Annotated in this window: 35 protein-coding genes; 9 read left to right on the top strand and 26 right to left on the bottom strand. The window is 39.1% G+C overall.

Annotated elements, in window-relative coordinates; all coding sequences use genetic code 11:
- A partial coding sequence (locus RM529_RS07050) for a hypothetical protein (RefSeq protein WP_311484053.1) occupies positions 1 to 513 on the bottom strand: 513 nt, incomplete at its 3' end.
- Positions 514 to 648: 135 nt separating this feature from the next.
- On the opposite strand from RM529_RS07050, the gene RM529_RS07045 reads away from it, so the two are divergent.
- Positions 649 to 2,685 carry an aconitate hydratase gene (locus tag RM529_RS07045; protein WP_311484052.1) on the top strand — a complete coding sequence of 679 codons (2,037 nt, stop codon included), beginning with the start codon at positions 649 to 651 and terminating at the stop codon, positions 2,683 to 2,685.
- A gap of 73 nt (positions 2,686 to 2,758) precedes the next feature.
- Here the strand turns inward: RM529_RS07045 and hpf are convergent, their stop codons facing one another.
- Positions 2,759 to 3,058 (bottom strand): ribosome hibernation-promoting factor, HPF/YfiA family, encoded by a 300-nt coding sequence (hpf, locus tag RM529_RS07040; RefSeq protein WP_311484051.1) that lies wholly within the window; start codon positions 3,056 to 3,058, stop codon positions 2,759 to 2,761.
- Between the two features lie 620 nt (positions 3,059 to 3,678).
- Between hpf and RM529_RS07035 the strand changes: the two genes are divergently transcribed.
- The gene (locus tag RM529_RS07035) at positions 3,679 to 4,194 is read left to right on the top strand and encodes a DUF4251 domain-containing protein (RefSeq protein ID WP_311484050.1); all 516 of its coding nucleotides are present in this window, start codon (positions 3,679 to 3,681) and stop codon (positions 4,192 to 4,194) included.
- A gap of 282 nt (positions 4,195 to 4,476) precedes the next feature.
- Here the strand turns inward: RM529_RS07035 and RM529_RS07030 are convergent, their stop codons facing one another.
- The 7 genes from RM529_RS07030 to RM529_RS07000 form a co-directional block, all read right to left on the bottom strand.
- Positions 4,477 to 4,845 carry a SpoIIAA family protein gene (locus RM529_RS07030; RefSeq protein WP_311484049.1) on the bottom strand — a complete coding sequence of 123 codons (369 nt, stop codon included), beginning with the start codon at positions 4,843 to 4,845 and terminating at the stop codon, positions 4,477 to 4,479.
- Positions 4,846 to 5,099: 254 nt separating this feature from the next.
- Positions 5,100 to 6,545 (bottom strand): pyridoxal phosphate-dependent decarboxylase family protein, encoded by a 1,446-nt coding sequence (locus tag RM529_RS07025; protein WP_311484048.1) that lies wholly within the window; start codon positions 6,543 to 6,545, stop codon positions 5,100 to 5,102.
- A gap of 194 nt (positions 6,546 to 6,739) precedes the next feature.
- A complete protein-coding gene (locus RM529_RS07020) occupies positions 6,740 to 7,879 on the bottom strand; it encodes a sensor histidine kinase (protein ID WP_311484047.1) in 1,140 nt (379 codons plus the stop codon).
- A 156-nt stretch (positions 7,880 to 8,035) separates the two neighbouring features.
- Positions 8,036 to 8,527: a peptide-methionine (S)-S-oxide reductase gene (locus RM529_RS07015; protein WP_311484046.1), complete on the bottom strand. Its 492-nt coding sequence runs from the start codon at positions 8,525 to 8,527 to the stop codon at positions 8,036 to 8,038.
- Positions 8,528 to 8,555: 28 nt separating this feature from the next.
- Complete coding sequence (locus tag RM529_RS07010) at positions 8,556 to 9,878, bottom strand: DEAD/DEAH box helicase (protein WP_311484045.1); 1,323 nt, start codon at positions 9,876 to 9,878, stop codon at positions 8,556 to 8,558.
- Positions 9,879 to 10,010: 132 nt separating this feature from the next.
- Positions 10,011 to 10,460 carry a cold-shock protein gene (locus RM529_RS07005; protein ID WP_311484044.1) on the bottom strand — a complete coding sequence of 150 codons (450 nt, stop codon included), beginning with the start codon at positions 10,458 to 10,460 and terminating at the stop codon, positions 10,011 to 10,013.
- 178 nt (positions 10,461 to 10,638) lie between these two features.
- Positions 10,639 to 11,586: a polysaccharide deacetylase family protein gene (locus RM529_RS07000; protein WP_311484043.1), complete on the bottom strand. Its 948-nt coding sequence runs from the start codon at positions 11,584 to 11,586 to the stop codon at positions 10,639 to 10,641.
- Positions 11,587 to 11,784: 198 nt separating this feature from the next.
- On the opposite strand from RM529_RS07000, the gene RM529_RS06995 reads away from it, so the two are divergent.
- Complete coding sequence (locus tag RM529_RS06995; RefSeq protein WP_311484042.1) at positions 11,785 to 12,801, top strand: zinc-binding alcohol dehydrogenase family protein; 1,017 nt, start codon at positions 11,785 to 11,787, stop codon at positions 12,799 to 12,801.
- A 109-nt stretch (positions 12,802 to 12,910) separates the two neighbouring features.
- Here RM529_RS06995 and RM529_RS06990 read toward each other — a convergent pair whose 3' ends face one another.
- The 4 genes from RM529_RS06990 to RM529_RS06975 form a co-directional block, all read right to left on the bottom strand.
- On the bottom strand, positions 12,911 to 14,032 hold the full coding sequence (locus RM529_RS06990; RefSeq protein ID WP_311484041.1) for an alkene reductase: 1,122 nt from the start codon (positions 14,030 to 14,032) through the stop codon (positions 12,911 to 12,913).
- A 319-nt stretch (positions 14,033 to 14,351) separates the two neighbouring features.
- The gene (locus RM529_RS06985) at positions 14,352 to 14,930 is read right to left on the bottom strand and encodes a Crp/Fnr family transcriptional regulator (RefSeq protein ID WP_311484040.1); all 579 of its coding nucleotides are present in this window, start codon (positions 14,928 to 14,930) and stop codon (positions 14,352 to 14,354) included.
- A 63-nt stretch (positions 14,931 to 14,993) separates the two neighbouring features.
- On the bottom strand, positions 14,994 to 15,452 hold the full coding sequence (locus RM529_RS06980; protein WP_311484039.1) for a universal stress protein: 459 nt from the start codon (positions 15,450 to 15,452) through the stop codon (positions 14,994 to 14,996).
- An 80-nt stretch (positions 15,453 to 15,532) separates the two neighbouring features.
- Positions 15,533 to 16,591 carry a helix-turn-helix domain-containing protein gene (locus RM529_RS06975; RefSeq protein ID WP_311484038.1) on the bottom strand — a complete coding sequence of 353 codons (1,059 nt, stop codon included), beginning with the start codon at positions 16,589 to 16,591 and terminating at the stop codon, positions 15,533 to 15,535.
- Between the two features lie 223 nt (positions 16,592 to 16,814).
- On the opposite strand from RM529_RS06975, the gene RM529_RS06970 reads away from it, so the two are divergent.
- A complete protein-coding gene (locus RM529_RS06970) occupies positions 16,815 to 18,059 on the top strand; it encodes an APC family permease (protein ID WP_311484037.1) in 1,245 nt (414 codons plus the stop codon).
- Here the strand turns inward: RM529_RS06970 and def are convergent, their stop codons facing one another.
- The 4 genes from def to RM529_RS06950 all read right to left on the bottom strand — a co-directional run bounded on the left by def (position 18,060) and on the right by RM529_RS06950 (position 21,398).
- Positions 18,060 to 18,701, bottom strand: coding sequence for a peptide deformylase (def, locus tag RM529_RS06965; RefSeq protein ID WP_311484036.1), 642 nt, complete (start codon positions 18,699 to 18,701; stop codon positions 18,060 to 18,062).
- 98 nt (positions 18,702 to 18,799) lie between these two features.
- Positions 18,800 to 19,864, bottom strand: a complete 1,065-nt coding sequence (locus RM529_RS06960) for a hypothetical protein (protein ID WP_311484035.1) — start codon at positions 19,862 to 19,864, stop codon at positions 18,800 to 18,802.
- Between the two features lie 275 nt (positions 19,865 to 20,139).
- Positions 20,140 to 20,769, bottom strand: a complete 630-nt coding sequence (locus RM529_RS06955; RefSeq protein WP_311484034.1) for a hypothetical protein — start codon at positions 20,767 to 20,769, stop codon at positions 20,140 to 20,142.
- Positions 20,770 to 20,864: 95 nt separating this feature from the next.
- On the bottom strand, positions 20,865 to 21,398 hold the full coding sequence (locus tag RM529_RS06950) for an SRPBCC family protein (RefSeq protein WP_311484033.1): 534 nt from the start codon (positions 21,396 to 21,398) through the stop codon (positions 20,865 to 20,867).
- Between the two features lie 194 nt (positions 21,399 to 21,592).
- On the opposite strand from RM529_RS06950, the gene upp reads away from it, so the two are divergent.
- The gene (gene upp / locus RM529_RS06945) at positions 21,593 to 22,252 is read left to right on the top strand and encodes a uracil phosphoribosyltransferase (RefSeq protein WP_311484032.1); all 660 of its coding nucleotides are present in this window, start codon (positions 21,593 to 21,595) and stop codon (positions 22,250 to 22,252) included.
- Between the two features lie 8 nt (positions 22,253 to 22,260).
- Here upp and tamL read toward each other — a convergent pair whose 3' ends face one another.
- Positions 22,261 to 24,537, bottom strand: a complete 2,277-nt coding sequence (gene tamL, locus RM529_RS06940) for a translocation and assembly module lipoprotein TamL (RefSeq protein ID WP_311484031.1) — start codon at positions 24,535 to 24,537, stop codon at positions 22,261 to 22,263.
- 13 nt (positions 24,538 to 24,550) lie between these two features.
- A complete protein-coding gene (locus RM529_RS06935; protein WP_311484030.1) occupies positions 24,551 to 29,569 on the bottom strand; it encodes a translocation/assembly module TamB domain-containing protein in 5,019 nt (1,672 codons plus the stop codon).
- 438 nt (positions 29,570 to 30,007) lie between these two features.
- On the opposite strand from RM529_RS06935, the gene RM529_RS06930 reads away from it, so the two are divergent.
- Both RM529_RS06930 and RM529_RS06925 read left to right on the top strand, forming a co-directional pair.
- Entirely contained in the window at positions 30,008 to 30,844 is an 837-nt protein-coding gene (locus tag RM529_RS06930) for an OmpA/MotB family protein (protein ID WP_311484029.1), read from the top strand.
- Between the two features lie 186 nt (positions 30,845 to 31,030).
- Entirely contained in the window at positions 31,031 to 31,360 is a 330-nt protein-coding gene (locus RM529_RS06925; RefSeq protein WP_311484028.1) for a hypothetical protein, read from the top strand.
- Positions 31,361 to 31,440: 80 nt separating this feature from the next.
- Here the strand turns inward: RM529_RS06925 and RM529_RS06920 are convergent, their stop codons facing one another.
- The 5 genes from RM529_RS06920 to RM529_RS06900 all read right to left on the bottom strand — a co-directional run bounded on the left by RM529_RS06920 (position 31,441) and on the right by RM529_RS06900 (position 37,507).
- A complete protein-coding gene (locus RM529_RS06920) occupies positions 31,441 to 32,838 on the bottom strand; it encodes an amidohydrolase family protein (protein ID WP_311484027.1) in 1,398 nt (465 codons plus the stop codon).
- Between the two features lie 205 nt (positions 32,839 to 33,043).
- A complete protein-coding gene (locus RM529_RS06915; protein ID WP_311484026.1) occupies positions 33,044 to 33,463 on the bottom strand; it encodes a DoxX family protein in 420 nt (139 codons plus the stop codon).
- Between the two features lie 243 nt (positions 33,464 to 33,706).
- The gene (locus RM529_RS06910) at positions 33,707 to 35,053 is read right to left on the bottom strand and encodes a GntP family permease (RefSeq protein ID WP_311484025.1); all 1,347 of its coding nucleotides are present in this window, start codon (positions 35,051 to 35,053) and stop codon (positions 33,707 to 33,709) included.
- Positions 35,053 to 36,954: an NADP-dependent phosphogluconate dehydrogenase gene (gene gndA / locus RM529_RS06905; RefSeq protein WP_311484024.1), complete on the bottom strand. Its 1,902-nt coding sequence runs from the start codon at positions 36,952 to 36,954 to the stop codon at positions 35,053 to 35,055. Before gndA ends, RM529_RS06910 begins: the two co-directional genes overlap by 1 nt.
- Positions 36,955 to 36,967: 13 nt before the next feature.
- Positions 36,968 to 37,507 (bottom strand): GreA/GreB family elongation factor, encoded by a 540-nt coding sequence (locus tag RM529_RS06900; RefSeq protein WP_311484023.1) that lies wholly within the window; start codon positions 37,505 to 37,507, stop codon positions 36,968 to 36,970.
- Between the two features lie 118 nt (positions 37,508 to 37,625).
- On the opposite strand from RM529_RS06900, the gene RM529_RS06895 reads away from it, so the two are divergent.
- Positions 37,626 to 38,867 carry a glycosyltransferase gene (locus RM529_RS06895; RefSeq protein ID WP_311484022.1) on the top strand — a complete coding sequence of 414 codons (1,242 nt, stop codon included), beginning with the start codon at positions 37,626 to 37,628 and terminating at the stop codon, positions 38,865 to 38,867.
- A gap of 60 nt (positions 38,868 to 38,927) precedes the next feature.
- Here RM529_RS06895 and RM529_RS06890 read toward each other — a convergent pair whose 3' ends face one another.
- Complete coding sequence (locus tag RM529_RS06890) at positions 38,928 to 40,265, bottom strand: aspartate kinase (protein WP_311484021.1); 1,338 nt, start codon at positions 40,263 to 40,265, stop codon at positions 38,928 to 38,930.
- A 100-nt stretch (positions 40,266 to 40,365) separates the two neighbouring features.
- On the opposite strand from RM529_RS06890, the gene RM529_RS06885 reads away from it, so the two are divergent.
- Positions 40,366 to 41,010: a hypothetical protein gene (locus RM529_RS06885; RefSeq protein WP_311484020.1), complete on the top strand. Its 645-nt coding sequence runs from the start codon at positions 40,366 to 40,368 to the stop codon at positions 41,008 to 41,010.
- Position 41,011: 1 nt separating this feature from the next.
- Here RM529_RS06885 and RM529_RS06880 read toward each other — a convergent pair whose 3' ends face one another.
- A complete protein-coding gene (locus RM529_RS06880; RefSeq protein WP_311484019.1) occupies positions 41,012 to 41,164 on the bottom strand; it encodes a hypothetical protein in 153 nt (50 codons plus the stop codon).
- Positions 41,165 to 41,245 lie beyond the last annotated feature (81 nt).

Raw genomic sequence — 41,245 nt, 5'->3', positions numbered from 1 at the left:
TTCCTCATTATCCACAAGAGGATGATCTGTAATTTTGAGACCCACAATAAGGATGATACTTGTTATAGTTCCATAAAGCATCGTGACGATAGCTATTAATCCGCCGCCAAGAATAGAAGCCATGCCAAGACTGGTGTAGTAAATGGCGACGTACCAGTTTTCCGGCACCTCTTTACTTTCTATAATGGGCAGGTTCAACATTAAAAAAGTAATGGTGGCCACGATGATAAGAATCGTGTCATATTTTGCGATATGTAATACATTTCTATAGTGTTTTTCAGTTAACCTGGAATTTGCCGATCTGCTGATACTTAGTAATGTTAGCATCAACGCCAAAATTGTAGATGAAGCCAAAATTACTGTATTGCACAACATATTGATTCCTGAAAGCGAGGTGGAGAGTAAATCCATTGCTCTATATCCTGAAACTTCTCCTAAAATAAAAGTTCCGGTACCCATGACTAATGTGGAAACTGCACCTCCTACAATAGCACGTTTAACAATTATATTCATTAACTGGTTCTTTGGATTACAAAATTTTTACTCCGAAGCAAATTACCTTTTTCTTCTCCATATAGGTATAAGATATTGTTAAATGGGATGAACTTCCGGTTCAATTTTAATAATTTGAAGCTAAAATATCCAACTATGTCTAAATTAAATGTTACTCAAAAATTAATAAAAGAGCATCTCCTGGAAGGGGAGATGACCCCGGGGAAAGAAATCGGGATCAAAATAGACCAGGCACTGCTGCAGGATGCTACCGGAACGTTGGTACAGCTCGAGCTGGAGGCCATGGGGTTAAAAAAAGCAAAGACCGAAGTTGCTGTTCAATACGTAGACCACAACCTGTTACAAACAGATTTCAAAAACGCAGATGACCATGCTTTTTTGCTTTCGGCATCACGAAAATTTGGATTATGGTACAGCCGGCCGGGAAATGGAGTAAGCCATCCTGTACACATGGAACGCTTTGGAAAACCCGGTAAAACCATGGTAGGGTCTGACAGTCACACTCCGTCTGCCGGATCTTTGGGTATGCTTGCCATAGGTACCGGAGGACTTGATGTAGCGGCTGCAATAGCCGGGCAACCTTATTTTGTTAAAATGCCACAAGTAATGGGCGTGAAACTAACCGGAAAATTACCGGATTGGGTGAGTGCAAAAGATGTAATTCTTGAAATGTTACGTAGGTATGATGTAAAAGGAGGTGTTGGAAAGGTAATAGAATATTATGGCGAAGGTTTAGACAATTTGAGTGCGATGGACCGGCATGTAATTGCGAATATGGGGGCAGAACTTGGAGCGACTACCACAGTTTTCCCGAGTGACCAGGAGACTAAGCGATTTTTAAGATCACAACATCGTGAAGAAGACTGGAGAGAATTGTTGCCAGATGAAGGTTGCGAATACGATTTGCACGATGAAATTGTACTAGACGATCTCGTGCCGTTAATTGCGCTGCCAACAAGTCCCGGTAATGTTGTGCCGGTAAGCGAGGTAGCAGGAAAAGAAATTGGCCAGGTGGTGATAGGATCATCGGCCAACCCGGGAATCCGTGACTTCTGGGTTGCAGGTGCGATTGTGAAAGACAAGAGCGTGGTAGACTATGTATCGTTTGATATTAATCCGACTTCACGTCAGGTAATTCAGAATTTAATAGACAACAAGGCCTTTGCCAATCTTATCACGGCAGGGGCAAGGTTTCACCAGTCGGGTTGCATGGGCTGTATAGGAATGGGGCAGGCGCCGGCTTCAGGAACTATCAGTTTAAGAACGATGCCGCGTAACTTCCCTAGTAGATCGGGAACCGAGGATGATCAGGTGCATTTATGTAGTCCCGAGACAGCTGCAGCTTCAGCCTTAACAGGAAAAATTACAGATCCGCGGGATATGGAAAAACTCTTCGGAATGACTTATCCAAAGTATGAACAACCCGATAAAGAAATTATTAATACAGATATGCTCGTACCGCCGGCAGAAGATGGCGAAAAAGTGGAACTGAAAAAAGGTCCGAATATTAAAACTCTTCCTGAAATCGAACCACTTGTGGATAGTGCAGATGTACCGGTTTTACTTAAGATGGGAGATAATATTTCTACAGATGAGATTTTACGGGCAGGAGCCGAAGTATTGCCATTTAGAAGTAACCTTCCCGAAATAAGTAAATTCTCCTATTCGGTTATTGATAAGACTTTTTACGATAGGGCACAGGAGGCAAAAGGAGATTTTGGCGGTCATATTGTAGTGGCTAAAGACAACTATGCACAGGGATCGAGTAGGGAACATGCCGCCCTGGCTCCAAAATACCTTGGGCAGGTAGCCGTTATCGCAAATTCTTACGCGAGGATAGCCTGGCAGAATCTTGTGAACTTCGGAATTTTACCACTGGAATTTATTGATATTGCCGACTATGATAAAATTGAGCAGGGCGACCTTATCAGCTTTAAAAATCTTCGCGAAGATGTAAAGAACAACAGAAACATAAAAGTTCGTGTACAAAAAGCCGATAAAGGAATCGAACCTATTGAATTTGACGCTAAGCACAGTATGAGTGAGCGGCAAATTGAGATCCTTTTAAAAGGAGGAATTATAAACGAATTCAAGTCCAGGTTGAGCAATGAAGAAGTACATTCTGTAGACAAGAATACGGTTACAGGTAATGAGCGGCAACAAATTAAATAAAGTTGTTTAACTATAAAAAAGCCCCTTCAGTTAATTTCTGAAGGGGCTTTTTATATCTTTTAAAGATAGATTCCTAATGGGTTTTCATCTTAGCTTTTAGCTTTTCCAACTGCTTTTCAACATCACGTACAGATTCTGCTGCGGCAGCTTCATAAGATTCTTCATTGGATTGCGCAAAGATCTGCGGCCCGGGAACACTTACCTTTATATTACAAACATGACCTTTAGGATCCTGATTCTCATGTTTCTTAAAATGCACTTCAGCACGAACAATAAAGTCGTACTTCCTTTCCAGTTTATCCAGTTTATTTTGGGTATATTCTTCCAAAGATTCACTCTTTTGGATACCCACATATTCAAATACAGTTTCCATAAATTCTAATTTTTATTTAAATACAAGAAAATTAAATTCAATTAGCCGTCCAAGCTAATTATAGGTTTCTTTTGAAAGATTTATGATTGCTTTAAAGGAAATAATTTAATCGTTTATCTGCGGAAGAAGATTTAAAAAGACGCAGGACCGCTGAGCTGAAAGAGCCAGGAACCAAGACAAACATTAAAAATTTAAGAATAGTATTTTTAACTGTCGCTTTAGCGGGAAAAGACTAACTGAAGACCGTCTTAGAGTACGATAATTGCCATTTTCAGGATATAGTTTAAAATTAGATCTAAGCTGGAGAAAAGTTGGTTTTATTTCTTCGGAAAAAATTCAGTAAATGCTGAAATATTTGACCAGGAGCAACAAACGATCCTGTTTAACCTAATTTTTTAGTTGAAAACTGGTGTTTTCCCTGAATTTTGATAGTAAATGAAGATTTTGTATCGAATTTCACCTCTATTGAATCAATAATAATAGAATAAACACTCAAGTACTAAACCTGGGATTAAAAACGTCAATTTTCGACCTCCATGCAGAAAGAAAACCAGAAGGATTCTAATTTCTTTTTAAGAAAGAAATTCGTAGCTTCCCAATAGCATAGAAAAATAATACAAATGAAGAAAATAGCCTTATTTCGCTATCTGCTGCTTATCATGTGCGTTACTTTAATATCCTGTGGAGGAAGCAGGAACCAGATATCAGACTCCGATTTAAAAGCTTATGAGAAGCTGCAGGAACTGGTAAACAGTCGCGGATTTGAAATTGAGAACCAGTGGGCGCTTCCGTTGCTTGGAGGTAGGGTAAACTTAATTGGGAATACCAATTTTATTCGATTTAAAGGAGACAGTGTGAATATTTTTCTTCCGTATTTTGGCGTAAGGCAGTCTGGTGGCGGTTATGGTGAAGGTGGAGGAATAGAATATGAAGGACCTACAAAAAATCTCGAGATAATAGAAAACCGCAACAATCAAAATATAAGAATACAATTTGAAGGTAGTGCAGGAACAGAAAGTTTAAAGTTTTATTTAAAACTTTATCCAAATGGAAATGCTGAAACTTCAGTTAACAGTTCTCAGCGCGATGCGATAAGTTACCGTGGTAATGTAGATCCTCTTAAAGAAAATGAATAAAAGTGAAAAATTCTCGTGTTGACTTGACATGCTTCTGAATTCTGATCCGGTTAAAATTGTTAATTCAGTAAACGCGCAGAGTATTTTTTATTAACAGAATATATAAAGATTTTTCAAACCTTAAGATTTATATGAAGAGGGAGGGAATATAAGAGATCGTCATCTTTGAGAAGTAAAATATTCTATTTTACATAATATAAATTATAGTTCAGTTATACCATTAGGAGAATTTAAGCTGTATATTTATTTACAACGGTATTTTTATAAATGACCTGGCTAATTCTAAACAACCCATTCCTTTGCAGCTGCTTTTTCTTCAGAAGTAAAAGCTTTTAACTTTATTCCCGGAATCATTTTATAAGAAGCTTCGGCCATGTTTCGCATCCAGGACTCGTCTGTTACCAGGGCGATCTTATCAACTTTATCAGCAAGTCCTTTTAAATTGTTGATCGCAAATTTTGCATCTTCCCAAACAGCTGATCCCTCAACCTCTCCAATACCGGAAATTTCCATATAAATATTCATCTCGTTTCGGGACTTAAGCTCCGGAAGAAATTGCACCATTGATTGCTTGAAAGCTTTTTCGTCAAAATCTCCTTCCCATCTAAATCCAACGGCATGTTCGTTTCCTAAATCTATTTTGTGTAGCATATCTTTTCTTTTTTCTGATTCAACTTTAAGTTAACCAGTAAATAAGACTATAGCAAAAACTTAGCTTTTCTTTAGTACAGATCAAAATTAAAAGGGTTCTATTTTACATAATATTATAGAATGCGGAGACCTCTTTGTTTTCTTTTAAAAATTCATCCCTTTTCATCTATCAATTCCAAACGGTTCCCCAAATCCGCTCCTATATATTTTTTTACTTTTTCCCTCTTTTACTTTTTACTTTAAAACAACAAACTTTAAACCTTAAACTTTATTTCCAACTTTCGAACTATTGAAATTAACACCTCCACTGCCCTATCTATAGTTTCTATTTTTGTTCGGAAAGAAAGTACAGCGAGCCGTATTACGAATTTCCCGTCTATTAATGTGGAACTCAGGAAAACCGTACCGTCCTCATGGATTTCTTTCAGCACTTTTTTATTGAATTCATCCTCATTTTCATCCCGAGGCCACCAGAAGTATGTTACCGAAAGGTCAGGTTCCGGGCCTACCTTAAATCCTGAATCCAGCATTTTTTCTCTGAAGTAGCGGGTAAGCAGTAATTTTTCTTCCAGGCAGGCTGTAAAAGGTGCTATTCCGTGCAATTGCAGTGGCAACCATAATCGTAACGCACGAAAATGTTTGGTAAGCTCAGGAGAAACATCTGCGGGATCTACCCGGCTCACTTCTGTATGGGCGTCCTGCATATAATTGGCACTGTGGTGATGGGAATGGAAAACGGCCTCTTTATCTTTTACAAGAACAGCACCAAGTCCGAATGGCAGGAAAAGTCCTTTATGAGGATCCACAGCAAGTGAATCTGCCATTTCGATGCCCTCAAACAGTTTTTTCCGTTGTTCTGTGAGGATAAAAAATCCGCCGTAAGCAGCGTCAATATGATACCACAATTTATTCTGGTTAGCGATTTCGCCCAGCTCTTTTAGTGGATCTACGGCACCAGTATCTGTAGTTCCTCCTGAAGCAATCAGCAGAAAAGGTTCCAGTCCGTTTTCTTTATCCTGCTGAAGTTTTTCTGAAAAATCCTCCGGAATTATTTTTGAGTTCGAATCCAACTGAAGGTGACGGATGATAATATCTTCAAGACCAATAATCCTCAGGGCTTTTAAGCAGCTATGGTGCAACTGCGGACTAAGATACACCACGCTTTTTTCGATTTTCGCACCTTTAATTTTGTGCTTGTCCCGCGCTGAAGTCAAACCAATCATATTGGCAATAGAACCACCTGAGGTAAGGTTTCCAATGGCAGATTCAGGAAACCCGAAGAGGGATTTCATCCAGTTCAGCAATTCGTGCTCCATAGCCACAGCTCCGGGCGATGCAAATGAGAGTCCGGCGTATTCGTTTGTAATATCCACAAGATAATCTGCCAGTGCCGAAGTATAAATTCCGCCACCGGGAATATATCCCAGATGACCTCCGGAAGCAGGATGAATTCCTTTTGCCGCAACTTCAGAATTATAAATTTCGAGAATTTTCTTCAGCGGTTTTACTTCAGAAGTAATGGAAAAAACCTCTTTTTTGGCCTTTTCTGGAGAATAAGCTTTTGTAGAGGGCAAATTGTTCAGAAAAGTATTGGCATATTGCTGTACTTCTTTAAATATCCCGTCACGTTGAGCTTCAGAAGGTTCCAACGCACTTGAAATCTTGCTCAGTGCCAGAATTTGCTTTTTTAAATCGTCCATCAGGAGTTATTTTCAGTACAAAAATAGCGAAAATAAGAGCAGTGTCTAAAATGCCAATTATCGTACTATTGCGCCAATGATTAGGAATTTCTTTGGAAGCAGCTATCTTCTAAATCTCGAAAACTGGCATTTTAAAGGATTATCAAAATCAGGACTTTTTTGTACTATGGTAGTTTTCCTGCACTATCAAAACTTTAATCAGAAAGGTTGAGTCTTGCCCGTTTTTTACCGGGTTCGTTTGATTTTATATCAAGGATAACAGAAAAAATAGTTCCTTCTTCTTCATTACTTATTAATTCTACGTGACCACCATGAGCTTCGGCCCCCATTTTTACAAAAGTTAGTCCCATGCCCCAACTTTGCAATTGTCCGGAAGCTTCCTTATCTGTCCGGCTTAAAAAATCGAAAATAATTTTCTTGTTTCCTGAGGCAATTGGATCTCCAAAATTGTGGACACTAAGCTTTAGTTTTCCCTCATGTTTCTTGAGTATAATTCTTATAGGTTTGTCCTGTGCCCCGTATTTTATGGCGTTGGTAATCAGGTTTTCCAGGATTCTTCTAACTGCAGTTCCGTCGTAAACGCCGGTAATTTCATCCTCATCACATTCAAGAACAATCTCGTTAGCATAAATACGAGCTGCCTCGCCGTACACGCTTTTCAACTCCTCAACAATATTACCTTTCTGAAAATTAAGTGTCACCCCCTCCCCAGCTTTTACACTAATGGCATCCAGCAAACCCTCCATTAAATCGATAGACCTTTTAAGACTTTCCCTGGTCGTTTTTTTAAGTTTATTGAATTTTTCTTCCCCATCGGCATAATTCATAATATCAATTGCAAAATAAGCTGCAGAGATAGGGTTTCTAATGTCGTGGGCAAGGGTTCCTACCAGTTTTTCACGCATTTCCTGGATAGAATCTGTAAAGGAGCTTGCAGAATGGCTCATGGAGGTTTCCAGGATATAAGTAAGCAAGACGCTAATATCTTCGCTATGTAAGTCTTTGGATATTAAGAGCTCTGTTAGGGCCTGGTTAAGAACAATGTATTCCCTTATAATTTGCTTGACCGTATAATGGGAAGACGTAGCGCGGTGCCTCCCATGGTCTATGCTTTTTTTTACAATTTCAGAACAATTCTCCTCCTTTAGAAAATTTTTCTTGCCCTCGTTCCTTTTCAGTACCGTGGAAATGTCCTCCAGAAGATTGGGCAGAAGGTTACGCAAAACCATGGAATTTGTAGTTTCGGAAGCCGATATCTCTTTATTGACTTTTTCTTCCCATAAATCTATTATATCGTGTGTATGCTCTTCAATATATTTTGCTGCTGCTTTCATCCCTTTAAAGTAAGTTAAATTAAGTGTTATAAAAAACTCGAACAATACTATCTTTTACAGCGTAATTTCTTCGGAAGCCAATTTTTCTATAGCAGGCCGATAATTGCCATTTTGGAATTATCGCCCCTACTCCACCTTAAATATTAAAATCTAAAGCTATTCCCGTAATTCTTTTGAAAATTGCTGCAAAAGCAGCTTCAATTTAGGCTCGATATAGGTTTTACAGAAGGGTTTTTCGGGATTTTTGAGATAATAATCTCTTATTTCTTCCCTGGAAGGCTCAAAAACTCCAAAAGGATAAACTTTGGTGATGATTGTTTCAGAAAAATCAGCTTGTAAGGCCATTAGGGATTTTTCAGCTTCGGCTTTTTGCTGAAAATTGAAATAATAGATGGCCGACCTGTATTTGGACCTCATGCTGTGGTTGGAAGTGCTGTTGTGAGTGTACAAATGAACTTCAATTAAGCGCTTCAATGGAATTTCTTCAGAAATAAAATGGACAATAACCGCTTCTGAAAACGCGGAATGCTCCTCTGTTGACGCTACGTAACCCTGTTCAACCTTTTCCACTCCCTTTAAAGCCTGAAAAACGGCTTCTGTACACCAGTGGCACCCACCACCCAGAGCAATTTTAGAATCTGCCGCCATAAATAATTTCCAGAATTTTCAGTACATTTTAAACCCGGCTAATACGTACCTTTTTCTTTTTAAGCCGTGTATTATTTAACTCCCGGACCAGTTTTTCGGCTTTTGAGGGTGGTACAGAAACAAAAGCGCAATCCTGTTTCAGCTCAATAACTCCCAATTCTTCTTTGGCGAGATTTCCCTGTTTCAGAAAAAGTCCCGCAATATCACCTTTTGAAATTTTATCTTTTCTCCCTCCTGAAATAAATAAAGTAGTCCACTTTAGTTGCTTTGGCTTTGGAGTTTGGACTTTACTTTCCACATTCTTCGTGTAACTGTCCGGCGTAACATATTCAGGCAGACTTTCTTTTTCATATTGAAGTACATAGGCAGTCCCTTCGCCGTGCATCCTGGCAGTTCTTCCGTTTCTATGGGTAAATTCTTCTTTCCTATGCGGAAGTTGATAATGGATAATAAATTTGATCTCCGGAATATCTATTCCCCGCGCCGCAAGATCTGTGGCGATAATGAGACGGTGCGTTCCATTCCTGAATTTTATAAGCGCTCTCTCCCGGTCCTTTTGCTCCATTCCTCCGGAAAAGCATGCGTGCGGCATTCCGTTCATCTGCAAAAAGTCGCTGACTTCCTGAATACTATCCTTGTAATTACAGAAAATAATACCGGGTTCATTTCCCGTGCTTTGCAGCAGTTTCAAAAGCGTTTCCAGCTTATCACGCTTGGGGGCAACCACTATTTCTGTATGCAATCCCGCAACAGCTTCCTTCAGATAATTAATGGTTTCGGGCTCCTGCAAACCTGCAAAAGCCGGAATATCGATATTTTGCGTTGCAGAAGTGAGGATCCTCTTTTTAAGCTTTGGAAGAAAGCTGATGATCTCCTTCATTTCAGCTTCAAATCCAACTTCTAAGGATTTATCGAATTCATCCAGCACCAAAATTTTAATATTTTCAGCCGAAAAAGTTTCCCTTCTAAGATGATCTGCCACTCTACCCGGCGTACCGATAAGAATTGCCGGTGGATGATTCAGTTCTATTTTATCTTTGGAAAAGGCACGGCCACCGTAAACGGCATTGGCCTTAAATCCAGATCCCATTTCCCGGGTTACCTGCTCTATCTGTATGGCCAGTTCTCGGGATGGCACCAAAATTAAAACCTGTACTTCTTCTAGCGTTGCGTCCAGTTCTTCGATTACCGGAAGCAGGAAAGCCAGGGTTTTTCCTGTTCCTGTTGGAGATAAAAGAATGGTGTCTTTTTTTGATTTTATCGAAATCAGCGCCTCTTTTTGCATGGGATTAAGTTCCCTTATTCCAAGCTTTTCAAGTATTTCCTGCTGATTTTTAACTGTTGTGGCCATCTGGATTGCTTATAATTTTATTCCGAAGAAGTTCCCAAAAAGGGTATAAAGAAAAAGAAAGCTCCACAAAATGGAGCTTTCAAGTGTATAAATATTACAGGAAAATCCTGTGATTTTAATTTGAGCTGGTAATCAGATCTTTTTTACCCTAACCGCGTTCATTCCCTTCATCCCTCTTTCAAGTTCAAAAGTAACTTTATCATCTTCATCAATCTCATCGATCAACCCACTAACATGCACAAAATGCTTCTCCTGCGTATTGCTATCTATGATAAAACCAAAACCTTTGGAGTGATCAAAGAAAGAAACTTTTCCTTCTTTGGGAGCATGCTTATCCTCTTCTTCACCTTCAACTTTCTTCGGGACACCAATTTCGATTTCCGAAGCATCAATTTCTACTTTGTCTGCAGGATCTGGTGGAGTATCTGTAAGATTTCCATTTTTGTCAACATAGGCTATCTCAAAAGAACTTCCTTTGGAGCTTGATTTGCGTTCTTCTTTCTTCTTACGCTTCTCCTCGCGCTTTTTTGCACGTTGTTTTTCTTTCTCGATTTTATTAAATGTTTGTTGAGATTTTGCCATTCGTCTATTTAAGTTGTTTTTAGTTTATAAGTATAAATTAGTAATTATATGGGGAAAATAAAAATGCTGACCATTTTTATCTTGAAATTTAGGAAAGAAATATGATAGTATATCCATTAACGGTTGCAAATATAAGCGTTTTAATTGTAAATAAAGGTCTCTTAATTCGAATTGTAATTTACTGAGCCCTAACAATTTTATCGCGTATTTCCCTCCAGGTTACAAGAACAATATTATTTTTTTCCAGCAGATCCCTGGATTTCTGGCTGGTAAAGAAATCATAATCTTCCTGTCGCCACCTGGCCCCCCAGTCTGGATGATCTATGGTGACTGCCTTCATTTCTTCATTTTCAAAAGCAAGATGAATAAGGAAACAAGATAGTCCCGGCTCAAGGTTGTTAAGCAAATCTTCATAAAAAGCTTCCATTCCTCCTTTAAAAGTTTCAGGGCTGGCCTGGTATAAATGATCTACAATAATATCTTTAGATGTAAGTTGAATCCTGGTTTTTAGTTCTTCCAGCGCAGGTAGGTCGTTGGTTAACAAAACCGGAACCCGGTATTCCCTTCCTTTTTTAATGTACGCTTCCAAAAATTCCGGAGTACTCATTACAGCACCCATATGCGCATCCAGGTGGGTTACATCTATCCCATACTTAAGGGCTTTCTCTATTTGGGCATTAATCTCTTTTTCTACATCTCTTGCGTTGGAATTTACCACCACACTATCTACAAGAGGATAAAAGTAGCCATTGGGATTTATAAGGCTCTTTACTTCGTTCTTAGAGCTGGCAGATGGCCATTTGTAGTTTTTCCACTCACTGGTTATAGTTAGGTGCAACCCGAAATCCTTTTCTGAATGTTGAGAAGCGTATGCTGCAATTTCCGGAAACCAGGGACAGGGTACCATGATGCTTGCCGAATTTACAATTCCGTCTTCCATTGCTGCTATCGTGGCAATATTTTCAGCATGTGAAACTCCGGCATCATCGGCATGTATAATAAGAAGCTTTGCATCCCTGGGATATCCCAGTTGTTCAGCAATAGTTACAGAAGCATCCTGCGACCAGGTTGCGGAGCATAAAAAGGTAAAAGAAAACAGGGGAATTAACCTAATTAGAAATTTCATAATAAGAATAAATTAGTTGGTGGTTAGGTACTGATTTAAATATAAATAAAAATTCTCTTATTTCTCCTTTCATAATGATTCCTATCCTCTTACAAAATCCATAAAAACTCAAAAAATATTTTCTGAAATATGTGCAAGGAATTGAATTGCAAGTCCCACATCTAATTTGTAATTTAATTCAAATAAAAAAATTGAAAAATGATGAAAGCCGTAGGATTTAAAAAAAGCCTTCCCATAGAGGAAAAAAATAGTTTTATTGATTTTGAAACTGAAAAGCCGAGTCCGGGTAAAAATGATCTCCTGGTAAAAATTGAAGCAGTATCTGTGAATCCTGTGGATTACAAAGTCAGAAAAAATTCAGCTAAAGATAAAGAGCTGGAAAGTCCGAAAATTATTGGTTGGGATGCCGCCGGAACTGTTGAAGAGGTTGGTGAGAATGTCCAAAACTTCAAAAAAGGAGAGGAAGTATTTTATGCTGGAGTAGTTAACCGTCCCGGCAGTAATGCAGAATATCAGCTCATCGACGAGAAAAGTGCCGGCCATAAACCTAAAAAACTATCCTGGGAAGAAGCGGCAGCCATGCCTCTCACCTCCCTCACCGCGTGGGAAAGCATTTTTGAAAGACTCTCTATAACTGAAAACAGCGGAAGTAACAAGGTGATCCTGGTTATTGGAGGTGCCGGAGGAGTCGGCTCTATTGGAATTCAAATCCTGAAAAAACTCACACAACTAAAAGTAATTGCTACCGCATCCCGGGAAGAAACCGAAGCATGGTGTCGCGAAAAAGGTGCAGATGTGGTGGTGAACCATAAAGATCTTGAAAATGAAATGAAGCGCAAAGGATTTGAACAGGTAGATTATATCCTTAATTTTTCCAATACAGATATTCACTGGAATGCTATGGCAGAATTGATTAAACCCCAGGGCCATATTTGTTCTATTGTGGAAACCAAAGATCCAGTAGATCTAAACAAGCTTAAGAATAAAAGTGTTACTTTTCACTGGGAACTTATGTTTACACGACCTACATTTAAAACTGAAGACATGTATAAACAACATGAAATTCTGGAAAGGATCTCGAGCCTTCTTGACGAGGGAATCCTGGTTTCTACACTGAATAAGACCTTTAACGGATTAAAAGCCGAAACCTTCAGGGAAGTTCATAAACTTCAGGAGTCGGGGAAATCTATTGGTAAAAACGTTATTAAGTACTAAAAAAGTCCTGTGCTTAAAATGACAATTTTCGTCCTTCTGAAAATTTTCAGAAGGACTTTTTCTGTTGAAATAAGCACAGGACTTCTGCAAATAATATTTGTTCAGGAATTTATTCCCCTTCTACTTCTTCTGTCCTTGTCCTGGCTTTATAATCCAGGTAACCTTCTTTGCCCGGGGTGTAAAAAGTATCCTCATCCCAGTCTGACAAAGGAATATTCTGTTCAAAACGTTCCGGAATATCTGGATTGGAAACATAAAGTTTTCCGAAGGCAACAAGATCTGCATCGCCGTCTTCTATGACCTTATTCCCTTTTTCCTGGTCAAAACCACCATTAATTATAATTGTTCCATGATATTTTGGCCGGTAACGTTTTGCAATTTCAGTCTCTGCAAACGGGAGATCAGAAACATCACTAAAAGGTTCTGATAAATGAAGATAAGCGAGATTATATTCGTTCAGCTTTTCGACTATGTAATCAAAAGTTGGGATAGTCTCCTCGTCCATCATCATTCCAAAAATTCCGTTTAGAGACGGATTCAATCTTAACCCTATTTTATTCTCTGGCATCACTTCTTTAATTGCATCAAGAATATCAAAAAGAATACGTGCCCGTTTTTCCTTTGTCCCTCCATAATCATCTGTACGGTGATTTGAAGTTGCATTAAAGAACTGGTGCAGCAGGTAGCCGTTGGAAGAATGAATTTCCACACCGTCAAAACCAGCTTCCATAGCATTTTTAGCCGCATTTTTAAAGTCCTGAACAGTCCGCTGAATGTCTTCTACTGTCATTTCCCTTGGTGCAACGGTATCTTTAAAACCTTCGGGAGTAAAGGATTTTGCTTCGGGATTAATGGCAGACGGGGCCAATGGTGCTTTCCCTTCATGGAAATCTGGATGTGACATACGACCTACGTGCCAAAGTTGGATAAATATTTTGCCATTGGCTTCGTGAACAGCTTTTGTAACATTTTTCCAGCCTTCTACCTGGGCTTTGCTGTAAATACCCGGTGTATTCACATAACCTACAGCTTCTTTAGAAATTTGTGCACCTTCACTAATTATCAGCCCGGCACTGGCTCGTTGCTTGTAATAAACATCGTGTAAACCTTCTATTGGCTTATTTTCGTCATTATCAGCCCTACTTCGTGTCATTGGGGCCATCACCACCCTGTTTGATAACTGGATTCCGTTGAGATTATAATCTTTTAGTAATGCTTGTTCTTTACTCATAATTTTATGTTTTTATATATGTGAAGTTTGGAAAGCAGATGTTATTCAGGAATATCTGAAATGCAGATAAAGCCTTCAGTCATCATAAGAGTCTGTCTCCATATAAAATTTTCAGTAAAAAACCGGCTGTAGAATTTCAAAGTTTTCATAGCAATTTAATTCCCAAAAAGCCGGATTATCACCTGATTACAGATGAAATTATTTTACTGAAATTGAGAAAATACCTTCTTTAAGCAGAAGATTAGTTCTTCTTTACAAAATTACATAAAAGCCCTACCCGGGCTACTTGATATATGTTAGGAGAGGCTGTTAAACATTGTTAATCCTGAAAGATGTCTTTACGAATCCTGCTAAGGCTTTCAGGTTTTATGCCAAGGTAATTTGCGATGTGCGAATTTGGCACCCGCTGCTCGATTTGAGGATATTGCTCACAGAATTCTATATAACGCTGGGTGTTGTTCTTTTGAAGGGCAGACAAGATTCTACTGCGCAAAGCAACAAAAGCATTGGTTGTCTTTATCCGGAAAAAACGCTCAAATTTTGGGATCCTGTGGTAAAGTGTTTCCAGGTTGCTCTTTTGGATTTCCAGTAAAACCGAATTTTCAACTGCTTCTACAAAAAGTTCAGCTTTTCTACCACTAAAGAAAGCTTCAAAGTCGCTAATCCACCAATCATCTACTGCAAACTGGATAATATGTTTATTACCGCTTTCGTCAAGATAATACGCTTCAAGGCACCCACGAACTACGTAATATTCTGAAGGGACTTCCTGCCCCGGTTCAATCAAAAATTCTTTTTTAGAAATTTTTTTTTCTGAAAGTATACTCAGGAATTCTTTTTCTTCTGAAGTATCAAGAGTTATAACCTGTGCAATATGTTGCAGGATTTGATGTTGCATATAATGTATCTGAAATCACTAAAGTACGAAAATTGCCATTTTTAAAGGTTGACCAAAAAATGATTATTTCTTTTTAATTGGCACCATATAAACCGGAATAGCTGTTTTTTCCAGGACACGGGATGCAATAGTTCCTACAAGAAGTTTTTCCAGGGTGGAATGGCTGTGTGTCCCCATAACAATTAAATCTGCATTCCATTCCTGGGCATAGTGGAGCAACGCTATATCCGTCTCCCCTTCTGCCAAATGATAACCTGCTGTGGGATCCTGAAGATGATCTGTCGCTGTTTTAAGGAATTCTTCGGCAAAATTTCTCATCTCGTTAGACAGGTTCATTTCGGTTGCGATGTTATATCCGTTATATCCCATAAAGCTGGGGTATTGCATGCCATAGTAGCTCACATCTGTAAGGACATGTATAAGGCAAACTTCAGCATTTAGCTGTTTTGCGAGGTCGTGGCCGGCTTTTGCAACCTGTTCTGAAACAGGGTTGTAATCTATAGCTATCAGAACTTTTTTCATAATGAGATTAGTTGATTAACACAACTGAAGTTACGAAAAAGACGCGATTTCAAAAAGCCGAAGGAAGAGATTCTTAAAATCTACTTTGAATGTGAACTGTCGTGGGATCTTCCGTTATTTTGCCTAAACTTGGAAGGGGGAATACCGTATTTCTCCTTAAAAATTTTCGAAAAATAGCTTTTATTGATAAGTCCTATCCTGTCTACAATTTCAGCAAGGCTTAATTCAGTATTCAGGAGAAGGTTTTGTGCCAGGTCCAACCGCACTTTATTTACATAACCGTTTACCGTATGGGAATATAAATCCTGAAAACCCTGCTGCAATTTGTTGGCATTCAGCCCAACTTCTTTTGAAATTTCCTCAATATTATGAAAATTAATGATGTCTTGTTTTACCATTTCTGCGGCCCTTTCTATTTGCTCCACTTCATACCTTCGCAATAAAGAGCGATTACCAACATCTTTTAAGTCATCCTGGTATTGCAGAATTTGCAGTGCAATAATTTCGTAAACCTTGCCTTCGATAAAAAGCTTATTCAGAAAATCCTGTTCGTTAAAATTTTCCATTTCCTTAAACATCTCAGAAATATGCAGGCTATAAAGCCCCTCGTATACAAATTGGCGTTTAGCTTCTACATCGGTCAGTAATTTCTGAAATTCAGAATCCATGCTTTCAATTTCACATTCAGTCTTAGACTTAAATTCACTGCGACGGATTTCTATACTACTTAGCACAGTATTTTCACCTGCTGAAAAAGAAAGCGCATGTCCATTATTACGCTCACTGGCAACTATAACATTTTGAAATTTCTGAATAATATGAATAACATCTTCATTAGCGAAGCGGTGTCCAATAGAACCATGAAGTGTGTAAATAAACCTTAAAGGATGCACATCAGTCTTTACAAACTGGATTTCAAAATCCTTTATAAACGTGCAATCGTAACGAATAAAACCAAGGCCGTTTGAAAAATTGAAACCCTTAATGGTTCCTTTCCCCAAGCTGGAGGGAATTTGGACGAAATACTCTTCGCACTTTCGCTCCAGTGGAACTCCAAGAGCTTCGGCCATGTTACTTAATACATCATTAATAGGCAGTGAATTTATTTTAATTGCTTTCAGAAGAATGGTTTTTTGCAAATTTAAGGTTAATTCAACCGGAGAAATTTTATTCAGGAAATGTTTAACGAATGTTTAAGACTTTATGTAATCAATTGATTTACTGATAAACAAGAAATGATCACGCAATATTGATATGAAAAAAGACTTTAGAGATTTGTTATTTTTTTCCTAACAACTTTTTAAAACCTCGTGCTTTGCATTCTTAAAAACTTATATTCCGAAAAACCGGAAATTTAGAAGAATGGCAAAAGAAAAACTTAAGCGTTCCCTGGGCTTATGGGATGTACTAATGTTTGGAGTAGGTGGGATAGTAGGAGCGGGCATTTATGCAATTATAGGACAGGCAGCCTCTCTTGGAGGAAATATGCTCTGGTTAAGTTTTGTTATAGCTGCAATTGTTGCATTACTAACAGGGTTATCCTATTCCGAATTTGTAAGCCGCTTTCCAGATGCTGGTGGAAGTTTTGAATATATAAAGCAAGGTTTGGGAGAAAAAACAGCCCAATATATGTCTTTTTTTATGGCCTTTACTGGAATTGTGGCCGCAGCAGCTATCTCTATTAGTTTTGCAGATTACTTTAGCCGCCTGTTAGAGGTCCCCTCCTGGATAATTGTGATCATAATTGTAGCTCTAATGGCCTTATTTAATATTCTGGGCTCTAAATACAGCTCTTATTATAACTCTTTTGCTACTGTTGTTACCTTGCTTGGATTGGCACTGGTCGTGGTTGTATGCATTCCCGATATAGGCTCCACAAGCCTTTTTAAGCTTAACGACAAAGGTTGGACAGGAATTTTAGCCGGGGGAGCTCTTATTTTCTTTAGCTATATAGGTTTTGAGGACCTGGTGAAGATGGCTGAAGAAACGAAAGAACCGGAAAAAAATATGCCGAAGGCGGTAATGTTCAGCGGCCTCGCAGTTTTATTGATTTATGTGCTTATTGCTATTTGTGCCGTAAGCGTGATGGGTTGGGAAGAACTTTCGGGTTCAGATGGTCCGCTTGCTGCTGTTATCGAAACAAAGCTGGGCAGTATTGGAGCAACAATCCTTGTAATTGTAGCGCTTTTTGCAACCAGTAAAACCATACTTAGTAACATCCTCGGTACGTCCCGGCTGATTTACGATGTTGCAAGAGACAGTGAAATTGGTTGGATGAAGCGATTTACCACACTTAAAGGAATAGGCACAAATACACCTAACTATGCCATAGTTGCGATCGCAGTACTGGCTATAATTTTTGGGTTAATAGGTAACTTAAAAGTGGTGGCCAGTATAAGTAACATCTTTATTTTTATAGTTTTTGGAATGGTTAACTCTGCTTTGCTAAGGTTACGTTATTTAAATCGAGGTGAGAATAACAAAAAACCATATTTCCGTATTCCCATAAATGTAAATAATATTCCTATCCCTACCGTAGTTGCACTGCTGACAATTCTAATTCTTTTTGGATTCAATATTTATAATCTTTTTCAGGGAAATCTCTAGTTAGCGGTCAACACCGGCGGCATCCTTTATCTCCTTTTGAAGGTGATCCAGGTACAGAATTCCGTTTAAATGATCGATTTCATGCTGAAAAATAACAGCCGTAAAATCTTCTACCATTTCTACATGATGGGTATTATCTAATTTATCGTATTCTACCAGGACAGCGTAAGACCTCGTCTTTGTAGTGTCACGACGATCTGGAATAGAAAGACAACCTTCAAGACAATCCTGTTTTAACTCGGAATACTGTATGATCTTTGGATTGAGAAATAGCTCATACGGAAAATTCTCTTTATCAAAACGCTGAACCCAGATAATGTTCTTCAGAATCCCAACTTGTGGAGCCGCAATCCCCGCTCCCAGGGACATGCTGTCTGTAACTGTCTTATAAAGACGATTTACAAAAGTTCTTAAGACAGGATCTGAAGGATCTACTGTTACATCTTCGCTTTTGGTCCTTAGTAAGATAGAATCACTGGTATTGGTAATTTTGAAAACCCGCATGGGCCGGGAACTATCTGAAGACATTATCATTTCTACCTGCTCCTGCGTGAATGAATTTCCTACAGCTTTGTTATTTCTCATGCTGGAACAGCCGGCAATTAGCAAAGTAAGAAGTAGTACAGAGAATAAATTTTTCATTTTTTTCGAATTATAACAACTTCAGCAAAATTACATTTATTCATGAAAAAAGCCACAAAAAATATTTTTGCGGCTTTGTCTTGTTCTATTCCCAAAAATTATCTTCGATCTCTGCGATAGTGATCTTCATCATCACGGGCTTCTTTTATTTGATGTTCTTCATTAACAGTAAACTCCGGAGAGCCCAGGCTACCTCCAAAGACTGCAGCTAATGCCCCGAGCAGCAAGACACCAAAGGCAATAATACTAAACGTCCCTACTGCATCTGTAATCTTGTCACTTAATTCAACAGCTTTCTGTTTTGCATCGGCATAAGCTTGTTCAGCTTTTTCGATAGCTTGTTGAATATTGGTTTCCCATTTTTGAATCATTCCATCGATCTCTGATTCGCTAAGTTGGGTATTGTTTGTAAGATAATTTTTTAATTCTTCTACCTGAATATAGTCTCCATCTCCCTGTAATTCTATATTGAGATTTCCGTTTTCATCCATATTAAAAGTCAGGTCGTTGAAGAATTCTTCAATTTCCATAGATCTTATCATTCCTTTGGCATTCGCCTGAGTATTTTCCAGCATCTCAGTAGTTTCTGTAGAGGCATCTTCCGGTACAATATCATACCTTTCTGCGGTATTTATTACCTCCATCACCTGCTGCTTTGCCTTTTCAATGGAGAAACTGGCCTGCTCCTGACTTTGCTGTTGTGCCTCCTGCACCTGTACAGTAACCTGTTCTGACTGGTTACCTCCAAATAAACCTGAAACCATGTTTCCCATACCATTCAGTATTGATCCTACGGTAGAGGTAAGAAAATAGAACGTAATCATCGTATAAAGCGCCCAGGCAAGAAATCCGTGAATTCCACCATCTGCAGAAGAAGGAAAGCCGGACATACGCCCTGCCACCATACCTCCAACAAATAAAGCTACCAGGTTGGATAACCCCCACCAGATTATGGTTCCCGTTCCAAGGCCTGCAAGAGGATCAGATTCTGTCATTGGGTTTATTGAAGTCAATCCAATTCCCAATCCCAACAGATTTAGGAGGAAAGCCACTGCCAGGGCAGTAAGTGCGCCAGCAAATATAGCGCCCCAGGAACTACGGGTAACTTTATCCTTTAAGTCGTCAAAGCCTGTTCTTGTTCGTGTTGTACGTGTTGTATCCATAATTACTTTTTAGTTGGTTTCTTCTAAATTAAGGCAACAGAAAAGAAAATGGAGGAAATAAAGGATAATTAATCGTTAAACAGCGAATGATTTAACGTTTCTCTAGCACTTATTTTAAAATTATTTCACTTTTAAACAGCGCAAAGTGCGAAAATGTGAATTTTGGAGTATCCGCTTTAAAATGGCAAATATCGATATGATTTCTCAAATTGAGAAAAGTTGAGAATTAGTTCTAGTTCCGAAGGAAATTAAGATTTAAGTTGCAGTAGATAAAGCTATTGTTTCAGGATAATAATACTAGCTTTTGCTCCCGTGAGAAGGTTCCAGACATTACGTGTAACCGGTTGCCCGGCTGCATCAAATACCCGTAGTTCTGCAGTGTTAGGTCCGGAGTACCCCTGGTTAAGGGCTTCAAATTCGATATTATTGAGTCCGCTGTCCAGGGTAATAAGAATTGGCCTGTAACCGCCGCTAAGTACAATACTCTGTTCCACTACTGTTCCATTAACCCATATTCGCACGCGATCACCGTCTACGAACTCATGATCACGGCAATAAAGTTCCACATAAGCACCTTTAGTAGTAAAATCACCTAAGTATTGGTCATTTTTGTACTCGTCTTTTGCTTCTTTATCTTCTTTCCATTTCTTTTCGACCGCATCACCGGCAGTTAAAAACTCATTTTTCGTTTCCCGGAAATCAAGTTTCTTTGGTTCCTTTTTTAGGAAGTTATTCTCTTTATCCTCCTCCTTATTTAGTCTTAATGAAGAAAAAGTACCGTTGGTATTGTCCTCTGGGAGAGCCGGTAAAATGGTACCGGAATTTGTAGATCTCGGAATTTCAATCTGTGCATGGGCTCCTATAGTGAGACCTGTAAACAAAAGTAAAGTAAAGAAATATTTCATTTTTGAACTTATAACAAAATTGAACAAACGGCGGCTCTTCAATTAGTAACAAAAATACAGCCAAAAATTTATAATAAGGAACAATCTTCCAGATATCAGGTATTTGCCGCAATTCGCTGCACATATTCGGCTTCCAAATCGTTATAGGTCGTCCAGAATCCTTTGGGCTCTAAACCTTCCAGCCGGTCAGAAAGTATGTTTAAATGGGTGTGCCATCCACTACAAACTCCTATCAAGGTGCCCTTGTTCTTTCCCAGGTTTTGATGTGTAAGAATAAGGTGTGTTTGGTCTCCTTTCCTGCTAAGCTCAAATGTTACCATAGAATCGCCACTCCACGTGAAACTTACTAAATTAGGTGGATCCAAACGGATTATTTCTTCCTTCATTATTTCCCCATCTGCTTTCTCCTTAAATTTTTCAGGAACAGCATCTTCCTGCGTGGACAAATTTCTATGCTGAAAGATAAGGGTAACCTCCCCTCCTACCGCCATTCGCATTTCTCCGGAAGCTAACCAGAGCCCGCGCTTTTCAGAATCTGTTAAATAATCCCATACTTCCACTATTTCATTTGGAAAAGTTCTCTCAAATTTCACTATACCCGGATTAGTGATCCTGCCATATTTCTCCATCTTCTTTTTCTGAATGGTTAATAGGTTTTAAAGATACTAATTAAAGGAAAAGAAAGTACTTTCCCGAAATAACAAATAAACTATAGTTCCTTAAAAAGATGCAATAAAAAACCTAAAGAAGTTGTCCATTATTTTTTGACGTAGTACATTAGAACCTATTCTTCTCCGGGTCCGGCCCAAAGCAATTTTAAATTATGACTGTACATCATCTGTTGGAAAAAAAATCTATTGGAAACAAATTTGTAGCACAATTAAGGGATATGTCTGTGCAAAAAGACCGTTTGCGCTTCAGAAGAAATGTGGAGAGAATCGGGGAAATATTAGGCTATGAATTAAGCAAAAGTTTACGCTATGCTGAGCAGAATATCACTACTCCCCTTGGGAAAATAAAAATGAACCTTCCTGAAGAAGAAATTGTAATATGTTCTATTTTAAGAGCTGGATTACCACTTCACACCGGTTTACTGAATTATTTTGATGATGCAGAAAATTCTTTTATTTCAGCTTACCGCCATCATCCAAACGACGACGAAAACTTTGAAATACTTGTGGAGTACCTGGCATCCCCTTCCCTGGAAGGGAAAATCCTGATCCTTGCAGATCCCATGCTCGCCACCGGGAGTTCTTTTGTGAATGTACTGCAGGCACTTGAAACAATGGGAAACCCAAAGGAAATTCATTTGGTTTCTGTGATTGGAGCAAAGGAAGGGATTGAATACGTTAGTAGAGAGTTTCCCGACAATTCACATCTCTGGATCGCTACCATAGACGAAAAACTGGACGAAAAAGGATATATTGTTCCCGGCCTGGGCGATGCCGGCGATCTTTGCTTTGGACCTAAACTGCAGCATTAAATCCAGAATTAAAAAGGATAGCCGATAGCGAAATTAAGGATAGGGCTTCCAAAATCGTATGTCCATCGTTCACCTTCAGGAAGAGATGGGTCGTGCATAGGCGCGGCAAGGTCAAAACGTATAACAAAGCTTTGAATATCCACCCGAAGCCCGGCACCAATGCCTACACCTAGTTCGCTGGTGAAGTCTGATTCAAATAATCCTCCCGGCAGGGCATTTTCTTCCTCGGTATTCCAGACATTACCGGCATCTGCAAAAACGGCACCTTTCAGGAACTGAATAATTGGAAAGCGGTATTCAATATTTGCTTCAAGCCTTAAATTACCTGTCTGGTCAAAATACGTAATATCTCCTTCGGGGGTGTACGACCCGGGACCCAGGGAACGAGTTCTAAATGCTCTTACGCTATAAGGCCCACCGGAAAAATATTGTTTCGGAAACGGCATAACATCAGAATTACCATAAGCTCTCCCCAGTCCTGCAAAAAACCGGGTGGCAATCTTCTGGTCATTTCCTATGTTTAAATGGTATCTAAAATCCACATCAGCTTTTGCATATTGGGCATATGGCAAACCCAGAAATTTGTTTGGTTCTCCTTCATCGTCCGAGCTTCCGCTTAAAAGACTTATCAAATTTCCGGCTATATCCAGTGTGCTGTTTACAAAAAATTGATGGGTTTTATTCTCATCCAACATTCCATTATAAGTGAAGGAATAGGTAAGCCCTGCAATAAATCGTTGCTCAAAACTACTTCTCAGGAATGGGTTATCATCCAGTATTTGCTCAAACTCTTCAGTAGTATCACTTAGCTGGGAATAGCTAACGGAGACCGGATTGAGTTCGTGTGTGACATAGCGGTTCGCATTCCACAAATATCCAAATGTGGAAGAAGCAGAGAGTAAGGTGTAAAGCTGACTCCTGGAGAGATAATTACCACCAAGACTTATTTTCGTTTTTGGTATGGAATATTCAAACCAGTTATCTTCTATGGAAATAGGAAACAAAAGCCGCGGCACCAGCAGGTCTGCCTCTAAACCAATGTTTATACTATTAAGGCCTGCATTGTCCCCTCCTGCAATTTGAACCTCATAACCAAAATTAGCTGTAAGGTTCAGGGTTTCCCCTCCTTTCCATAAATTACGATTGCTAAAAGTTAACGCAAGACTAGGTCCTGCAAAGTTGTTGGACTTCGTCACTGCCTGTAGCTCTGCCCTTATAGCCCTCTTGTTAAGCGGTGAAAGAAAAATATTCGCCTCCAGAACTCCAAGGCTGTCGGTACTTAAACTATCGATCTCATCATAACGGATGTTTACAAACTTGTAAGCTCCTATAGATCCCAGACGCCTGCTTGTATTCCGGGAAATTGAAGGACTATAATTCTGTCCCTCTTGAATTAAAATAAATGGATCGAGACGGTTGGGCTTGAAGAATTCTTCTTCCCTGATAAAATTTTTCCCTTCATAGCTTACCGTATCCCTCATCAAAGAGTCATTTCCTACTACGTAGTTTGGGTAAACATTTACTTTATTAATTTTATAAGGTACAATTCCTCTCTCGGGAACTTCCTCTTTCAGCCGAAGAAAAAGATCAAAACGCTTCTGGTCATATTGGTTTGTATCAGCTTCAAAAATTAAAAATCCCGGGTTAAAATTGTAAAAACCTTTCTCTTTTAGTTCAGAATCTATTCTTTCCCGTTCCAACTTTAATAAAGGCAGATCAAACCTCATGCCCGGGTCTAAAGGAGATTCTGGCAGCAGCTTTTTTATCTCCTGATATACCAACAGGGAATCGTTGTCCAGTTCATAATTTTCCAGTTTGTAAGGTGTAGGAAGATTGGCATTATAGGTCACACCTGCCGTTTGATCCTCTTCATCCCTGTTAATGGAACCATCTACACTGCTGTAAAAAAAACCACGATTTTCAAGTCGGTTAATCAATAGGTCCTGCGTAGTCGTAATTTCTACATCACTTAGATATACAGGCTCCTCTCCTATTTTTTTATTCAGAAATTTATTAATAAAACCCGGTTTCTTCCTTTGTGCTTTATAATAAAAATAAAGACCCGGGCGCATACCTAAAATTTTGCTGTTAGGTTCAGGACGTATAACATTTTGTAGTTCAGCTTGTATTTCCTGAATGTCCTCTACATTAGAAGCTGTATCCAACTCTACATTTGCACCTTCATACAGATATTCATCCTCAGGAATAAATTTTTCTACACTACAGGAATGGAGTGCAAAGACGGAAACTGTGATCACGTAAATAAATTTCCTGAATTTTTTCATGCAGTGAGTTCTGTTAATTATCATCCTCCTGATTCTGATTTTCTTCTTCTTCCTCTTTGTTTAGCATAGTGGCCCACAGTTCCTGGAATTTATTAAATTCTTTGGTAAAAATAACTGCTAATCCGCTGGCAATAATCTGGCCGTCTATTACATTTTCAAACTGGTTAAGCCTGAAGCCTTTTAAGCGCCACACTCCATCCTGAGAAAGTAAGTATTGCAGGCTAACGTTACCAATTAAAGGATTGGTTTCAGCGGGATCACTGCTTGAACCTTCAATATCTACTTCACTTCCCACCCTCACAATCAACCTATCGTTTAAAAAGGATTTCTGTGCAGCAATATCAAGCTCGGTCCGGTTTTGCGGATTTTCTCCCTGATAATCTGTGTAACTGTCCAGTCCAAAATCGAGCTGTACACCGCTGTCGCCAAGAAGTTTGTTAGAGAACATATTTAGCTGGTCAGATAATGCCTGGTTAAGATTGTCCCTCGCAATGGTAGCTGTTCCTCCTGAACTTCCATCTGTACCAGCATCGGGATAAAACCGATTTAGGACAAGCAATGAAAAAACCTGTTTGTTAAGCTCCTGTTCCTGACTATTAAGTTGCTGAACCCGGCCGTAAACCTGTCCGCTTATGGCACCTTGCTCCTCTTCCGGCATATCAAGCCCGAAAGAAAGTTTAGGCTGCATTAATTCGCCATCAACATTAAGATATACCAGGAATGGTAATTCCTGACGGAAACGGTTTTGCGTTGAAATATCTGCTCCTGAAGTTTGTGAAGCCATTAAAGCAGAAGCCGATGTTTCTACATTATAAATTGCCCGCACATCCAGGTTAGCATCCATAGGATCTCCTGACCAGCTCACCCTACTACCCTCAGCAATCTCAAATCTCCTGCTTACAAGGTTGTAAAGGCTCATTTCATAATGTCCGCCGCTCATCTCATAACTACCTGTAAGCGTAGTTCGCCCGTTAGAATACATATGGAAGTTAAGATCTCCTTCTCCCGTAACCCGGAAATTATCCCCGGTATCCTCACTGATTATTATATTAAAAACAGCATCTTCATTTATAGAAAGTAAAGCGCTTATATCAAAACCAGAGAGAATTAAAGTCTCCTCATCTTCGTCTGTTCGTGTAAGTATAGCATCGGGATCTTCGCGATTTACAAAAATTACAATGCCGCCGCGTTCCTGAATATCTATCTCATTTGAGGGTAATACGTAGGTAACATTTGTCTCAGAACCTATATCCAGATCCATATCGAGAACAGGAAGGTTGAGGTCACCTGTTAATGTAGCATCAACATCAAAACTTGCTGTACCATAGAAAAGGTCATTATCTTCTGCTGTAGAATTTAAAACCTGAAAGTTTTCTGCATTAAAAGTCAGGTCAAAAGAGGGGTTAAGTAAATCTTCAGTAAAAACATCTCCATCCACGACAAAAGAATTATCCTGTGCATCTTCAACTACAAAATCATCAAAATATAGTCCCTGATTATCAAAAGTAAGATTTTCATTAGGCATGGTAAAAGGTGCATCGAGCATGGCCACTGTAAAAGTTGCTTCGTTAAAGTCCAGGTTTCCTTCATATTGAGGATCGGCAGTAGTGCCGCTCAATTGAACCTGGCCAGACATGGTTCCTTCTCCGCTACTAATTGCTCCCATAGAAAAACCTGAAAGTGCAGACATTTGTACTTCCTGTAGGTTAAGATCCATATCCAGCTGTGCTATAGAATCCAGGACCTGGTAATTCCCGGTTAAATCCATAACCACTTGCCCTCCACTGGTATCAAGACCAAAATCATAATTCTGATTTCCCAACGATTCCCCATTTAGGCTCAAGGTGCCCATATCTACCTCCATTAGATTGAATTCATTAATATTCATATCTGCAAGGATACCTGTGCTGCCCATTGGGTCCTCTAAAATTAATTCGCCATTCATTCTTCCTGTCGCCAGGGTTTCTACGGGATTGAGATAAGAAAGCAATGCTGCCAGTCCAAAATTTTCGAAGTTAAAGCCAATATGTTCCTTTTGAACATCGGATAGATCAGTTCTTATAGAAAATTCCTGATTGTTTCTGCTAAATATGAAATTATTGAAATCGATCGAATTTTCTGCAAATAGCGCTTCGTTATTCTCCGGAACAGACCATTCATTGCTATTCAGTATAACTCCTTCAGGATTAAGATGAATTCTTACTATATCATTGTTCCTCGTGGTTTCAGATTGTATGTGTACCAATCGTTCGTCTTCATGGTAAGCCTGAAAATCCAGGAATAAGGTTTCCTGCTCAATTCTACCCGAAATATCAGTTTTCATAATGGCTAAGGGAGCGTAGCTAAGTGTATTAAAACCAAGATTGAAATCGAAATTATCCGGTCCTGAGTCCAGATCGAGTGCAAGGCTATCAATTTCTGCTCCAATATAATTAACATGTGGCAAGCTCACATTAGCAACTAAGGTACGTTCCCGTTCCCTAAAATCTACACTAAGATTAATAGTGTCCATTTCTTCAAGACCTACAAGAAATACCTCTCTTAAAATGGGTGCAGGAGCTATGATTCCTCGCAACCTTAAATTAGCCGGATTCTGAATTGTGTCAGAAAATTGAAAATCATCAGAAAGATAACTGCGGTAATGTCTTATAATGGCATCAGTAAGATCCGCAGGGCTTTTATTGGATTCCATCTGCAGTTTCAGCATTTTATTGTCCACAGCTACGGCTGTACTATCCTGGGAAACATAGGCACCCGCACCAAAATCACCAAGAAGATAACTCTTATTATCATAAACAGCCACCCCGTCTATAATACTGGAAGTTACCTGGAAAGCATCGCCGCTACCTTCATAAATTGCCCGTAATCTAAAAGCTGTTCTTATTTCTCTGGTACTAATCCCAAGGCTGGCCAGGTCGGCTCCTTTTACATTAAGACTTAAATCATAAACAGGCGATACAGAATCCAGCACGAGACGTGTACTTAGATCGGCATTAAGATTATTGTCCTTATAAGTCGAAGTAACCATACCTCTCCCATCCTCTATTTCTCCTGAAATTTTTAAGTCTTCTATTGCATAGTCGTTATAACGAAAGCTGGAAATAGTTGTTTCCAGTGTTGCATCCATAGTATTAAGGCTGCTTCCTTCTCCTGAAGCTTTTAATTGAAGCGTCAGCGGACCCAGTGTTTCATTCTGAAGGATTTCACCAAGGCCTAAACTATCCACCTCTATATCTGCATTAAAAGCTATTCTCTCCCGGTTTAGGAAACTTCCGTTTAAGTTTATACTCCCATTAGAAGTGTTTAATTGTGCTATGGCATTTATATTCTCAGGATTACCTTTTACATTCGCAGTTAGGCGTACCCTCTCCGGAAGACTTATTCCCAGGCTGTCTTCCTCAATAATCCGGTTGAGATCAGACTTTGTGGAAACTACTTCGATATTTGGAAAATCAAACTGCATATTTTCAGGCTCCGTAGGATTCTGAATACTTCCACTTGCCGAAATACGGATGCTTTGTCCCCAGTTTACTGTTGCTGAAGGAATTTGAAGATAAGCCACGGGGCCTTCTATTCTTAGGTTTCCGGTTATTTTTTTTCTACTGAGGTTTAACAGGTACGGATTACTCTTTAAATCTGGCTGAAAGCGGAAAACCTCCTGTAACGCAATCTCGAACCTGCTTAAATCTGCGCTTAGCTGTGCGCTTTCGGGAGCATTTATAAAATTATCCAGACTATTGTATTCTGCGGAAAGTCCGCCTCTCAATATATTTCCGTTTGCGGCAAAATTTAATTCGGAAAGTTCCAGCTGACTTTCAGAAACTTCTAAGTTAAAAGCAAGTTCGCTAAAGTCTATTCCTGAAGACTCCCGGAATTCCAGCTTATTAAAACTTGCTCCCGCAGTTTGGTCTCTTAAATAAATATCACGTATTTCCAGGCTTAAATCCTGAAGCACAATCGCTTCGGGATTAAATTGCCCAGTTTTTGGACGGGCGTTATTTGCCAAATACGTGATGTCATTAGATTGCAGGCTTATTTCATTCACCGTCACAGTCCATTCCGGCCATTGGAAACCTTCATTAGCTGAAGTTGTATCAACTTCAGTAGAATTTGTGGTTGTATCTTCTGTCGGGGAAGTTTCCATGTAAACAATGGAGTTGTTTAAATCCAAATTATCGACCTCAATAACGTTATTTGCCAGGTCCATAACCGGCGCCGAAGTATTTAATTCAGCAACATTAAAACGTGCAAGAATACCATCGGGGATGGATTCATATTCCCCGTTAACATTATTTATTGTTAAAGAATTAACAGAAATAAACGGCAAAGGTGCCTCTTCCTGCTCCGGCGATTCCGGGAAAGGTTTTGTTTGGAGATATTCAAAATCTGTATCAGAAAGGCTTGCAGAGGCAACCTCAAAACGCATATTTTCAAGATCGGTTTCCTGCATTTCCACTTCCAGGCTTTTCATTTTAACCCGGGTGTCCATACCTGTTACATCATCCTTATAAGTAATATGGAAATTGGAGAGGTTTACATCTCCTATAGAAATTTGCTGAGTAGCAGTTGTATCCTGTTGAGTTGCGGGGGCTGTTGTGGTAGTATCTGCAGGCATCATAGCATCTACCAGAAACTGAAAATTAAAGCCTTCTATAGAATCCTGCCGGGTTACATTTGCCCTAAGGCCATCCCAGTCGAGTTCATCAACACCAATTCCATTGCCCGTTATTATAGGCCAGAGCGGAATATCGGCTTCCAGTGACCTTGAATAAACGAGTGTATCGCCTTGTTTATCTTCAACATAAAGTCCCTGTACACTAATATCTCCAGAAAAAGTAATAAATAATTTTTCAAGCTCTATAACAGTATTTGTCTTGTCTGTTATAGACGAGATAACTTTATCCTTAATAATTCCCTGACCCCATGGACTACGCACAAAAAGGATAACCAGAAGTAATAAAATAAGGATTCCTGCCAGGATCTTAGCCAGGATTCTGAGGGTCTTAATAAGTATTCTTTTACTCTTTTTCAAATCTTCTATAGGTACAATTTTCAAAGCTATTGCAAATGCTGCTGATTAAGAAGTTTTGAAAGTTTATATTTTCTTAACGTTCAATAAAAATTTGTTAAAACCTGCTGCGAAGACATTAAACAAAATTTAAAAAGAAAAATTACTGACATTAACTACTGCCTCCCCGAGCAAGAACTGTGGCTAAATTTCACAGTTTTCGGCTTATTTCCACAATTTTCACTTCTTTTAGATGTCCGGGTATTTAGAGCAAATAACATATTTCCGCATAGCCATATTCAGATTGAAAGAACCTTTAATCTTCTGTAAATAAGATATTTAGTTTTGTATTTATTTCTGAGCCTTTTCTTCGTTCAGGAAGTATTGTTGCAACTGTGGCATTATTCTGGAAAATGCATTCCTAATAATCGATTAATGTAAAAGTCTAATCAAATATTTATTATGAAGAAAACAATCGCAATAACAATTTTATCAGCCGCTATGTTTGGTTCATGTGTTTCCAAAAAGAAATATGTGGCTTTAGAAAGCAATTTGAACGATACCAGAAGTGAACTGCAAAAAACACAAGTAGAAAAGGAAGAAATAGAAGGAAAATATGCCGCAATAGAATCCCGCGTCGCCGATTATAATGCTAAAATTAATTCTCTTCGTGACTCTAACGATGAGAAAATGGAAATGAATGATCTTACCGCAATGTCAAATAATAATAAACGGCAAATGAGGTCTACCATCGCAAAGATGGATCCTGAAGCGTTAGAGGGAGCAGATACTCTTGAAGATTCCATAAATCTGGCAGTATCCTATAACCTGAAAAATTCTATTTCTGAAGGAGGAGACAGCGAGGATATCGACATAAGTGTAGATAAAACCGTGGTAATGATAGATGTTTCTGATAAACTTCTTTTTGGAAGCGGAAGTTATCGCGTAAGCAACAATGCAAACGATCTTCTCAAAAAGCTTGCTGAAGTAATTAAATCTGAGCCTACGATGGAAGTGATGGTAGAAGGACACACAGATTCCAGGACTATGGTAGACAATTCTTACCTACAGGACAACTGGGACTTAAGTGTAAGACGTGCTACTTCTATTGTACGTATCCTACAGGACAAATACGGAGTCTCCCCCGAGAAACTTATTGCAGCAGGCCGTAGCAGCTATGCCCCTTTAGCTGAAAATGATTCTCCAGATAATATGGCTAAAAACAGAAGGACCAGAATTGTAATTCTTCCTAATCTGGATAAATTCTTAGCTATGTTAGACTCTGAAGGGCAAATATAGAAGAGTAACCCCCAACATTTTGAAAGGGTAAGGTCTTTGGACTTTACCCTTTTTTGATTATGCTGAAGATTTCCTCCAAATTAAGGTCTACCTCATAAAGTTTGCTCAAAAGCTTTAACGAGATTTTAACCGCGAATAAATGGCAAATATCAATACAATCTTTACATTTAAGTAAAACAGAAAGTTATGAGCAAAGCGAATGATAATTTAAGAAGAGAACCAAAAGAAAAGAAGGAGGATCTACCTTACAATCCAGACGTTACAAAAGAAGATAAGCAGGCCCTTAACGAAAAGGGCCGCAGCATGAATAAAGGTCAGGATAAGGAACTGGACAGGGAAAATCCGGTAGATTTTACAGCAAAAAATCTGGATATTCCGGCTAGTAACGACAGCCTTCCGGAAACTGATAAAAATCCGAATCCCGATGAGCAAAATTTTCAATTTAATGAACGTGGTGCCAGGCCAGATCGCGACAAGGCCAAAGATCATCCTAATTCAGAAACTGATAAACCTTAAATTTAAAGAGAATCTTTTCATTTCAAATAACCGAAGAGGTTGTCCAAAAGAGACAGCCTCTTTTTTATTATACCTGTTTATTATACCTGCTCCGTCATTCTCTTCAGCGTATCTTTAGCTTTTTTAACAAGTTCTTTCCCGTCCACACTCAAAAGTTTTCCGTTTTTCTTCAGGATCTTGCCACCCACAGAGACAAATTCCACGTTTGCGGGTTGAGATGCTTCAACTACCAAATGATACGGCTGGGTACTTGCAGAAAAATTAAGATCATCTTTCCTAAGCATAATAAGGTCTGCATTTTTTCCCGGAGTTACAGATCCTGTTTCATTTTCAATCCCTAAAATTTTAGCGGCATTAATAGTTGCCATTTTAAGCACCTCTTTGGGGTCTGTTGCAAATTCATCCTTAGCTTGTGCATTTCTTATATTTAAAAGAAGCTTTAGAATAGAAAATAAATCTGCATTGCCTGAAAGTGCTGTGGTGTCTACCCCTACTCCAAGGTTAATCCCGCTTTGCATTAACCTGTTTACCTGTGGAAAGCCGTAACCAATGCGCATCTCACTGTAAGGCGTCATAGTAATAGAAGCTCCAGACTCTTTAACTGCCGAAATTTCTTCGTTTGTAATAAAATTAGCGTGAATAATGTTTACATCGTTTCCTAACAGGCCGATATTTGCCAATTTTGATATCTGACCTTTTTGATCTTCAGTAGAACTGGCATGAATGGTTATAGGCAGGTCTAATTCCCTGGCACGTGACCAATCCTCTTTCAAAAATTGGGAATTAACAGATCGTGCTCCCAGACCTAAACTAATGTTTTTGTACTTTTTATCGCCTTCAATGATTTCCAGCACCTTTTTTATTCCTTCAAAGTCTGTAGGAGTGTCACAGCTTAGGTCCCGGTAAGGGCCGTAAGCCACGTGGCCTCGCATACCTGCTTCAGAAAAAGCATCAAAACTTGCCAGTACATATTCTGGAGTCCGGGCATTGTGGTTAAAATCATTCAGGCAGGTAATTCCAGCGTTCAATGCTTCAGCTGCGGCATATTTGGCGGCCAGCTTCATGTCTTGCGGACTATAAAGCTTACTATACCTTGCCGTCATAGGAAAATAACCTTCGTTTTTCGAATCTCCGGCCATGCTGCGGAGTAACGAAGTCCACAGATGCCAGTGATTGTCTATTAAACCGGGAAGTAAAATTGCTCCTTCTCCATCAATAATTTCAGTATTGGGAAAATCTGCTTCATCTTCGGAAACAGATTTAATAATTCCATTTTCCACCACTACAGAGGCACGCTCAAAATCACCAATATCGGCATCCATAGAAAGCACCTGCACATTCTTAATGACGAAATTTGTCATTTTTACAGGTCCTTCAGCTGAAAGTCCTTCCTCAAAAGATAAAATTTTAGTGGGTAAAAAGCCTGCGGCAGAAAATACACCGGCCTTCTTTATAAATTCTCTTCTTTCTATGCCCATCTTCAATGTTTTTAGTAAAAATATAAGGAAAATGGTCAAAACTACCTCTTAACAAAGAGCTAATTCTATAAAATACCAAATATTACCTCCTTCTACTTATAAACTACCTTAAGAAGATGAGGACGTGTAATTTTTAATAAACACTATAGTCACAAAATGAATTGAAATATAAAAAATCTCGGCAGAAGATATTTTTCTCTGAAGATTATTTCTTTTTTAGTAGTAGAAAATGATCTACGGAATATTTCCCGGCCCCGGTGAGCAATAAAAGGATAAAGCCGAACATGTAAAGCAACGGTAATTCCTGCCTTCCAAAACCATCTGGTATGTGTACGATAAGCGCTGCCACGGCCATGGTGATAATAAGCGGAATTGCAGCAAGTCTTGTGGCGAAACCAAAAATAATAAGAACCGCACACACAAATTCGGCAAAAACTGCCAGGGTAAAACTTACTGTTTCCCCTAAACCGATAGGATCTGCAAAAGCAATTTCTTCGCTGTTGAAAAAAGTGATAAGCTTTGGAATGCCGTGCGTAAGCATTAAGGCTGAAATAGCTATCCTGAATATGAGAAGTGCGACATCTACACTTTGAAGATTTAAACTTGTTGAGTAAGAATTTTTCATAGGGAATTAAAAATTTTGATGAAGATACCAATTTTAAGGAATAAAAGATCGCTTCACTATAAGATTTCTATGGTATCTGTAGTAATTGAATGTTTCCTTTGATAAAAGTTAATTTTTGATGGTCAACACTAATCAGGGAAGTACATACCTGTACTGACAACTTTCCACCTAAATTGAACTCTCAAATTTTCACTCCTTCATTCTTTAAACTTTAAAAACTTTAAACCTTGAACCTTTAACTCTTTAAACCACATACCACATCAAAAGGGACATTCCCAAACCAACAAATGCAATAATGGTTGTCATCATGGTCCATGTTTTAAAAGTCTGCTTTTCGGTTAAACCCAAATACTGGCCCACCAACCAGAATCCGCTGTCATTTACATGAGAAAGCACCGAAGCTCCTGCAGCAATAGCAATTACGATTAAAGAAGTCTGACTCATAGAATACATTCCGTCGGTTAAAACAGGAGCAGTAATTCCCGCTGCGGTGATCATTGCCACCGTGGACGATCCCTGTAAAATCCTTACGAGTGCAGCTACAATAAAGCCAAATAAAAGCGGATTAAAAAAGGTATCATTTAATCCTGCAGCAATCATCTCCCCCGCCCCGGTGTTTATAAGTATCTGCTTAAATGCACCACCGGCACCTGTTAGCAAAATAATGATTCCAGCCGCCTGAAAAGATTTTGTGGCCACCTTAAGCAAATATTCCTTTTGCATTCCGCGTCTCACTCCAAGAAAATACCAGGCGATTAAATTGGCAATTATCAATGCAGTAAAAGGATGCCCAAGAAGTTCAACAATATAGAGAACACTTTCAGGAATATTAGCATCGGCGAAAAATGGACTTCCCAATATCGTGTTGATCACGATAAGAAGAATTGGGATAAAAATGATAGAAATAATTAGCCCAGGTGAAGGCGCCATTTTTTCATCATAATCCTCCTTTTCTTCAAAAACTTTAGGTTCTACAAAAATCTTTTTTGAAATAAAACGGGAAAAAACAGGTCCGCTGATAATGGCTGCGGGTATTCCCGCTAAAAATCCGAAGACGATCACCCAACCCAAATCTGCTCCCAAAATATCTGCTACGGCGATTGGACCGGGAGTTGGAGGAATAAAAGCGTGCGTTATTGCTAATCCTGCCAGTAACGGGAGCGCATAGAGGAGCAGGGATTTTCCCGTGCGCTTACTTAATGCATAAGTAATTGGTACAAGAATAATAAAAGCAACATCAAAAAATACGGGAATGGCCACGGCAAACCCGGTAATCATCATGGCCCATGGTGCATTTTTTTCTCCGGTTTTCTTCAACATATAAGAAGCCAGCCGCTGTGCGCCACCAGATTGTTCCAGAATTCCACCAAAAAGCGTGCCTAGTCCAACAACAGTAGCTACAAAGCCCAGGGTGCTTCCCATGCCGTCTTTCATGGTTTCCAGGATTTCCCCCGCCGGCATTCCTGCCATCATTCCAACTGCAATACAAACGATTAATAAAGCAAGAAATGCCTGAATTTTGAGCCGTAAAATGAGGAAAAGCAGCAAAGCAATTCCTATAAAAACTGCAGAAAGTAACTGTATGTCCATTAATTATCTATCCATTGGGTGTGAAAGAACTTTCCTCTTGGTTCGTCTGTACGTTCGTAGGTGTGAGCCCCGAAGAAATCCCTTTGCGCCTGAATCATATTCGCAGAAGACTGGCCCGAGGTAAAGCTTAGCAAATAATTTGCTGCAGAAGATAATACCGGCAGCGGATAGCCTGCCTGTAAAGCCTGCCCAACTATGCCCGTAAGCGCAGCTTCAGAATTCTTGATAAGCGAAATAATTTCTGAATGCACAAGCACATTTTCTGAAGGTTTTTCTTTAAGAATATCAATCAAATCTTCCATAAAACTTGACCTGATAATACAGCCATTGGTCCAGATACGGGCAATTTCAGAAAGGTTAAGTTCCCATTGATAAGTTTTTGAAGCTTCCAGCAGCAAATCAAAACCTATGGCATGGTTAATTATACTTCCTGCCTTATAGGCTTTAAACAGATCATCTGATATTTTCTGAATATCTGTAACGGACTTGAATTCCCGGTGATAAGCCTGCATTGCCTTTACACGCTCCTGCTTTTTCCCGGAAATATTCCTGGCAAGAACTGCCGCGGTAATTGTATCCAGCGGTACGCCAAGTTCCAGTGCTGCATTTGTGGACCAGCCGCCTGTTCCTTTTTGTTTGGCAGCATCCAGGATTTTATCGATCAGGAATCCGTCATCTTCTTTTTTCCGGAGAATATCTATAGAAATTTCTAGCAGGAAACTCTTCATTTCTTGGTTCCACTCTTCAAAAAGATCAGCAATTTCCAGCGGTGTGGCATTGGCGCCAAATCTTAGAAAATGATAAGTTTCTGCAATTAGCTGCATCTCCCCATATTCTACTCCGTTATGCAGCATTTTCACAAAATGTCCGGCGCCGTTTGGCCCCACGTGTGTACAGCAGGGATCACCATTTTTGTCTTTTGCAGCTATTTTTTCCAGTAGTTCCCCTGCCCTATTATAAGCATTTTCGGGACCTCCCGGCATAATAGAAGGTCCTTTCAAAGCACCTTCTTCTCCACCCGAAATTCCGGCACCCATAAAGAGGATTCCCTGCTTTTTAAGATCATTTTCTCTTCTTATTGTGTCTTTATAATGGGAATTTCCCCCATCGATGATTAGATCGTCTTCTTCCAGAAAGGGCAAAAGGCTTTCAATAACCATATCTACCGCGGGACCGGCATTTACCATAAGGATAATGTTCCTTGGTCTCTCGATACTTTTTATAAATTTTTCAAGGTTGTCAAACCACGGAAATTCATAAACTAATTTATTTTCCTCAGCAAAATTCCTGGCAATATCTACTTCCAGCTCCTCTACATGGCGGTTAAAAACAGTAATATCCACTCCCTTTGAAGCAAAATTTAAAGAGAGGCTTTTCCCCATAACTCCAAGGCCCACCAAACCAATACGAGGCTTCTTTTTCTTATTAAGTTTGCTCATTATTTCATCCAGAATCTCCTCTTTAGATGCCTCTACATTTATGTGAAAACCGTAATTTGGCATTTCCAGGGTATCAAACTGGGATTTGAGCAGTTCTGGCTTAAAATAATGATCTTCCCTGCCTGACAGTCGATTAAAAATAGTTTCATACTCACTGTGAAGAAATATCCAGGTAATCTCTTTTTTAGGTATAGATTGTAGTTGCTTGCGATATTGTTCTTTTAAAGCAGAACACGCTAAAACGGCACCATCCCCTTTTTCCCATTCGGAAATTTTATTTGCCAGCGTTTCCAGCCAGCCGTAGCGGTCGCTGTCCTGTAACGGAAATCCGTCTTCCATTTTTTTGCGGCTTGCTGAAGGATGAAAATCATCTGCATCATAGAATGGAATATCTAATCTTTTTGCCAGAAGTTTTCCAATAGTCGTTTTTCCAACCCCGGAAACTCCCATTACAATGTACACCTGCATATAGTTTTTAATTATAGTTAATATTCAAAATTTTAAGTTTTTTTGATGATGCACCCATTGTAAATTCGGCTGTTTCACCAGTCTTTTTACCAGTTAATGCTCTTGCTATCGGGGCTACAAAAGCAATTTTTTGTTTTTTAACATCGGCTTCGTCCACACCTACAATTTGAAACTTTTGAGTCAACTCTTTATCAAGGTCTGTAAACTCTACCAGTGCACCAAATCTCACTTCGTCCTGCGCCTGATCTTTGGGCTCAATCACGCGGGCAGAATTTAAACGCTCATTTAGAAGTTTCACTTTCCCGTCTATTACAGCCTGCGCACGTCGTCGTTCCATTTCATTTTCAGGGTCTAAAGCAGCCCTTTCCTGTTCAAGTTGCCTTTTTTCCTCCAGTAGTTCCTCCATCCCCACGGGCGTCACATAATTTGTAACGCCTGCCGGCAATGCTGCTCTTGGTGGTATAATTGGTGCTTCTTCCTGGTCTTCTTCTTTTACAAATCCTCTGCTCATTTCCTTGTTTTCTATAGAATTTAACAATATACTCAAATTTTATACATCCTGAAATGTAAAGTTATACGGAAAAGAAATTATCATTACGGAATTGCTATTTTTGCCGTTTTAGATGATAGGCTGAACTTTAGTTTCTGAAATTAATGTAGAGAATATGAAAAAATTACTGGTGATTGGATATGTGTGGCCCGAACCCGACTCTTCTGCTGCCGGAAGACGGATGATGCAGCTTCTGGAGTTTTTTCTGGCTGAGAATTACCAGATCACCTTTGCCTCTACTGCTCATAAAACAGCCTTTATGGCCAATTTGGAAGAATTTGGAGTCTCGACAGAAGAGATAAAGGTGAACGATCCAGAATTTGATCGTTTTTTGTACAAATTAAACCCGGAAGTTGTTCTTTTTGATCGTTTTATGATTGAGGAGCAGTTTGGCTGGCGCGTAGAGAAGATCTGCCCAGATGCTATTAAAATTTTGGATACCGAAGATTTGCATTTTTTGAGGGATGCCAGGATGGAGGCCCAAAAACGACAATTATCGGCAAAGAGTATTTACATGGACGCCGATTTGACTAAGCGGGAGATTGCGGCTATTTACCGCAGCGATCTCAGCTTAATTATTTCTGAAGTTGAAATGGAAATCCTTAAATCAGATTTTGGAATAGACGAAAATGTTCTTCTTTACCTTCCGTTTATGCTTAATCCCCTTTCTGAAGAAGAAATTCAGCAGTCGCCTTCATTTAAAGAACGAAAAGATTTTGTATTCATTGGCACTTTTAAGCATAAGCCCAATTGGAATGCTGTTCTTCAGTTAAAGCACCATATTTGGCCAATAATAAGAGAAAATCTTCCTGAAGCCGAATTACATATTTATGGTTCTTATCCTACTCAGAAAGTCCTGGATCTGCACGATCCAAAATCTGGATTTTTAGTGAAAGGGCGTGCCGGCAGTGTTTTTCAAGTTATGAAAAAGGCAAAAGTTTGTCTTGCTCCCCTTCAGTTTGGGGCGGGTTTAAAGGGAAAATTTATAGATGCTATGCGCTGTGGAACTCCTTGTGTGACTACAAATATTGGTGCGGAGGGAATTGCCGGAGAAACTAACTGGAGCGGTTTTATTGAAGATGAAAAACGTCTTTTTGCAGAAAAGGCAGTTTTATTATATAGCAATCAACGAATTTGGAAAAAAGCGCAGTCCAACGGGTTTTCAATTATAAACACACGGTTTTCAAAACAGAAATTTGAAAATATTTTTCATCAAAACCTACAGGAAATTAAAGAGAACCTGGTTTCCCATCGCAAATTGAATTTTACAGGTGCAATGTTAAGGCACCACTTGCATAGAAGTACTTACTTTATGTCAAAATACATCCAGGAAAAAAATAAGAAAACCGCCGACTAAAAGCCGGCGGTCCTCACACGAAAATGAACATTTACAAGAAACGTCCAGTAACAGCAAAGTCTAAACAACCTGAGTACTTTTATTCTGTATAAAAAGTTTCTCGTTCAGTTTTCTTAAAGTAGCGATTTTGTTTTGCGTGTCCACAAGAAGCGAAATGTTGTTATTGCTGCCGCCGTAGGAAATCATACGTACGGGAATATCGTTTAAAAGCTCAAAAAGCCTGTATGTTTGCTTGTCCTCAATTACAGATTCTCCTACAATACAAATTATACTGTGGTTCTTCTCTACGGTAATTTCTCCGTAAGAATCCAGTTCCTTAAGAATTTTGTCCAGGTTGCGATCGTCATCTATAGTTAGTGAAATTGCAATTTCTGAAGTGGTGATCATATCAATGGCCGTTTCGTAATTGTCGAAAACATCAAAAATTTTCCGAAGAAATCCATGAGCCATGAGCATCCTGTTGGATTTAATTTTAATAGCAGTAATGCCGTCTTTTGCTGAAATCGCTTTTAATCCTTTTTCTTTAGCTTCAGGAGAAATCCTGGTTCCCTGGGAATCTGGGGTAAAAGTATTCTTCAGGAAAATTGGAATATCTTTGTCGATAACCGGGGAAATTGTTTGCGGGTGCAAGATTTTTGCTCCAAAATAAGCTAATTCAGCAGCCTCTTCAAAACTCAGCTCAGAAATACGGTGTGTATTTTCGACATAACGGGGATCATTATTATGAAGCCCATCTATATCTGTCCAAATCTGTACTTCTTCAGCATTAATAGAGGCTCCCAGGATTGTGGCAGAATAATCGCTGCCTCCCCGTTTTAGTGTACTAATCTCATTGTCTTTGTTAATCCTTACAAAACCCTGTGTAATATAAATATCGCTTTCCGGCTTACTGTCAATCACTTTATTGAAGTGCTCTCCTACAATTTTAGTATTAGGATTCTCAAGATTACTCACATACATAAATTCCTTTGCATCCAACCATTGATTCTGAACATTTTCACTTTCAAGATACTTTGAAAAAATATAGGTGAGCATCGTTTCACCGTAAGTGACAGTTTCGGCATATATTTTTTCTGAATAAGTATTTCCGGAAGTCTCCTTAAGTTGTGACAGGATCTCATAAATATGAGCAAGGGTTGCTTTCCTGATTTTTTCATCTTTAACAAGATCGTTAACGGCACTTTCATGCCGCTCCTTTAAGGGTTTTATAATTGCATCGATTTCTTCGTGATTTCCGGTTTTAATGGCTTCAGAAACGGCAACGAGTTCGTTGGTAACCCCGGACATTGCTGAAAGGACCAATAACTTTTTACCTTCCCTGGACTGGACGATATTTTTTACATTCTTTATACTCTCTACGGAACCTACAGAAGTTCCTCCAAATTTCATTACCCTCATGGTCAAAAATTTAATGCTGCATAATTACTTTTTAAAGCTATGCAGCGAAAAAAAATGCCTGATTTTATATACATTTGTACAAAATGTGTAATATTTAACAATGAAGACGATTACAACTTGCGTTCATGACATTATTAAACACCAGCCATTTCTAGACGATGCCATGGCCCGGGATATTGTAAATTTTAGCGGACTGGCCGCAGATATACAACCCCAGGTTGAAAAAGAAATGCGCAAACCAGTAAAACAGGGGTCCATAATTATGGCTTTGCGCCGGTATGCGCCCAAACGAAGCAAAGTTAATATGAAGGCTCTGCGGGATCTTGGTGATATTGTAGTACGGTCTGGAATAACAGAATATACTTTTCTTAATTCAAATTCAATTATTTCGAGTAAAGCCAAGCTTCTGGAGGCGGTGAAGGACAGGACTGGCGTTTACCTGAATTATTCAAGTAATTATCAGGAGAGCAATATCCTCGTTTCGTCCTCCCTAACAAGCCTTGTTGAAGATTGTTTTAAAAATGAGGTGAGGGTTTCTGTTAAGGAGGAATTGTCCTCCATCACTATTGCACTGCCCAAAAACAGTTCCCAGAGTGTAGGTATGTATTTCTACATATTCAAGCTATTGGCTTATGAAGGAATCCCGGTTTTCGAAATGATTTCCACTTCTAATTACTTCGCGATATTTCTTGAGAAGGAATATGTAAACCAGGCGTTTTTGTTAATGAATGAGATAAAGGAATAAATTACCAGTACCCCAAAAACACTCCCGTTACGGCCACAGCTGCTATTAAAATAATAAGGACAATAGCTATAAAGGTGCCGCCGAATCTGGTTTTTTTGTTGTCTTCTACAACATAATCTTCAGTATTATGGTTGTACTTGTTTTTATTTTCCATGTGTGGTTGGTTTTGATTGCTTTTACTTAATTTGATACCACCAGATTTCATTCTGGAAATTCATTGGTAGTACCAGTTTTT

This window comes from Autumnicola edwardsiae, assembly GCF_031846505.1.
In the GTDB taxonomy this organism is placed as follows: Bacteria; Bacteroidota; Bacteroidia; order Flavobacteriales; family Flavobacteriaceae; genus Autumnicola; species Autumnicola edwardsiae.
This window is presented reverse-complemented; position numbering and strand designations above follow the sequence as displayed.

Coding starts and splice junctions, on each gene's coding strand:
- RM529_RS07045 (WP_311484052.1), top strand. CDS start 649: ATGTCTAAATTAAATGTTACTCAAAAATTAATAAAAGAGCATCTCCTG.
- hpf (WP_311484051.1), bottom strand. CDS start 3,058: ATGGAAACTGTATTTGAATATGTGGGTATCCAAAAGAGTGAATCTTTG.
- RM529_RS07035 (WP_311484050.1), top strand. CDS start 3,679: ATGAAGAAAATAGCCTTATTTCGCTATCTGCTGCTTATCATGTGCGTT.
- RM529_RS07030 (WP_311484049.1), bottom strand. CDS start 4,845: ATGCTACACAAAATAGATTTAGGAAACGAACATGCCGTTGGATTTAGA.
- RM529_RS07025 (WP_311484048.1), bottom strand. CDS start 6,545: ATGGACGATTTAAAAAAGCAAATTCTGGCACTGAGCAAGATTTCAAGT.
- RM529_RS07020 (WP_311484047.1), bottom strand. CDS start 7,879: ATGAAAGCAGCAGCAAAATATATTGAAGAGCATACACACGATATAATA.
- RM529_RS07015 (WP_311484046.1), bottom strand. CDS start 8,527: ATGGCGGCAGATTCTAAAATTGCTCTGGGTGGTGGGTGCCACTGGTGT.
- RM529_RS07010 (WP_311484045.1), bottom strand. CDS start 9,878: ATGGCCACAACAGTTAAAAATCAGCAGGAAATACTTGAAAAGCTTGGA.
- RM529_RS07005 (WP_311484044.1), bottom strand. CDS start 10,460: ATGGCAAAATCTCAACAAACATTTAATAAAATCGAGAAAGAAAAACAA.
- RM529_RS07000 (WP_311484043.1), bottom strand. CDS start 11,586: ATGAAATTTCTAATTAGGTTAATTCCCCTGTTTTCTTTTACCTTTTTA.
- RM529_RS06995 (WP_311484042.1), top strand. CDS start 11,785: ATGATGAAAGCCGTAGGATTTAAAAAAAGCCTTCCCATAGAGGAAAAA.
- RM529_RS06990 (WP_311484041.1), bottom strand. CDS start 14,032: ATGAGTAAAGAACAAGCATTACTAAAAGATTATAATCTCAACGGAATC.
- RM529_RS06985 (WP_311484040.1), bottom strand. CDS start 14,930: ATGCAACATCAAATCCTGCAACATATTGCACAGGTTATAACTCTTGAT.
- RM529_RS06980 (WP_311484039.1), bottom strand. CDS start 15,452: ATGAAAAAAGTTCTGATAGCTATAGATTACAACCCTGTTTCAGAACAG.
- RM529_RS06970 (WP_311484037.1), top strand. CDS start 16,815: ATGGCAAAAGAAAAACTTAAGCGTTCCCTGGGCTTATGGGATGTACTA.
- def (WP_311484036.1), bottom strand. CDS start 18,701: ATGAAAAATTTATTCTCTGTACTACTTCTTACTTTGCTAATTGCCGGC.
- RM529_RS06960 (WP_311484035.1), bottom strand. CDS start 19,864: ATGGATACAACACGTACAACACGAACAAGAACAGGCTTTGACGACTTA.
- RM529_RS06955 (WP_311484034.1), bottom strand. CDS start 20,769: ATGAAATATTTCTTTACTTTACTTTTGTTTACAGGTCTCACTATAGGA.
- RM529_RS06950 (WP_311484033.1), bottom strand. CDS start 21,398: ATGGAGAAATATGGCAGGATCACTAATCCGGGTATAGTGAAATTTGAG.
- upp (WP_311484032.1), top strand. CDS start 21,593: ATGACTGTACATCATCTGTTGGAAAAAAAATCTATTGGAAACAAATTT.
- tamL (WP_311484031.1), bottom strand. CDS start 24,537: ATGAAAAAATTCAGGAAATTTATTTACGTGATCACAGTTTCCGTCTTT.
- RM529_RS06930 (WP_311484029.1), top strand. CDS start 30,008: ATGAAGAAAACAATCGCAATAACAATTTTATCAGCCGCTATGTTTGGT.
- RM529_RS06925 (WP_311484028.1), top strand. CDS start 31,031: ATGAGCAAAGCGAATGATAATTTAAGAAGAGAACCAAAAGAAAAGAAG.
- RM529_RS06920 (WP_311484027.1), bottom strand. CDS start 32,838: ATGGGCATAGAAAGAAGAGAATTTATAAAGAAGGCCGGTGTATTTTCT.
- RM529_RS06915 (WP_311484026.1), bottom strand. CDS start 33,463: ATGAAAAATTCTTACTCAACAAGTTTAAATCTTCAAAGTGTAGATGTC.
- RM529_RS06910 (WP_311484025.1), bottom strand. CDS start 35,053: ATGGACATACAGTTACTTTCTGCAGTTTTTATAGGAATTGCTTTGCTG.
- RM529_RS06895 (WP_311484022.1), top strand. CDS start 37,626: ATGAAAAAATTACTGGTGATTGGATATGTGTGGCCCGAACCCGACTCT.
- RM529_RS06890 (WP_311484021.1), bottom strand. CDS start 40,265: ATGAGGGTAATGAAATTTGGAGGAACTTCTGTAGGTTCCGTAGAGAGT.
- RM529_RS06885 (WP_311484020.1), top strand. CDS start 40,366: ATGAAGACGATTACAACTTGCGTTCATGACATTATTAAACACCAGCCA.
- RM529_RS06880 (WP_311484019.1), bottom strand. CDS start 41,164: ATGGAAAATAAAAACAAGTACAACCATAATACTGAAGATTATGTTGTA.